Annotated in this window: 51 protein-coding genes, 1 tRNA gene and 1 pseudogene (1 of these 53 only partly in view); 30 read left to right on the top strand and 23 right to left on the bottom strand. The window is 71.2% G+C overall.

Annotated features, from left to right (window positions below; all coding sequences use genetic code 11):
* The 6 genes from eno to AB0I32_RS12695 all read left to right on the top strand — a co-directional run.
* Nucleotides 1-1,023, top strand: partial view of a phosphopyruvate hydratase gene (eno, locus tag AB0I32_RS12720; protein WP_357506388.1) — the 3' portion only. It extends 258 nt beyond the left edge of the window; 1,023 of the gene's 1,281 nt are visible here — the last part of the coding sequence; the start codon falls outside the window, past its left edge; it ends in the stop codon at nt 1,021-1,023.
* A gap of 163 nt (nt 1,024-1,186) precedes the next feature.
* Entirely contained in the window at nt 1,187-2,011 is an 825-nt protein-coding gene (locus AB0I32_RS12715) for a septum formation initiator family protein (protein ID WP_357506386.1), read from the top strand.
* A 79-nt stretch (nt 2,012-2,090) separates the two neighbouring features.
* Nucleotides 2,091-2,591 carry a DUF501 domain-containing protein gene (locus AB0I32_RS12710; protein WP_357506384.1) on the top strand — a complete coding sequence of 167 codons (501 nt, stop codon included), beginning with the start codon at nt 2,091-2,093 and terminating at the stop codon, nt 2,589-2,591.
* A 135-nt stretch (nt 2,592-2,726) separates the two neighbouring features.
* The gene (locus AB0I32_RS12705) at nt 2,727-3,677 is read left to right on the top strand and encodes a Ppx/GppA phosphatase family protein (RefSeq protein ID WP_357506382.1); all 951 of its coding nucleotides are present in this window, start codon (nt 2,727-2,729) and stop codon (nt 3,675-3,677) included.
* A 158-nt stretch (nt 3,678-3,835) separates the two neighbouring features.
* Nucleotides 3,836-5,293: an NAD(P)/FAD-dependent oxidoreductase gene (locus tag AB0I32_RS12700; RefSeq protein ID WP_357506380.1), complete on the top strand. Its 1,458-nt coding sequence runs from the start codon at nt 3,836-3,838 to the stop codon at nt 5,291-5,293.
* Between the two features lie 173 nt (nt 5,294-5,466).
* Nucleotides 5,467-5,540 (top strand) — tRNA-Leu (locus AB0I32_RS12695).
* Between the two features lie 8 nt (nt 5,541-5,548).
* Here AB0I32_RS12695 and AB0I32_RS12690 read toward each other — a convergent pair.
* Nucleotides 5,549-7,789 (bottom strand): excinuclease ABC subunit UvrA, encoded by a 2,241-nt coding sequence (locus tag AB0I32_RS12690; RefSeq protein ID WP_357506378.1) that lies wholly within the window; start codon nt 7,787-7,789, stop codon nt 5,549-5,551.
* Nucleotides 7,790-7,973: 184 nt separating this feature from the next.
* On the opposite strand from AB0I32_RS12690, the gene AB0I32_RS12685 reads away from it, so the two are divergent.
* Complete coding sequence (locus AB0I32_RS12685; protein ID WP_357506376.1) at nt 7,974-8,471, top strand: helix-turn-helix transcriptional regulator; 498 nt, start codon at nt 7,974-7,976, stop codon at nt 8,469-8,471.
* 4 nt (nt 8,472-8,475) lie between these two features.
* Here the strand turns inward: AB0I32_RS12685 and AB0I32_RS12680 are convergent, their stop codons facing one another.
* The 3 genes from AB0I32_RS12680 to AB0I32_RS12670 form a co-directional block, all read right to left on the bottom strand.
* Nucleotides 8,476-9,078: an ATP-dependent Clp protease proteolytic subunit gene (locus AB0I32_RS12680; protein ID WP_357506374.1), complete on the bottom strand. Its 603-nt coding sequence runs from the start codon at nt 9,076-9,078 to the stop codon at nt 8,476-8,478.
* A gap of 106 nt (nt 9,079-9,184) precedes the next feature.
* A complete protein-coding gene (locus AB0I32_RS12675; protein WP_357506372.1) occupies nt 9,185-9,883 on the bottom strand; it encodes a helix-turn-helix domain-containing protein in 699 nt (232 codons plus the stop codon).
* A gap of 62 nt (nt 9,884-9,945) precedes the next feature.
* Complete coding sequence (locus tag AB0I32_RS12670; RefSeq protein ID WP_357506370.1) at nt 9,946-10,161, bottom strand: hypothetical protein; 216 nt, start codon at nt 10,159-10,161, stop codon at nt 9,946-9,948.
* A 265-nt stretch (nt 10,162-10,426) separates the two neighbouring features.
* On the opposite strand from AB0I32_RS12670, the gene AB0I32_RS12665 reads away from it, so the two are divergent.
* Nucleotides 10,427-13,975, top strand: a complete 3,549-nt coding sequence (locus tag AB0I32_RS12665; RefSeq protein ID WP_357506368.1) for an efflux RND transporter permease subunit — start codon at nt 10,427-10,429, stop codon at nt 13,973-13,975.
* Nucleotides 13,976-14,079: 104 nt separating this feature from the next.
* Here the strand turns inward: AB0I32_RS12665 and AB0I32_RS12660 are convergent, their stop codons facing one another.
* Nucleotides 14,080-14,970 (bottom strand): ABC transporter permease subunit, encoded by an 891-nt coding sequence (locus tag AB0I32_RS12660; protein WP_357506366.1) that lies wholly within the window; start codon nt 14,968-14,970, stop codon nt 14,080-14,082.
* Nucleotides 14,967-15,920, bottom strand: coding sequence for an ABC transporter ATP-binding protein (locus AB0I32_RS12655; protein WP_357506364.1), 954 nt, complete (start codon nt 15,918-15,920; stop codon nt 14,967-14,969). Before AB0I32_RS12655 ends, AB0I32_RS12660 begins: the two co-directional genes overlap by 4 nt.
* A 221-nt stretch (nt 15,921-16,141) precedes the next feature.
* Between AB0I32_RS12655 and AB0I32_RS12650 the strand changes: the two genes are divergently transcribed.
* Nucleotides 16,142-17,041 (top strand): Bax inhibitor-1/YccA family protein, encoded by a 900-nt coding sequence (locus tag AB0I32_RS12650; protein ID WP_357506362.1) that lies wholly within the window; start codon nt 16,142-16,144, stop codon nt 17,039-17,041.
* A gap of 75 nt (nt 17,042-17,116) precedes the next feature.
* Here the strand turns inward: AB0I32_RS12650 and AB0I32_RS12645 are convergent, their stop codons facing one another.
* The 4 genes from AB0I32_RS12645 to AB0I32_RS12630 form a co-directional block, all read right to left on the bottom strand.
* Complete coding sequence (locus tag AB0I32_RS12645) at nt 17,117-17,791, bottom strand: hypothetical protein (protein WP_357506360.1); 675 nt, start codon at nt 17,789-17,791, stop codon at nt 17,117-17,119.
* On the bottom strand, nt 17,788-18,414 hold the full coding sequence (locus tag AB0I32_RS12640; protein WP_357506358.1) for a TetR-like C-terminal domain-containing protein: 627 nt from the start codon (nt 18,412-18,414) through the stop codon (nt 17,788-17,790). The genes AB0I32_RS12645 and AB0I32_RS12640 overlap by 4 nt, the downstream gene beginning before the upstream one ends.
* Nucleotides 18,407-19,300: an alpha/beta hydrolase gene (locus AB0I32_RS12635; RefSeq protein ID WP_357506356.1), complete on the bottom strand. Its 894-nt coding sequence runs from the start codon at nt 19,298-19,300 to the stop codon at nt 18,407-18,409. Before AB0I32_RS12635 ends, AB0I32_RS12640 begins: the two co-directional genes overlap by 8 nt.
* 130 nt (nt 19,301-19,430) lie before the next feature.
* Nucleotides 19,431-21,362 carry a glycoside hydrolase family 15 protein gene (locus AB0I32_RS12630; RefSeq protein ID WP_357506354.1) on the bottom strand — a complete coding sequence of 644 codons (1,932 nt, stop codon included), beginning with the start codon at nt 21,360-21,362 and terminating at the stop codon, nt 19,431-19,433.
* A gap of 297 nt (nt 21,363-21,659) precedes the next feature.
* Here AB0I32_RS12630 and AB0I32_RS12625 point away from each other — a divergent pair, with 297 nt between their 5' ends.
* Entirely contained in the window at nt 21,660-22,082 is a 423-nt protein-coding gene (locus AB0I32_RS12625; protein WP_357506352.1) for a YciI family protein, read from the top strand.
* Nucleotides 22,055-23,389 carry an RNA polymerase sigma factor gene (locus AB0I32_RS12620; RefSeq protein WP_357506350.1) on the top strand — a complete coding sequence of 445 codons (1,335 nt, stop codon included), beginning with the start codon at nt 22,055-22,057 and terminating at the stop codon, nt 23,387-23,389. Before AB0I32_RS12625 ends, AB0I32_RS12620 begins: the two co-directional genes overlap by 28 nt.
* Nucleotides 23,390-23,410: 21 nt before the next feature.
* Here AB0I32_RS12620 and AB0I32_RS12615 read toward each other — a convergent pair whose 3' ends face one another.
* Nucleotides 23,411-24,370, bottom strand: coding sequence for a DMT family transporter (locus AB0I32_RS12615; protein ID WP_357506348.1), 960 nt, complete (start codon nt 24,368-24,370; stop codon nt 23,411-23,413).
* Nucleotides 24,371-24,451: 81 nt separating this feature from the next.
* Between AB0I32_RS12615 and AB0I32_RS12610 the strand changes: the two genes are divergently transcribed.
* Both AB0I32_RS12610 and AB0I32_RS12605 read left to right on the top strand, forming a co-directional pair.
* Complete coding sequence (locus AB0I32_RS12610) at nt 24,452-25,363, top strand: LysR family transcriptional regulator (protein WP_357506346.1); 912 nt, start codon at nt 24,452-24,454, stop codon at nt 25,361-25,363.
* Nucleotides 25,364-25,423: 60 nt separating this feature from the next.
* On the top strand, nt 25,424-25,825 hold the full coding sequence (locus tag AB0I32_RS12605) for an FKBP-type peptidyl-prolyl cis-trans isomerase (protein WP_357506344.1): 402 nt from the start codon (nt 25,424-25,426) through the stop codon (nt 25,823-25,825).
* A gap of 219 nt (nt 25,826-26,044) precedes the next feature.
* Here the strand turns inward: AB0I32_RS12605 and AB0I32_RS12600 are convergent, their stop codons facing one another.
* The 3 genes from AB0I32_RS12600 to AB0I32_RS12590 form a co-directional block, all read right to left on the bottom strand.
* Nucleotides 26,045-28,060, bottom strand: coding sequence for an adenylyl cyclase (locus AB0I32_RS12600; protein WP_357506342.1), 2,016 nt, complete (start codon nt 28,058-28,060; stop codon nt 26,045-26,047).
* Between the two features lie 104 nt (nt 28,061-28,164).
* Nucleotides 28,165-29,493, bottom strand: coding sequence for a methyltransferase (locus AB0I32_RS12595; protein WP_357506340.1), 1,329 nt, complete (start codon nt 29,491-29,493; stop codon nt 28,165-28,167).
* Entirely contained in the window at nt 29,490-29,891 is a 402-nt protein-coding gene (locus tag AB0I32_RS12590; RefSeq protein WP_357506338.1) for a DUF5997 family protein, read from the bottom strand. The genes AB0I32_RS12595 and AB0I32_RS12590 overlap by 4 nt, the downstream gene beginning before the upstream one ends.
* A 122-nt stretch (nt 29,892-30,013) precedes the next feature.
* Between AB0I32_RS12590 and AB0I32_RS12585 the strand changes: the two genes are divergently transcribed.
* The 3 genes from AB0I32_RS12585 to AB0I32_RS12575 all read left to right on the top strand — a co-directional run bounded on the left by AB0I32_RS12585 (nt 30,014) and on the right by AB0I32_RS12575 (nt 33,089).
* Nucleotides 30,014-31,012, top strand: a complete 999-nt coding sequence (locus tag AB0I32_RS12585; RefSeq protein ID WP_357506336.1) for a LysR substrate-binding domain-containing protein — start codon at nt 30,014-30,016, stop codon at nt 31,010-31,012.
* Nucleotides 31,013-31,154: 142 nt separating this feature from the next.
* Nucleotides 31,155-31,835: an LPXTG cell wall anchor domain-containing protein gene (locus tag AB0I32_RS12580; RefSeq protein WP_357506591.1), complete on the top strand. Its 681-nt coding sequence runs from the start codon at nt 31,155-31,157 to the stop codon at nt 31,833-31,835.
* 597 nt (nt 31,836-32,432) lie between these two features.
* Nucleotides 32,433-33,089, top strand: a complete 657-nt coding sequence (locus AB0I32_RS12575; protein WP_357506334.1) for a hypothetical protein — start codon at nt 32,433-32,435, stop codon at nt 33,087-33,089.
* 110 nt (nt 33,090-33,199) lie between these two features.
* Here the strand turns inward: AB0I32_RS12575 and AB0I32_RS12570 are convergent, their stop codons facing one another.
* From AB0I32_RS12570 to msrA, 4 genes are all read right to left on the bottom strand, one after another.
* The gene (locus AB0I32_RS12570; protein ID WP_357506332.1) at nt 33,200-35,377 is read right to left on the bottom strand and encodes an alpha-galactosidase; all 2,178 of its coding nucleotides are present in this window, start codon (nt 35,375-35,377) and stop codon (nt 33,200-33,202) included.
* 65 nt (nt 35,378-35,442) lie between these two features.
* Nucleotides 35,443-37,998, bottom strand: coding sequence for a glycoside hydrolase family 2 TIM barrel-domain containing protein (locus AB0I32_RS12565; protein WP_357506330.1), 2,556 nt, complete (start codon nt 37,996-37,998; stop codon nt 35,443-35,445).
* 113 nt (nt 37,999-38,111) lie between these two features.
* Nucleotides 38,112-38,714: a pentapeptide repeat-containing protein gene (locus AB0I32_RS12560; protein ID WP_357506328.1), complete on the bottom strand. Its 603-nt coding sequence runs from the start codon at nt 38,712-38,714 to the stop codon at nt 38,112-38,114.
* A gap of 108 nt (nt 38,715-38,822) precedes the next feature.
* The gene (gene msrA, locus AB0I32_RS12555) at nt 38,823-39,509 is read right to left on the bottom strand and encodes a peptide-methionine (S)-S-oxide reductase MsrA (RefSeq protein WP_357506327.1); all 687 of its coding nucleotides are present in this window, start codon (nt 39,507-39,509) and stop codon (nt 38,823-38,825) included.
* A gap of 144 nt (nt 39,510-39,653) precedes the next feature.
* Here msrA and AB0I32_RS12550 point away from each other — a divergent pair, with 144 nt between their 5' ends.
* The 7 genes from AB0I32_RS12550 (at nt 39,654) to AB0I32_RS12520 (ending at nt 46,046) form a co-directional block, all read left to right on the top strand.
* A complete protein-coding gene (locus AB0I32_RS12550) occupies nt 39,654-40,418 on the top strand; it encodes a metallophosphoesterase family protein (protein WP_357506325.1) in 765 nt (254 codons plus the stop codon).
* A gap of 158 nt (nt 40,419-40,576) precedes the next feature.
* A complete protein-coding gene (locus tag AB0I32_RS12545; RefSeq protein ID WP_357506323.1) occupies nt 40,577-41,176 on the top strand; it encodes a YdeI/OmpD-associated family protein in 600 nt (199 codons plus the stop codon).
* A 146-nt stretch (nt 41,177-41,322) separates the two neighbouring features.
* Nucleotides 41,323-42,582 (top strand): AI-2E family transporter, encoded by a 1,260-nt coding sequence (locus AB0I32_RS12540; RefSeq protein WP_357506321.1) that lies wholly within the window; start codon nt 41,323-41,325, stop codon nt 42,580-42,582.
* Nucleotides 42,583-42,611: 29 nt separating this feature from the next.
* Nucleotides 42,612-43,871, top strand: coding sequence for a threonine ammonia-lyase (gene ilvA / locus AB0I32_RS12535; protein WP_357506319.1), 1,260 nt, complete (start codon nt 42,612-42,614; stop codon nt 43,869-43,871).
* 107 nt (nt 43,872-43,978) lie between these two features.
* Nucleotides 43,979-44,356 (top strand): YciI family protein, encoded by a 378-nt coding sequence (locus tag AB0I32_RS12530; RefSeq protein WP_357506317.1) that lies wholly within the window; start codon nt 43,979-43,981, stop codon nt 44,354-44,356.
* Nucleotides 44,356-44,685 carry a YciI family protein gene (locus AB0I32_RS12525; RefSeq protein ID WP_357506315.1) on the top strand — a complete coding sequence of 110 codons (330 nt, stop codon included), beginning with the start codon at nt 44,356-44,358 and terminating at the stop codon, nt 44,683-44,685. Before AB0I32_RS12530 ends, AB0I32_RS12525 begins: the two co-directional genes overlap by 1 nt.
* Nucleotides 44,682-46,046: a sigma-70 family RNA polymerase sigma factor gene (locus AB0I32_RS12520; RefSeq protein ID WP_357506313.1), complete on the top strand. Its 1,365-nt coding sequence runs from the start codon at nt 44,682-44,684 to the stop codon at nt 46,044-46,046. Before AB0I32_RS12525 ends, AB0I32_RS12520 begins: the two co-directional genes overlap by 4 nt.
* A gap of 24 nt (nt 46,047-46,070) precedes the next feature.
* Here the strand turns inward: AB0I32_RS12520 and greA are convergent, their stop codons facing one another.
* Nucleotides 46,071-46,553, bottom strand: coding sequence for a transcription elongation factor GreA (gene greA, locus AB0I32_RS12515; RefSeq protein WP_357454871.1), 483 nt, complete (start codon nt 46,551-46,553; stop codon nt 46,071-46,073).
* A gap of 204 nt (nt 46,554-46,757) precedes the next feature.
* The gene (locus tag AB0I32_RS12510; protein ID WP_357506311.1) at nt 46,758-47,267 is read right to left on the bottom strand and encodes a DUF4307 domain-containing protein; all 510 of its coding nucleotides are present in this window, start codon (nt 47,265-47,267) and stop codon (nt 46,758-46,760) included.
* Nucleotides 47,268-47,437: 170 nt separating this feature from the next.
* On the opposite strand from AB0I32_RS12510, the gene mca reads away from it, so the two are divergent.
* From mca to AB0I32_RS12495, 3 genes are read left to right on the top strand one after another with little or no spacing between them, the layout of a single operon-like run.
* Nucleotides 47,438-48,325: a mycothiol conjugate amidase Mca gene (mca, locus tag AB0I32_RS12505; protein WP_357506589.1), complete on the top strand. Its 888-nt coding sequence runs from the start codon at nt 47,438-47,440 to the stop codon at nt 48,323-48,325.
* Nucleotides 48,322-48,738 carry a hypothetical protein gene (locus AB0I32_RS12500; protein WP_357506309.1) on the top strand — a complete coding sequence of 139 codons (417 nt, stop codon included), beginning with the start codon at nt 48,322-48,324 and terminating at the stop codon, nt 48,736-48,738. Before mca ends, AB0I32_RS12500 begins: the two co-directional genes overlap by 4 nt.
* A complete protein-coding gene (locus AB0I32_RS12495) occupies nt 48,731-49,603 on the top strand; it encodes a carbon-nitrogen hydrolase family protein (RefSeq protein WP_357506307.1) in 873 nt (290 codons plus the stop codon). The genes AB0I32_RS12500 and AB0I32_RS12495 overlap by 8 nt, the downstream gene beginning before the upstream one ends.
* Here the strand turns inward: AB0I32_RS12495 and AB0I32_RS12490 are convergent.
* Entirely contained in the window at nt 49,579-50,262 is a 684-nt protein-coding gene (locus AB0I32_RS12490; RefSeq protein WP_357506587.1) for a hemolysin III family protein, read from the bottom strand. The genes AB0I32_RS12495 and AB0I32_RS12490 overlap by 25 nt on opposite strands.
* A 403-nt stretch (nt 50,263-50,665) precedes the next feature.
* On the opposite strand from AB0I32_RS12490, the gene AB0I32_RS12485 reads away from it, so the two are divergent.
* On the top strand, nt 50,666-51,427 hold the full coding sequence (locus tag AB0I32_RS12485) for an isoprenyl transferase (protein ID WP_116676796.1): 762 nt from the start codon (nt 50,666-50,668) through the stop codon (nt 51,425-51,427).
* Nucleotides 51,428-51,574: 147 nt separating this feature from the next.
* The gene (locus AB0I32_RS12480) at nt 51,575-52,042 is read left to right on the top strand and encodes a MarR family transcriptional regulator (RefSeq protein WP_357506305.1); all 468 of its coding nucleotides are present in this window, start codon (nt 51,575-51,577) and stop codon (nt 52,040-52,042) included.
* 33 nt (nt 52,043-52,075) lie between these two features.
* Here AB0I32_RS12480 and AB0I32_RS12475 read toward each other — a convergent pair whose 3' ends face one another.
* Nucleotides 52,076-52,975, bottom strand: coding sequence for a LysR family transcriptional regulator (locus AB0I32_RS12475; RefSeq protein ID WP_357506303.1), 900 nt, complete (start codon nt 52,973-52,975; stop codon nt 52,076-52,078).
* A gap of 86 nt (nt 52,976-53,061) precedes the next feature.
* On the opposite strand from AB0I32_RS12475, the gene ald reads away from it, so the two are divergent.
* Entirely contained in the window at nt 53,062-54,180 is a 1,119-nt protein-coding gene (gene ald / locus AB0I32_RS12470; protein WP_357506301.1) for an alanine dehydrogenase, read from the top strand.
* Between the two features lie 26 nt (nt 54,181-54,206).
* Nucleotides 54,207-55,358, top strand: coding sequence for a glycerate kinase (locus AB0I32_RS12465; RefSeq protein ID WP_357506300.1), 1,152 nt, complete (start codon nt 54,207-54,209; stop codon nt 55,356-55,358).
* A 9-nt stretch (nt 55,359-55,367) separates the two neighbouring features.
* Here AB0I32_RS12465 and AB0I32_RS12460 read toward each other — a convergent pair.
* A pseudogene (locus AB0I32_RS12460) lies at nt 55,368-55,892 on the bottom strand (MFS transporter); the annotation flags it as partial.
* Nucleotides 55,893-56,058: the final 166 nt, after the last annotated feature.

Below are 56,058 nucleotides of genomic sequence, written 5' to 3'. Positions count from 1 at the left end.
CAGCGCATCATCGACCAGGCTCTCCTCGACCTGGACGGCACGCCGAACAAGGGCAAGCTCGGCGCGAACGCCATCCTCGGTGTGTCGCTCGCCGTCGCCAAGGCCGCGGCCAAGAGCTCGGGCCTGGACCTGTTCCGCTACGTGGGCGGCCCGAACGCGCACGTCCTGCCCGTGCCGATGATGAACATCCTCAACGGCGGGTCGCACGCGGACTCGAACGTGGACGTCCAGGAGTTCATGGTCGCCCCGATCGGCGCTCCGACGTTCCGCGAGGCGCTGCGCACCGGCACCGAGGTGTACCACTCCCTCAAGTCCGTGCTGAAGGAGAAGGGCCTGGCCACCGGTCTGGGCGACGAGGGCGGCTTCGCGCCGAACCTCGGCAGCAACCGTGAGGCGCTCGACCTGATCCTCGTCGCCATCGAGCGTGCGGGCTTCACGCCGGGCAAGGACGTGGCGCTCGCGCTCGACGTCGCCGCAACGGAGTTCTTCTCCGACGGTGTGTACGCGTTCGAGGGCGGCAAGAAGACGTCGGACGAGATGATCGCGTACTACGAGCAGCTCGTGGCCGACTACCCGCTGGTCTCGATCGAGGACCCGCTGTCCGAGGACGAGTGGGACGCCTGGGCCGGGCTCATGGGCAAGGTCGGCGACAAGGTGCAGATCGTCGGCGACGACCTGTTCGTCACCAACCCCGAGCGCCTCGCCCGCGGCATCGCCGAGAAGTCGGCCAACTCGCTGCTGGTCAAGCTCAACCAGATCGGCTCGCTCACCGAGACGCTCGACGCCGTGACGCTGGCCCAGCGCAACGGCTTCACCACGATGACCTCGCACCGCTCCGGCGAGACCGAGGACACCACCATCGCCGACCTGTCCGTGGCGACCAACGCCGGCCAGATCAAGACCGGTGCCCCGGCACGCGGCGAGCGCATCGCCAAGTACAACCAGCTGCTGCGCATCGAAGAGGCGCTCGACGAGGCAGGCACCTACGCCGGCCGGTCGGCGTTCCCGCGCTTCCAGGGCTGACCCACCAGAAGTCGCCGAAATAGAGCGCCTGTCCCCTTCTCGCACCGGTTGGCCTGTGTGGGAGCGGGACAGGCGCTCTACTTCGGCGACTTCGCAGGGTCGACACACGGCGCGCCGGAGGTAATGCCGGTACAAAGGCCTCGCGAATCGGCACAATCGACCCATGCCTTCCTCACGTCGTCCGGCGCGACCCTCGGGCTCGGCCCGCGGTTCGGGCGCGCGCCCGTCGTCGACCCCGCGTGCCGGAGCGGGTGCATCGGGTGTGAAGAAGGCGAAGGACTCGAAGCCGACGCCGACGGGGAAGGCCGCCCCGAAGAAGCCGTCCGCTCCGACGGCGAGCGGTTCCACCGCGAGAGGTTCGGCCGCTCGCAAGCCCGTCGCGCCGCCGTCGGCGAGCCGCCGTACTCCCGCACCGCGCAGTGCGCCCGCTCGATCCGCCGCGCGCCCGGGCACTGCCGCTCCGCGGGCTGCGCGGCCCGCGTCGGGCGGCGGGGTGAAGCGACCCACGCAGCCGCGTCGCCGCAGCGCTGTCAACGGCAGCGTCCCGCCGCCGCGCGCCGACCGTAAGCGCGGCAGCTTCGGGCTCGTGCTGCCCGAGGTGCTGACGGTCCGCGCGATGGTGCTGTCCGTCGTGGTGCTCCTCGCGGTGGTGCTCCTGCTGCCGACCGTGCGCGCCGTCGTGACCCAGCAGGCCGAGCTGCGCGAGCTGCGGTCGGAGCTGAACCAGCAGCTGGTCCAGAAGGAGGAGCTCGACACCGAGCTCGCCCGCTGGGACGACCCGTCGTACGTGATCGAGCAGGCACGGTCGCGGCTGCACTTCGTCATGCCGGGGGACAAGGTGTGGCGCCCCCTGGACACCGACTCCGTACAGCAGGAGGAACCGCCGCCCGGCGTCGTCGAGCCGTCGCCCGGCGCGTCGGAGGGTGCGGACACCCCCTGGTTCACGAGCGTGTGGGACTCCGTGCGGATCGCGGGCGGCGAGGAGTAGGCGCGTTCGTCCGATCGCGTGCCGCAGCCCTCGTGCCGCAGCGCTCCTGAGGGACAGTCTCTTGAGGGACAATGGAGCGGTGAACTCCGTGATCGAGACAGTGTCCGACGACGATCTGCGCGTCCTGGCCGAGCAGCTCGGCCGCGAGCCGCGCGGCGTCGTGGGGATCGCGGCGCGCTGCGTGTGCGGCCGTCCGACCGTGGTGCGCACCGCGCCGCGCCTGCCCGACGGCACCCCCTTCCCGACCGTCTTCTACCTGACCCACCCCGGTGCGACGGCGGCCGCGTCGACGCTCGAGGCGAACGGCGTCATGAAGGAGCTGACGGCGCGGCTCGAGTCCGACGAGGAGCTCGCCGCCGCCTACCGGAAGGCGCACGAGCACTACCTCGCCCAGCGTGAGGCGATCGGGCACGTCGAGGAGATCGCCGGCATCTCGGCCGGCGGCATGCCGACGCGCGTCAAGTGCCTGCACGTCCTCTTCGCGCACGCGCTCGCCGCGGGCCCTGGCGTGAACCCGCTGGGTGACGAGGCGCTGGAGCTGGCAAGGGACAGCTGGCGCCCGGACCGCTGCACCTGCTGAGCCTTTGTCGCGAGCGCGACCGTCACGGCTTCGCGACCGCTTGAGGCGCAACGGTCGCGCTCACCACCACGTGAGGTTTCTCGCGGATCCGGCTTCTTCGACGCCTCGCGGCGGAGGGCCTGGAAGAATCTTCGCGTGACTTCCTCTCGTGTGGCCGCGATCGACTGCGGCACCAACTCGATCCGCCTGCTCCTCGCGGACGTCGACGCCGCCGGAAACCTCACCGAGCTCGACCGCCGCATGGAGGTGGTGCGGCTCGGCCAGGGTGTGGACCGTACCGGTGAGCTCGCGCCCGAGGCGCTGGATCGCACCCTCGCGGCGACGCGCCGGTACGCGGCGGCGATCGAGGCCGCCGGAGCGCAGAAGGTGCGTTTCGTGGCGACGTCGGCCACGCGCGACGCGCGAAACCGGGACGCGTTCTTCGACGGCGTGCGCTCGGCGCTCGGCGTGGAGGTCGAGGTGATCAGCGGCGACGAGGAGGCACAGCTGTCGTTCCGCGGGGCGACCGGTGCGGTCGCGGAGGCGCACGCGGGCCCGTTCCTCGTCGTCGACCTCGGTGGCGGGTCCACGGAGCTGGTTCTCGGCACCGGCTCGGTCGACGCGAGCGTCTCGATGGACGTCGGTTCGGTGCGGATGACGGAGCGGCACCTGCACAGCGATCCCCCGTCGTCGGCGGAGATCGCGGCGGCCCGCGCGGACGTGCAGGCCCACCTGGACGACGCCGCCCGCGCCGTCCCGCTCGCGAAGACGGCCACCCTGGTCGGGCTGGCCGGTTCGATCACCACGGTGACCGCACACGCACTGGGACTGACGGAGTACCGGCGCGAGCGGGTGAACCAGGCCGAGCTGCCCGTGCAGGTGGTGCTGGACTCGTGCGCGGCACTGGTCGAGGCCCCGCGCGCCGAGCGTGCGGCGATGGGCTTCCTGCACCCGGGCCGGGTCGACGTCATCGCGGCCGGGGCGCTCGTCTGGTCCGAGGTGATCACCCGCGTGGCCGCCGACGTCGCGGCCGCCGGTGGCGCGCTGACGAGCGTGGTCACGAGCGAGCACGACATCCTCGACGGGATCGCGCTGTCCATGGCGTGACTTCCGTCCGCCGGGAACTTCCAGCGACGGTGGCCCGTTGTGGCTGCCAGAGGATCGAGGACGTTCCTGCAGCGGCGACGACGGCGTGGGGTGCATCACGCACACGCCGCCCTTTGGCGTGTCAATGCGGATGCGCGGCGAGCGGTATCCTGGGAATCATGCCTCAGAACGACCTGACCTCGGTCAGCCATGCTTCCGATGCGGCGAGCACGCCGCGCCCGCGGAAGGTGCCGCGCATCGTGGTGCTCGGCGGCGGGTCCGTCGGCCTCTACGTGGCGCGCCGCCTGCGAAAGAAGCTGAAGAAGCGGGAGGCGGCGATCGTCGTCGTCGACCCGCGGCCGTACATGACGTACGCCCCCTTCCTGCCCGAGGCGGCCGCCGGGTCGATCGACGCCCGCGACGTCGTGGCACCGCACCGCAAGGCCCTCAAGGGCATCGACGTGCTGCAGGGCAAGGTCACCGCGATCGAGCACGGCCGCAAGCACGTGAAGATCCAGCCCGAGTCGGGCGACGAGTACGAGGTGTCGTACGACCAGCTGGTCGTCGGCCTCGGCTCGGTGTCGCGCACGCTGCCGATCCCCGGCCTCGCGGAGTCGGCCATCGGCTTCAAGAACGTCGAAGAGGCCATCGCGGTCCGCAACCACGTGATCAACCGGATGGACGTCGCGTCCTCCACGTGGGACGCCGACCTGCGCAAGCGCATGCTCACGTTCACCTTCGTCGGTGGCGGGTTCGCCGGCATCGAGGCCCTCGCCGAGATCGAGGACATGGCGCGTTACGCGACGCGGCAGTACCAGACGATCGAGGCGTCCGACCTGCGGTTCGTCATGATCGAGGGCGCCGGGCGCATCCTGCCCGAGGTCACGGAGCCGATGGGCGAGTACGCGCTCGCCGAGCTGAAGAAGCGCGGCATCGAGTTCCACCTCAACACCTTCCTGTCGTCCTGCGTCGACGGGCACGTGGTCACGTCGACCGGCGTCGAGTTCGACACCGAGACCATCGTGTGGACCGCGGGCGTCAAGGCGAACCCGGTCATCAAGGAGGCGTCCGACCTCCCGTTCGACAAGATGGGCCGCGTCACCGTGCTGCCCACGCTGCAGGTCGCGACCGAGGACGGCGAGATCGTCGAGGGCGCCTGGGCCGCTGGCGACTGCGCCGCCGTGCCGGACGTGAACAACCCGGGCAAGTTCTGCCCGCCGAACGCGCAGCACGCGATCCGCGAAGCCGTGCGCCTGGCCGACAACATCGTGGCGCTCTACAAGGAGAAGCCCGCCGTCGACTACGACCACAAGAACCTGGGTGTCGTCGCATCGCTGGGCCTGTACAAGGGTGTCGCCGAGCTGTTCGGCTTCATCAAGCTGCGCGGCTTCCCGGCCTGGGTGGCGCACCGTGGCTACCACGTGATGGCAATGCCGACCGGCAACCGTAAGGTCCGGATCCTGATCGGCTGGATCGGGCAGTTCCTCATGGGCCGCGAGCTGGTCTCGCTGGGCTCGCTGCACGACCCGCGTCAGGAGTTCCGCAACGCGTCGGTGCCGCCGAAGCCGGCGGGCGAGAAGGTCGAGCAGAAGGCGGAGTCGTCCGCCGAGCGCGCCGAGTCGGGCGCCAAGTCCTGACCCGCTGACACCGATCCGGCTCAGGCCGTACCGGTGTCAGGCCGTACTGCTGGTCGAGTTTGTCGAGACCCTGGTGGTCTCGACAAACTCGACCAGCGAGCGGACAAGCTCGACCGGCGATCGCTGCGTACGTACTACGACGACCGCCGCTGCCTCGGTAGTCTCTGGGGTGCGCCCCCATAGCCCAACTGGCAGAGGCAGCCGGCTTAAACCCGGCACAGTCCCGGTTCGAACCCGGGTGGGGGCACTCGGTGCTCAGGCGATCAGCTCGGCGAGGTGACGGCCGGTCAGTGACGCCTCCTCGCGGGCCAGGTCGGCGGGTGTGCCCTCGAAGACGACCTGCCCGCCGTCGTGCCCGCCGCCAGGGCCCATGTCGATCACCCAGTCGGCACGCGCGACGACCGACAGGTTGTGCTCAACGACGATGACCGACCGGCCGGAGTCCACCAGGCGGTCGAGCAGGCCGGCCAGGTTGTCGACGTCCTGCATGTGCAGGCCGGCGGTGGGCTCGTCGAGCACGAACGCCGGGGTGTCACCACCCATCTCGATAGCGAGCTTGAGCCGCTGCCGTTCGCCGCCGGACAGGGTGTTGAGGTGCTGCCCGAGCGAGATGTAGTGCAGCCCGACGTCGGACAGCCGGGAGAGCATCGGCACGATCGCCTTCTCCGTGAAGAAGCCCAGCGCCTCCTCGACGGACATGGCGAGCACGTCGGCGATGTTCTTGCCGCGCAGGGTGTAGCCGAGGACCTCGTCGGTGAACCGCTTGCCGCCGCACGCCTCGCACGGGCTCGCGACACCTGCCATGAACGCGAGGTCGGTGTAGATCAGGCCGACCCCCTTGCACGCCGGGCAGGCACCGGCCGAGTTCGCGCTGAACAGTGCGGGCTTGACGCCGTTCGCGCGGGCGTACTGCTTGCGGATGGGCTCGAGGATCCCGGTATAGGTGGCCGGGTTCGACCGCCGGGACCCGCGAATCACCGACTGGTCGACGAACGTCACGCCGTCGCGCGGCAGGCAGCCGTGGATGAGGGAGCTCTTGCCCGACCCGGCCACGCCCGTCACCGCGACGAGCACGCCGAGCGGGACGTCGACCGTGACGTCCTGCAGGTTGTGCAGGGTCGCGTGCTCGATCCGGAGGAAGCCGGTGGGAGTGCGCGGCGTCTGCTTGACCGTGACGGCCTGGTCCAGGTGCTTGCCCGTCGCGGTCCCGGAGTTGCGCAGCCCCGCGATGTCACCCTCGTAGACGACGGTGCCGCCGTGCGTCCCGGCGCCGGGGCCCATGTCGACGAGGTGGTCGGCCGCAGCCATCACCTCTGGCTTGTGCTCGACGACGAGCACCGTGTTGCCCTTGTCCCGCAGCCGCTGGAGCAGCGCGTTCATCTGCCGCACGTCGTGCGGGTGGAGGCCGATCGTCGGCTCGTCGAACACGTAGGTCATGTCCGTCAGGGCCGAACCCATGTGCCGCACCATCTTGGTGCGCTGCGCCTCCCCGCCGGACAGCGACGACGACTCCCGGTCCAGCGACAGGTACCCCAGCCCGATCTGCTCGAACGTGGCGAGCAGGTCACCGAGGCCGTCGAGGATGGGCTGGACCTGCGGGTCGGTGAGGTCGCGCACGAGCTCGGCGAGGTCGGTGAGCTGCATGGCAGCCGCTTCGCCGATGTGCTTGCCCTTGACCAGCGACGACCGAGCCCGGTCGTTGAGCCGGGTGCCGCCGCACGCCGGGCAGGCCGTGAACGTGGCGAGCCGGTCGACGGCGGCCCGCATCGCACCCTTCATCGACTCGACGTCCTTGACGAGGTAGAGGCGCGTGATCTTGGGGACCAGCGACTCGTACGTGACGTTGATGCCGCCCGCGACGATCTTCCGCTCGGCGCCATACATCAGGTCGTGCCACTCGGTCTCGCTGTAGTCCGCCAGCGGCTTGTCCACGTCGAACAGGCCGGAGTCGGCGTAGACCTTCCAGTACCAGCTGCCGACCCCGAAGTTCGGGAACGTGATGGCGCCCTCGTTCAGGGACTTGCTGCGGTCCACCAGGGCCTCGGTGTCGATGGCCGAGACGCGGCCCAGGCCCTCGCAGTTGGCGCACATGCCCTGCGGGTCGTTGAAGGAGAAGAGGTTGGACCCGCCGACGTACGGCCGGCCCAGCCGCGACCAGATGACGCGCAGCATCGTGTAGGCGTCGGTGGCCGTGCCGACCGTCGAGCGCGCGTTGGCGCCCATGGGCTCCTGGTCCACGACGATCGCGGCGGAGAGATTCGACAGGGTGTCGACGTCGGGCCGTGGCCGGGACGGCATGAAGCCCTGGAGGAACGCCGAGTACGTCTCGTCGATCAGCCGCCGCGACTCGGCGGCGACAGTGCCGAACACGAGCGAGCTCTTACCCGAGCCGGACACTCCCGTGAAGACGGTGAGCTTCCGCTTGGGGATGTCGATCGAGACTCCCCGCAGGTTGTTCTCGCGAGCTCCGCGCACCTCGATAGATCCGAACACCACTGTCCTTTCCTGGTCGGTGGTCCCATCGTGCCAGGAGGCACTGACACCCACCCTGGCTCCGCTGTCCGGCGTCGCGCCACCAGCCGTCGCGCCACCGGCGTTACGCCAGGAGCAGACGCCGGAACGACCTACGGTGTCAGTGGGGTTGGGTACCGTGACGGGTACCAACGGCGGGAGTGGGCAGATGGCAATGATCTCAATGGGTACCGCACGTACTGCTGGGCTCGGCACCACGAACGAGGGCGGGCCCGGAACCAGACCCGGCACGCTCGAGCACACCCGCGAACCGCTGTTGCGCGACCTGGTCGGCGGCATCCTGCGGCGCACCCGTCGGGAGCAACGGCGCACGCTGGCCGACGTCGCGACCGATGCCCGGGTCTCGACCGCCTACCTGTCCGAGGTCGAGCGCGGGCGCAAGGAAGCCTCCTCCGAGGTGCTCGCCGCCGTGTGCGAGGCGCTCGGCATGCGGCTCGTCGACCTGGTGGAGCGTGCGTGGGCCGAGCTCGCCCTCGCGCTGGCGGCGCAGGAGGAGAGCCGCAGGGTTCGTGTCCTGTCGTCCGCTGCTCGTCGTGCGGCGGGCTTCTCGTCGTCCCGCCATCCGCTGCAGGCGGAGCAGACGGCGGCACCGGCCGGCACCTCCGGCGCCGGCCGGCGAGGCGAGGCGGCGCTGCTCGCGGCGTGAGGCCTCAGAGCCCCGCGCGTCGCCTTCCGCCAGGGCGGACGTCGTCCACCTGGTCCACGATCTTGTCGATCATGCCGTAGGCCAGGGCCTGCTCCGCGGTGAACCAGCGGTCGCGCTCCGCGTCCGCTGCGACCGTCTCGACCGGCTGGCCGGTGTGCTCGGACTGCAACCGGGTCATGACGTCCTTGAGGTGCCGGATGTTCTCGGCCTGGATGACGACGTCGCTCGTCGTACCGCTGACCTCACCCGCCGGCTGGTGCATCATGATCCGCGCATGCGGCAGCGCGTAGCGCTTGCCCTTGGTGCCGGCGCCGAGCAGGAACTGCGCGACGCTGCCCACGAACCCGACGGCGACCGTCGAGACGGCGTTCGGCAGGAGCCTCATCGTGTCGTAGACGGCGAGGCCGGCGCTGATGGAGCCGCCGGGAGAGTTGAGGTAGAGGCTGATCTCGGCCGCGGAGTCCTCGGCGGAGAGCAGCAGGAGCTGCGAGGTGACGCGGTTGGCTACGGCGTCGTCGATCTCGGTGCCGATGAGCACCATGCGCTGGTGCAGCAGGCGCGAGCCGAGGTGGTCGTCGAAGGGCTGGGTGTGCGCTGTCTCGGTCATGTCCCCACGATCAACCCGCGCGGACCGGACGGGTAGCGGTCTCTGCCCGCCGCAGATCTGCTGACGGCAGACCGCGCGTCAGACCGCGTCCACCAGAGCTGGCGCGTCAGAGCGGGTTGCCCTCGGGGTCGACCGTCGGGAACACGTCGAAGTGGATCTCGAACGGCACGGCTCCAGGTTTGCCCTCTTGCCTGCTGAGCGGGTCGAGGTGTTCCGCGGAGAACCGCTCCCATGCCTCGACGACAGCTTTCGCCTGCTCCCGCGTGGCCCACTTGTTGACCGTGACGAACGTGGCGGAGCCCAGCCACGACTCCAGGGTCTCCTCGTCAGCCTCCTGGCCCGCACGAATGAAGGCCATCACCCGTTCGTTGCGGAGGCGGAGGAACTCGATGTTGACGGCCTCGGCGGTCTGCCGGCCCGCGGGGGACTCCTTGCCCGCGCTGGAGATGCTGAACCCACCTGGGGTGCGTTCCCACCAGCGCTCCCGCGCGGTGCCCTTGCCCTCGACCTCGCGGACCAGTCCGTGCTTGGCGAGCTGGCGGAGGTGATAGCTCGTGGAGCCGCTGGACTCGCCGACGATCTCGCCCAGCTTGCTGGCCGTGAGGGGCCCGCGGCTCGGCAGCAGGTCGAGGATGCGGATGCGCAGCGGATGGGCGAGCGCACGCAGTGCTGCGGGACCGAGCTCGGCCGGCGGGCCCGCGACGGTGGACGCGGCGCTGTCCGGCACCGCACGAGGTGATGGCGCCGAGGAGCGAGAGTCTCGTTCCGCCTGCCCGTCCGGGAGGTTCTTACGTGCTGTCGCCATAGGCAGGACGTTACCCACTCGACGTGACCGGGACCGGGCGGTGGGCACAGGGCGCGCGGCGATCAGCGCAGGGAGAGCGGGTGGCGAGCCGCCATGTTGTCGCGTACCCCCTCGGCCTGGGCACGCTGCCGCTCGGCGCGCTCGACCTCGCGACGCTGCGCCTCGGGGTCCGTCTGCCTCGGCTCAGCGGGCCGCCGGACCCTGGCGGGGGCAGCGGCAAGCGGGACTCTGAGGGGCTGCGGAACGGCGGTGCGGATGGTCGGTGCGTAGACGCTCATCGCAGTCTCCTGGCTTCGGGGCTCGTGAGGGGAGTAGCAGGTGTGCACGACTCTACGCAGGCAAACATCTCTTTGCAAGAGATTCTTTGCAACCGGTTCTTTGGAGTGGCGCTCCGGTACGGGGCTGTCCAGCCGGGCTTGCAGGCGGCGCAGGACACTGCCCTACTCTGTGACTTCCGTCGGTTTTCACCCCCTTGGTCCGAACCCGGCCACGACGGCGGCGTCGCGCCGTATGCCCGAACCTCGTCCGCACCGTGGAGTCCTCGTGTTCCATCTCGCCCGGCTGTCTCTCGCGAACCGAGCCGTCGTGGCGCTGGTGACCATCGCGATCGCGGTGTTCGGCGTGCTGAGCATGACCTCCCTGAAACAGGAGCTGATCCCGTCCCTGCAGCTCCCGACCGGCATCGTGAGCGCGCAGTACCAGGGCTCGTCACCCGAGGTCGTGGAGGAGCAGGTCACCGACGTGATCGAAGAGGCCATCACCTCGATCGACGGGATCGCGGCGGTCCGGTCCACCGCGTCCACCGGTGTCTCGCTCACTACCGTCGAGTTCACCTACGGCACCGACATGGAGGCCGCCTCCCAGCGTCTCCAGACCGCGGTGGCAGGTATCCAGCCCGTCCTGCCCGAAGGCGTCAGCCCCCAGGTCGCCACCGGCTCCGTCGACGACGTTCCGGTGGTCCAGCTGGCCGTTGCGGGCGACAAGAGCCCCGATGCCCTCGCCGACACGGTCGAGAACGTGGTCGTTCCCGCACTGGAGGACGTCGACGGCGTCCGTGCGGTCGCGGTCAGCGGCGAGCGCGAGACGGAGGTCCGCATCCTGCCCGACCAGGAGAAGCTCTCCGCTGCGGGCCTCGCTCCCGAGGACCTGGCCACGGTGCTGCAGGACAACGGCGTCGTCCTGCCGGCGGGCGAGATCACCGAGGGCGGGCGCGCCTGGTCCGTCCAGCTCGGCAAGCCCGTCGACATGGTCGACCAGATCGCCCAGCTGCCCGTCGTCCCGGGCGGTGCCGGCGGCCCGGGTGCGGCAGCAGGCGACACAGCAGCAGGCGACACAGCAGCAGGCGACACGGGCACGGACGCCGACGCGATGGCCGGCCTCCTGCCCGCCGACCCGGATGCGCCTGCCGTGCCGGACAGCCCGCCGCTGCTGGGGCAGGTCGCATCCGTGCAGCTCGAGCCGGTGGAGGCGACGTCGTACTCCCGCCTCGACGGCGAGCCCTCCCTCGGCCTGGCCATCACGAAGACGCCGGAGGCGAACACCGTCGAGGTGTCGCACGCGGTCGAGCGGGCGCTCGCCGAGCCCGAGGTGGCGGACACACTGACCGAGCGCGGCGTCGACACCGCCGTCGTGTTCGACCAGGCGCCCTTCGTCGAGGACTCGATCCACGGGCTGGCCACGGAGGGCGGGCTCGGCCTGCTGTTCGCCGTCCTCGTCATCCTGGTCTTCCTGATGTCGATGCGCTCCACGCTCGTGTCCGCGATCTCGATCCCGTTGTCGCTGGCGGTGACGTTCATCGCCATGAGCGCGGGCGGCTACACCCTCAACGTCCTGACGCTGGGTGCGCTCACGATCTCGATCGGCCGTGTGGTCGACGACGCGATCGTCGTGATCGAGAACATCAAGCGGCACATGTCGTACGGCGAGGAGAAGACCACCGCCATCCTCGCGGCCGTGCGTGAGGTCGGCGGGGCCATCGCCGCCTCCACGATCTGCACCGTCGCCGTCTTCCTGCCCATCGCGTTCGTCGGCGGCATGGTCGGCGAGCTGTTCCGGCCCTTCGCCCTGACCGTGTCGATAGCGATGCTCGCCTCGCTCGTCGTGGCGCTGACGATCGTGCCGGTGCTGGCGTACTGGTTCATCAGCCCGCCGAAGAAGGCAGGCCGCGGCGCGGCGCTCGCCCGGGCCGCGGCGGAGGTGAAGGAGAGCCGCGGCGTCTGGCAGCGGATCTACGTGCCGACGCTGAACGGCGCGCTCGGCCGGCCGGGCGTGACGATCGCGGTCGCCGTCGCGATTCTCGGCGGCACGGCCGCCCTCGTCCCGAACATGGAGACGAGCTTTCTCGGGGACAGCGGCCAGGACACGGTGACCGTCACGCAGCACTACGCGCCCGGCACGTCGCTCGCAGGGCAGGACGAGGCGGCGCAGCAGGTGGAGGCCGCTCTGGCCGACGTCGACGCGGTCGAGAGCGTGCAGGCCACCGTCGGCAGCGGCGGCGACATGTCGATGGCGGCCTTCGGCGGGGCCAGTGCGGGTCTCAAGGCGACCTTCGCGGTCACCCTCGCCGAGGACGCCGACGGCACGGACGCCGCGGCCGACATCCGTGCCGCCGTCGGAGGGCTGACCGAGGAACCGGCGACCGAGGTCTCCGTGTCCGCCGGCGACTCCGTGGGCACGTCGTCGATCGACCTCGTGGTTCGTGCGCGCGACGACGCGACCCTGACCGAGGCGACCGGTCAGCTGCAGGAAGCGACGAGCGGTCTGGACGGGGTGGCCGAGGTGGGCAACGACCTGGCGGCGGCACAGGAGATCGTCGAGGTGACCGTCGACCGCAAGGCCGCGGCCGGGTACGGGCTCACCGAGACCCAGGTGACCGCCGTCGCGTCCGCCGCGATGGCCGGTGCACGGGACATCGGCGAGCTGCACACCGCCGAGGGGCCGGTCGGGGTCACGCTCTCCGCGGGTGCGGTGCCTGGCACCATGGCCGAGATCGAGCAGATCCCGGTGCCGACGGCGGTGGGCGCCATACCGCTGAGCGATGTCGCGAACGTCGAGGTGGCCAGGACGCCGACGTCGATCAGCCGGATCGACGGCGACCGGTCGGCGACCGTGTCGGTGGCGCCCGCCGGTGACGACCTCGGCGCGGTCACCGAGACGGTGAAGGCCGAGATCGAGTCGATAGACCTGCCGGCAGGTGCGACGGTGTCGGTGGGTGGTGCGGCGGCAGACCAGGCAGAGGCCTTCAAGAACCTGGGGATGGCGCTCCTCGCCGCCATCGCCCTCGTGTTCATCGTCATGGTGGCGGCGTTCCGCAGCCTGGCGCAGCCGTTCATCCTGCTGGTGTCCATCCCGTTCGCGGCGGTCGGGGCTCTGGTCGCGCTGGTCGCCACGAACACGCCGCTGGGCGTGCCCGCGCTGATCGGCACCCTCCTGCTGGTGGGCATCGTCGTGTCGAACGCGATTGTGCTGATCGACCTGATCAACCAGTACCGGCAGGACGGCATGGGTCTCGACGAGGCCGTCCGCGAGGGCGCCCGGAAGCGGCTGCGGCCCATCGTCATGACCGCCCTCGCCACGGTCTTCGCGCTGCTGCCGATGGCGTTCGGGCTGACCGGCGGCGGGGCGTTCATCTCGCAGCCGCTGGCGCTGGTGGTGATCGGCGGGCTCGTGTCATCGACCCTGCTGACGCTGTACGTGGTGCCGGTGATCTACACGATCTTCGAACGCCGGGCCGAGCGGCGACGAGCGGCGGACCAGGCGGCCGGGCGCACCACGCGCAGGCCGCTGACCGGCGCCTTCCCCAGCGTGGCGACCGGTGCCTTCCAGGCCGTCGCACGGGAGGCCGCGGCGCAGCGTCCGGCGCGGCACAGCAGGCCGACGCCGGCTCAGGCCCCGGCCTGGCCACCCCAGGTGGCGCCGGCCCGCCAGCAGGCCCCGCAGTTCCAGCCGCCCCAGTTCCAACCGCAGAACCAGGCGCCCCAGCGGCGACCTCCGTCACCGTGGTCACCGCAGCCCGGCCCGGTCGCCGAGCCGGCCCGCCAACGGCCCACGGCCCCTCCGGCCTGGCCCCACCCGCTGGATCCGCCCGACTGACGGCCGGCTCCGACGTCCGCCTGGAGAACACGATCAGGCATGGTTCTGGGGCCAGAACCATGCCTGATCGTGTGACGGAGGCGGACTTCCGCCAGGGTCGGCTGCTACGCGTCGTCGAGCTTGAGGCGCAGGGCACCGGCGACGACGACGATCACCGTGTACGCGGCGAGCACACTGATGCCCACCCACGGGTCGAGGACCTCAGGCACCTGTGCGCCGGTCGGCGTGATCGCCGATCCCGCAACGCTCGGCAGGAACTTGTTCACGTCCAGCACCCACTCCACGCTCGACGCGAGCGCCACGGCGATGCCGAACACCATCGGGATCACCAGGAACACCGCAACGGTCGTGAAGATCGCGCCCGCCGTGTGGCGCAGGAGCGTGCCGATGCCCAGCGCGAACAGCGCCACCAGCACGGTGTAGATGACAACGCCGTAGAGCTGCCGGAGCTGGTCGCCGTCGGACCAGTCCAGCGTCATGTCGTTGGCGTTCAGGATGGGGTAGGTCACGAGCCAGCCCACCAGGAGGGACACGGCGGTCAGCACCGCCGTGACGAGGGCGAGCACGACCGCCTTCGCGGCGAACGCCCCGAGCCTGCCGGGCGCCGCGGCGAACGTGGACCGGATCATGCCCGTCGAGTACTCGCCCGTGATCAGCATGGCGCCGAGCACGGCGACCACGAGGGCGGCGAACTCGTACCCGCCCGCGATGACCGTTGGCGCGCCGAACACCGCATCCATCGAGGCCTGGTCCTCGGCAGCCATCTCGACGTCGCTCATCTGGTCGCTCAGGAACTGCGCCACGAAGGCCATCATCAGCGCGACGCCGACCATGATGACGACGGTGGCGCCGAGCGTCCACCACGTCGAGCGCAGCGACCAGAGCTTGATCCACTCCGAGCGCAGCAGCCGCCAGAAGGTGACGTTGTGGACCGGCGTGCGCTCCGCCGTCGTGCCCGGTGCAGATCCGCCCGGAGCGGTGACCGTCGCGCTCATGCCTTGCTCCCCTCGAGGTCGGACTGCGTGCCCGCGTGGCCCGCGATGGCCTCGGACTGGTACTCGACCGAATCGGCGGTCAGCGACATGTAGGCCTCCTCGAGCGTGGACGCGACGGGCGTGAGCTCGTGCAGCACGACCCGCGCGGAGGCGGCCAGCTCGCCGACGGCGGCGGCGTCCGTGCCCCGGATCTCCAGGAGACCGGGCTCGACGGCGTCCACCTCGGCCTCCGTGCCCTTCAGGAGCTCTGCGAGCACCGTGGCCTGCGGCGACCGGACCCGCACGACCTTGCGTGCGGCGCCGTCGACGATCTCGGAGACCGGTGCGTCGGCGAGGATGCGGCCCTTGCCGATGACGAGCACGTGGTCGGCGGTGAGAGCGACCTCGCTCATCAGGTGGCTGGACAGGAAGACCGTGCGGCCCTCCGACGCCAGGTACTTCGCGATGTTGCGGACCCAGAGCACACCCTCGGGGTCGAGACCGTTGACGGGCTCGTCGAGGATGAGCGTGCGCGGGTCGCCGAGCAGGGCGGCCGCGATGCCGAGTCGCTGGCCCATGCCGAGCGAGAAGCCGCCCACGCGCTTGCTCGCGACGGGCCGCAGGCCTGTGAGTTCGATCACCTCGTCGACCCGCTTCGTCGGGATGCCATGAGTGGCTGCCATGGCGAGCAGGTGGTTGCGGGCGGTCCGCCCGGTGTGCACGGCCTTCGCGTCGAGCAGCGCGCCCACCTCGGCGAGTGGGCTGCGGTGCGCGGCGTAGGGCTTGCCGTTCACGGTGACCGTGCCTGCGGTGGGCTTGTCCAAGCCCACGATCATGCGCATGGTGGTCGACTTTCCGGCGCCGTTGGGGCCAAGGAAGCCCGTCACCTGGCCCGGTTGCACGGTGAACGTGACTCCGTCGACGGCCGTCTTCGTGCCGTACCTCTTCGTCAGGCCTGTGGCCTCGATCATCACTTGCCCTTCCATCTGGCACGCCGGGTGGCCTCTGCGGCCACTGGTCGGTCACGACAAGATTGGTTACGACGAGACTAGGGAGCCGACGGGGTCCGCCGCACCCTATTCAGGCCTGGATCATCCCTCGGGCGGACCGAGTTCATCCGAAGGTATGACCCGGGAACTACTGAGACCCTCCCAGCGTTCCCTAGGATGGTCCGACAGACCAGGAGGAGCAGATGAGCAACCCCGTCTTTTCGAGAAGCGACGTCTTCGGTGAGCCCCGTCGCACCGGTGCAGCCGACGCCCGCCGTGGTGGCACCGCCACCTACCCCAACCAGACTCCCGCATATGGCACCCCGCCGCAGGCCGGCCAGTACGGCCAGTACGGTGCGGGTCAGCAGCCCGTGGACGCGTCAGATCTTGACGCGATGTACCAGTCGCCGTCCGCGACCACTGCGGACACCAGGCGCCTGACCTATGACGACGTGATCATCAAGACCGGTGGGCTGCTCGCCCTCCTGGTCGTGGTGGCTGCGGCGACATGGACGCTGGTTCCGCCGGCCATGCTGGGCATCGTCATGATCGTCGGCCTGATCGGTGGCCTGGTCCTCGGCCTGGTCAATGCCTTCAAGCGCAACCCGAGCCCTGCGCTGATCGTGGCGTACACGGTGTTCGAGGGCGCGTTCCTCGGCGCGATCTCGCTGATGTACAACCAGATCGCCGACGGTGCCGTGTGGCAGGCCGTCCTTGGTACCGCGTCGGTCTTCGCCGTGAGCCTGTTCCTGTTCAGGAGCGGCAAGGTCCGAGTGACGCCCAAGTTCACGCGCTGGCTGATGTTCGCCCTGCTGGGTTACGCCCTCTTCAGCCTGATCAACTTCGTGCTGATGATGACGGGCGTGCTGGACGGCTTCGGCATGCGTAACGGCCCGATCGGCGTGATCGTCGGTCTGGTTGCCGTCGGCCTCGCAGCGGCTTCCCTGATCGTCGACTTCGACTCCATCAAGCGTGGTGTCGAGGCCGGCGTGCCCGCCAAGATGGCCTGGTCGGCGGCCTTCGGCCTGCTGGTCACGCTGATCTGGCTGTACCTCGAGCTGCTTCGTCTCGTGACGATCATCAGCAGCTTCGGCAGCGACTGATCCACCTGCTGTACCAGCGACGGCCCGGTCACCTTCCAGCGGAAGGTGACCGGGCCGTCGTCGTGCGCGGTGGGACTACGCCCGAGCCGTCCGGGAAGGCGTGACGACGGCGACCAGCACGCATCCCGCGGCGAACAGGAACCCGTGCGTGATCCGCAGCTCCGGCCCACCGAAGAACTGGGGGAGTACGAGCACCAGGCCGATGGCCAGCAGGATGCCGGCCCACCTCAGGCGGGTACCCGCGCGCCACAGGGCGACCGTCACCAGCACCCCGGACACGGCGAGCAGGAGCAGGCCCGTGGCGAACAGGGTGACTGCCCACGGCTGCATGCGCAGCACCTCGATGTCGGCGAGCAGCCCGAGGTCGCCGTCCCGCAGTGCGGCTTCCGCGATGGTGCGGATGCCGAAGATCTCAGCGCCGAAGTAGAGCGCAGCCAGGCCGGCGCCGGTCCACGCGGTGACGAGCGCCCAGGTCGCGGCGCCGACGCCGGCTCCGGGCCGAGCATCGGCGCGATCGGCGGCGGGACCGGCCTGGGCGAGGACCGACCGCAGCCCAAGGAGCGCGGGCGCGAGGAGGGCGAGGCCGAGGATCCCGCACAGGTGCGCCACCACCCAGCGATCGGACGCGAAGGCCGTGGCGAGCTCGGCGGTGGCCACCGTCTCGTCCGGCCAGGGCCGCAGCAGGGGGAAGAGGAGGAAGGTGAGGCCCGCGGCGACGAAGGCGACGCGGGTCCGGCGGACGGTGGTCATGTGTGGCTCCCAGTGGTGGTGACGCTCTGCGGGGTGTCGGACGGCGCGAGCGCGGCGACTCCCGCCACGATCATGTCGAGCAGCACCGTGAAGCTCTGGTCGACGTCCTCCCGCATCCGGAAGCCGCCGCCGAGCTCGAGGGTGACGAAGCCGTGCACGCCCGCGCGGACCGCGCGGACGGCGTCGATCAGGCGGGCGTCCGGGAGGCCGAAGCCGCGCAGGACGGCGACCACCACCTGGACGCTCTCGGCCGCCGCGTCGCGGAGCGCGGCGTCGGCGGGCGCGTCGGGGTCGGGGCCGATCTGGGTGGCCGCGTACCGCCCGGGGTGGTCCAGGGCGTAGCCGCGCCAGGCCGTTGCCAGCGCGCGAAGGGCGTCCGCCCCGGCTCTGCCCACGGTCGCCGAGGTACCGGCTGCCGTGAGCTCCCCGACGGCGATCAGCGTGACCTCGCGGCGCAGGTCGCCCAGCGAGCCGACGTGCTTGTAGAGGCTGGGGGCAGCGACACCTGCCTTCGCGGCGACCTTCGCCAGCGTCAGGTCGGCGAACCCGCTCGTCCCGCCGGCGTCGACGACCTCGACCGCCAGGCGCACGACGGCGTCGGGGGACAGGCCCGCCCTAGGCACGTGCGCCGCCGTCCTTGGCCTGTGCGGCGGTGTCCGCCGTGGCGCGTGCGGGCAGGGGCGGGAGGCCGGCGAGGAGCTCGAGCACGGCGGGTACGACGACGTCGGCCGCCTGGTGCTGCGGGTAGTGGCCTGCGTCGGGGACCAGGATGCCGCGGGTGTCGATCGCCCCGGTGATCCAGTCGAGCTCGGCCGCGGGGTCGGAGAAGTCGGGGTCGAGCGCGCCGACCAGGGTGACGGAAGGGGCCTGGACGGCGGCCAGGCGGGCCTCGACGACCGAGTGGTCGAGTGCCACCGCGAGGTCGCGGAGGGAGCGCAGCCGGGCGGGCTGGCTCATGTTCCGCCGGATCGCGGCGACGTGCTCGGCGTGCCGCGCGGAGCGCTGGCCCTTGGTGATCGAGGAGTAGAAGGACCCCCAGAACGCGGCGCCCCACGGCCGGGCGAAGAGTACGCGGTAGGCCACGCCCATGACCTTCTGCATGCCCGGGGAGCCGGGCTGGCGCAGGTACGGGCTGAGCAGGACCAGACCGCGTACGAGGTCCGGGCGCTCCGCGGCGGCCCAGGCGGCGGCCGAGGCGCCCATCGAGTTGCCGATCAGGACCCCCGGGCCGGCGTCGAGGTGCTCGACGAGCGCGATCAGGTCGGTGCCCGTCGCGTCGTCGCCGTGCGTGCGGAACGTGGTGTCCGAGTCGCCGTGGCCGCGCAGGTCGGCGACGACCACGCGGTAGCCGGCGTCGACCAGGGCGGGGGCGACGTCGTCGTAGGTGGACCGGAGGTCACCCATGCCGGGGACGGCGACGACGAGCGGCCCGGCGCCCGTGTCGCTATACGCGATGTTGCCCTCGGGGCGGGCGAGGAAGGAGAGCGGGGCACTCTGGCTGGTCGTCATAGCCAGAAAGCTACGCCTATTAGCCAACGGGCGCAACCCCCTTTCGGCGAAGTAGAGCGCCTGTCCGTCCCGGCGAGGCGAACCTCGTGCGAGACGGACAGGCGCTCTACTTCGCGGAAAGGGTTGCGGGTCAGGACGGCCGGGGCACCACTCCGAAGTAGCCCTTCTCCGCCTCGCCGTTCTCTGCCTTGATCACGTGCATCACGGCGTTGATCAGCGCCAGGTGCGTGAACGCCTGCGGGAAGTTCCCGAGGTGGCGTCCGGTGCCCGGCTCGATCTCCTCGGCGTAGAGGTTGAGCGACGACGCGTAACCGAGCAGCCGCTCGCACAGCGACTTGGCGCGCTCCACCTCGCCGATCTCGACGAGCGCCGACACGAGCCAGAACGAGCAGATCGTGAAGGTGCCCTCCTCGCCCTGCAGGCCGTCGTCGGTCTCGTCGGTGCGGTAGCGCAGCACCAGGCCGTCCTCGGTGAGCTCGTCCGCGATCGCCAGCACGGTCGCCTTGACCCGGTCGTCGTCCGGCGGCAGGAAGCGCAGCAGCGGGACCAGCAGCAGCGACGCGTCGAGCGCCGGGTCGCCGTAGCGCTGCGTGAAGACGCCGCGCTCGTCGACACCCTTGGTGCAGATGTCGTCGAAGATCTCGTCGGCGATCTTCTGCCACGACTGCGCGTAGTCGAGCTCGTCGTACAGCCGGGCGAGCTTGGCGCCCCGGTCCATCGCGACCCAGCACATGAGCTTGGAGCTGGTGAAGTGCTGCGGCTCGCCGCGCACCTCCCAGATGCCCCGGTCGGGCTCGTGCCAGTGCTTCGCGGCCTCCTCGACCTGCCGCTTGAGGATGGGCCACAGCGACTCGGGCAGCTGGTCGCGCGACTTGGCGTGCAGCCACACGGAGTCGAGCACCGCGCCCCACACGTCGTGCTGCCGCTGGTCGTACGCGGCGTTGCCGATGCGGACCGGCTGTGCACCCTCGTAGCCCGACAGGTGCGGCAGCTCGAACTCCTCGAGGGTCTCCTCGCCACCCACGCCGTACATGATCTGGAGCTGCCGGTTGTCGCGGCAGACGTCCTGGATGAACGCGAAGAAGTCGTTCGCCTCGCGCTCCAGCCCGAGGGTGTACAGCCCCCACAGCGCGAACGTGGAGTCGCGGATCCACGCGTACCGGTAGTCCCAGTTGCGCTCGCCGCCCGGGGTCTCGGGCAGGGACGTGGTGGCTGCGGCGATCAGCGCACCCGTGGGGGAGTAGGTGAGCCCCTTCAGGGTGAGCGCCGACCGCTGGAGGTACGCGCGCCACGGGTGGTCCGGGAACTCGCCCTGCGTGATCCAGTCGCGCCAGAACCGCTCGGTGCGCCACATCGCGTCGAGGGCGCCTGCGTACGTCGTCGGCGCGCTCTGCGAGCCCCACGACATGGCGACGAAGTGCGTGGCGCCCTCCGTCATCCGCGTGCGCGCGGTGGCGCGCTTGCCCTCCAGCCCGAACCGCAGGCTGGACTGCAGGTGCAGGTCGGGGTTGGAGTCGCCGACGTGGGCCACCACCGACGAGTACCCGCTGTTCTCGTACTCCCAGTCGACCTCGGACCGGGCGTAGTCCGGGCGCGGCTCGCACACGACCTCGAGGTCCACCGTGCCCGAGACGCACTTGATGGTGCGCATCAGGATGTGCTCGGCGTCGTCGTCCGTGGGGGTGCGGCGGTGCGTGCCCGAGCGCGACTCGAGGTCGTGCCACGGGCCCATCAGCATCGCGTCGCGGACCACGAGCCAGCCGGTCGGCGTCTGCCAGGTGGTCTCGAGGATGAGCGTGCCGGGCAGGTAGCGGCGCGCGACGGGCACCCGCACGCCGTGCGGCCCGACGCGGAAGTAGCCGGCTCCCCGGTCGAGGATCTTGGCGAAGATGCTCGGGGAGTCGGGTCGGGGGACGCACATCCACTCGACGCTGCCCGACGGCGCGATCAGCGCGTTGGTCTCACAGTCGGAGAGGAACCCGTACTCGCCGATGTGCGGGAACTTGCTGCGTCCGTCCCAGGCGCGCGGGGAGGCGCCGTCGCTCGTCGTATGTCCCTTCACCGGACCCGAGCTAGTTGGCTTCGGGGTCTGGCGGCGCCGTGGGGATCTGCCGGATGCCGTGGGAACTTCGGCGTCGGCCCCCACGGGCTCAATCGATTCGAGCGTCATGAGACTCAAGGGTTCCGCACGTTCCGCGCACGTGGCAAGCCGGGCGTGTGTGACGCGTGGAACCTCCGCTCCATGCACCGTCATGAATTCCTGAAGGGAATATCCGGGTTGTGTCGATCGAGCGGTTTCCCGTTCGACCTGTGGGTGAGAAGGTCCCATCAGGGGCCCGGACACACAGGAGAAGAAACCATGCCGAAGTACATGCTGATCATGCGCTCGACCGACGAGACGATGGCCGTCTACGAGAACATGGACTTCGAGAAGATCATGAACGACATGGGCAAGTTCAACGAGGACATGGTCCAGGCGGGCGTGCTCGTCGCCGGCGAGGGCCTCACGGATGCGGCCGACTCCGTCGTCGTCGACTACTCGTCCGAGACACCCGTCGTGACCGATGGTCCGTACGGCGAGACCAAGGAGCTGTTCAACGGCTTCTGGATCGTCGACGTCGCCTCGCGGGAGGAAGCCGTCGAGTGGGCCAGGCGGGCACCGCTCGCCGGGCCGGGGAGCAAGCTGGAGATCCGTCGCGTCCAGCAGCTGGACGACTTCCCGCAGGACAACGAGCACGTCCAGAAGGAGCGCTCGTGGCGCGAGTCGACCGGTCAGCTCTGACCGGCGAGGACGCCGCCCGGCGGGCCGTCGAGGCGGTCTGGCGGATCGAGTCCGCGCGCATAGTGGGCGCGCTCACCCGCTACACCCGCGACTTCGAGCTCGCCGAGGACGTGGCCCAGGAGGCGCTCGCCGAGGCGCTCGTCTCCTGGCCGCGCGACGGCGCGCCGCGCGATCCCGCGGCGTGGCTCATCGCGACGGCGCGGCGCCGGGCGATCGACGCGTACCGGCGCCGCGCCGGGCGGGACGAGCGGTACGCCGCGCTCGCGCACGGCCTCGCCGAGGGGGAGGCGACGTCGGGCGTCGGCACGGGGCCCGCTGCGGCTCGGACGAGCATCGTCGCAGGTCAGTCGGGTTCTGATCCGGCTGAGATCGATCCGGACCGGATCGACGACGACGTGCTCGCGCTCATGTTCGTGTCCTGCCATCCCGTGCTCTCGCGGGAGGCGCAGGTCGCGCTCACCCTGCGCGTGGTGGGCGGCCTGACGAGCGACGAGATCGCCAGGGCGTTCCTGGTGCCGGTCGCGACGGTGCAGGCGCGCATCACGCGTGCCAAGAAGACCATCGCGGCGGCGCAGGTCCCGTTCGAGGTGCCGGACGGCGCGGACCGGACCGCCCGGCTCGCCTCGGTGCGCGGCGTGCTGTACGTGATCTTCACGGAGGGTTCGTCGGCGACGTCGGGCGACGACTGGATCCGGCACGACCTGGCGCGCGAGGCGGTGCGCCTGGCCCGGGTGCTCAGCCGGCTCGCGCCCGAGCCGGAGACGTTCGGCCTGCTCGCTCTGATGGAGCTCACCGCGGCCCGGTTCCCGGCCCGCGTAGGGCCGTCGGGTGAGCCGATCCTGCTGGAGGACCAGGACCGGCGGCGCTGGGACCGGGCGGCGATCATCCGGGGCAGGGCGGCGCTGCGCCGCGCCGTCGGCCCGGCGGGTATGGGGGCGTACGCCCTGCAGGCGGCGATCGCGGAGTGTCACGCGGTGGCGCGTTCGGTGGCGGGGACGGACTGGGAGCGGATAGTCGTGCTCTACGAGGCCCTCGGCCGCGTGGCGCCGTCGCCGGTCGTCGACCTGAACCGGGCGGTGGCCGTCGCGATGGCGCACGGCCCCGGCGTCGGGCTGCAGGTGGTGGACGGCCTGGTGGAACGGGGTGTGCTCGCGGGATCGCACCTGCTGCCGGGGGTGCGGGGCGAGCTGCTCGCGCGGCTGGGCCGTACGGCCGAGGCCCGTGGCGAGTACCTGCGCGCGGCCGAGATGTGCGGCAACACCGCGGAGCGCGGCGTCCTGGAGGCCAAGGCGTCGGCTCTCCCATGACCCGCCCAGCACTCAGACGGTCTAGCGGAGGCGGAGGGTGGCCACCAGGACGCCCGTCAGACACAGGGCGCCGCCGACCAGGGCGATCAGCGTGGGGACCTCGCCCAGCACTGCCCACGACATGAGCACCGCGAGCGGCGCGGCGGCGTAGGTCGCGGCACCGAGCCGGCCCGCCGTCGTGCGAGTGAGTGCGTAGCCCCAGGTGATGAACGCGACGGCGGTGGGGAAGACGCCGAGGTAGACGACGCTCAGGGTGGCCGACGTCGGGGCGGCGGCGAGCTCCTGCAGGAGCACCGGCGCGAACGGCAGGCACGCGACCGCTCCGACCAGGCAGCCCAGCCAGGTCATGGTCAGGGAGTCCACCTTCGGCAGCAGGCGCTTCTGCAGGATCGTGCTCCCGGCGTAGAGGACGGCGGCGGCCAGGCCGAGGGCGACGCTCACCGTGTCGGACGCCCCGCTCGACATGGCCAGCGCGATCCCGGCGACGCCGGCGAAGGCGATGCCGATACCGGCGAGGAGCCGCGCCGGGAACCCCTCACCGAGCGATATCCCGGCGAACACCGCGATCAGGATGGGGGCGAGCCCGACCAGGAGAGATGCGGTCCCGGCGTCGAGAGTGCGTTCCGCGGTGTTGAGGGCCAGGTTGTACAGCCCGAACCAGAGGACACCCCAGACGACGACGCCGGCCAGCGTCCGGCCGCGCGGCAGCCGGATCCTGCCGGCCAGGCCTGCGATGACCGTGAGCGCGAGGGCGCCGACGAACATCCTGCCCAGGGCGAGCGAGCCGGGGGAGTAGTCGTGACCAGCGGCCCGGATCCCGATGAACGCGGACGCCCAGAGCACCACGGTCACCACAGCGGCCGCGGGGACGAGGAAGCGGTTCGTGGCCGGCGGAGCAGCCACGGCGGTCAGGGTCATGTCCGGAACCCTGCCCGGTGTCGGAGCCAGGGTCTGGCGGCTTTCGGCCGTGGTGTTGGTCATGGTGCGATCGTCGCCCGAAGCACTGTGAAGCACCAGCGATTCTTTCTTCATCCGAATTCAGTCTCGCTGTACAGTGGCTCCATGCTCGACGTCCACCGCCTCCGCGTCTTCCGTTCCGTCGTCGCCTCCGGGTCCATCGGTGCGGCAGCGGCGAACCTCGGCTACACGCCGTCCGCCGTCAGCCAGCACGTCTCGGCGCTCCAGCGCGAGACGGGCCTCAAGCTGCTGGCCCGGCACGGCCGCGGCATCCGGCCCACCGCGGCCGGGCATGCACTGGCCGCCCAGGCCGACGGCGTGCTCGAACGGCTCGGTGAGGCCGAGGCCATGGTCGCCGACCTGCGCGCGGGCCGCACCGGGTCGCTCTCGGTGGCGTACTTCGCCTCGGTCGGCTCGGCCTGGCTGCCCGATGTCGTACGCACCGTGACCACGCAGTTCCCCGGCGTCCGCCTCGACCTCGAGCTGGCCGAGCACATCCCGGACAAGACCGAGGACCGGGCGGACCTGCAGATCGTCGTCGCGAACGCCGAGTTCGCGGCGGGGAGCGGCTTCACGGCCCACCATCTCCTCGACGACCCGTACGTCGCCGTCCTGCCGCGGAACCACCGGTTCGCCGACCGGGACGAGATCGAGCTCGCCGAGCTCGAGGACGAGTCCTGGATCGACAACGACTTCGCGCGCGGCTGGTGCCGGCGCAACCTCCTTCAGGCGTGCACGGCGGCAGGCTTCAGCCCGACGTTCCGCGTCGAGGCGCACGACTACCCGACGGCGGTCGCGTTCGTGGAGGCGGGGATCGGCATGACGGTGCTGCCGGAGCTCGGCGCCGTCAACCTGCCGCAGGCGACGGTCTCGGTGCCCGTGGTGCGGCCCGCGCCCGTGCGCTCGATCTACGCGGTGCTGCAGGACGCCGTCGCGCACACCCCGCCGGCGATCGCCGCCCTGGACGCGCTGCGGCAGGCTGCCGCCGCTTCGCGGGCAGCCGTGGTGGCCGCATAGGGTGGGTGGGGTAACGGCGCTGGGACCGCTCGGCGCCCTCCCGATCGAGAGGTACTCCTCGTGACCACGCTTCCTACCGCCTCCGGCACCTTCGGTGACAAGCCGGAGCTGACGTTCCCCGAGGGTGACGCACCCACCGGTCTGCAGGTGCAGGTCCTCTCCGAGGGCAACGGCCCGGTCGTCGAGTCCGGGCGCACCATCGTGGTGAACTACCTGGGCCAGACCTGGGGCGGCCACGTCTTCGACAACTCGTACGACCGCGGCACGACCATCGACTTCCCGATCGGCGTCGGCGCCGTCATCGGCGGTTGGGACAAGGGCATGGTGGGCCAGAACGTGGGCTCGCGTCTGCTGCTGTCGATCCCGCCGGAGCACGGTTACGGTGCGCGGGGGGTGCCGCAGGCTGGGATCGGCGGCGGGGACACGCTCGTCTTCGTGGTGGACGTCGTCGACGTGAAGTGACGCTCTTTGCGTAGGGCTCCTTGGTAGAGCCCGCGGGCGGAGAACAAGAACGCCTGCGCGGACCGGGCCGACGAGGCGCCTCCTGAGGCGACTCACCTGTTTCGTCCCTTGACGTCCGCGCAGGCGTTCTTGTTCTCCGCCCGCTCTTGTGTGGCGTCACTTTCCGGCCGGTGGGTCAGCTGGTTGAGCGGGGTCGGCCGGTTGGTCGGTTGGTGGTGGTTAGCTGGTTGGGGGGTAGGCGATCAGCTGGGGGGAGGCGAAGCTGCCTACTGCCGGGGCGCCCGTGTCGTTGATGATGTGGTTGATGCCGCCCGAGCCGTTGAGGAAGACGCTGGTCATGGAGCGGAACTTCACGTTCGGGGTGGTGGGGGCCTGGATGCCCGACTCCACGCGGATGTCCTGGCCCTGGTTGAAGAACGAGTAGACGCCGAGGCCCGTCGCCTCGTGGTGCGTCACGTCGTCCGCCACGCGGTAGGAGGCGTAGCCGAGGCGGTCGCCGTCCATGAACGCTGCCTGCGACGGCGGGTCGTACGGGATCTCGCTCTGGTAGAAGATCGTGCGGCCGTTCTCGCCGTTCCAGATCGTCTGCTCCTCCTGGTAGTGCTCGACGAACAGGCCGGTCGCCGTCACGTCGTCACCGTTGACGACCACGCCGTGCGCGCCCGTGTTGCCGCCCCAGGAGACGCCCTGGCCGTGGTCGGCACGCCACGCCCAGATGTGGTCGAGCAGGGTGTGGTCGCTGTTCACCTCGATCGAGGTGACGGCCTTGCCCTCCCAGGGGCCGCCCACGCGGACGAAGACGTCGGTGAGCGTGGTCGGGTTGGCCGGGTCCGAGACGCTCGCGCCCTCTGGGCCCACCTTGATCAGCGTCGCCGACTCCGGCACGTTCGCGTCGGCGGTGATGCCCGCGACCTTCACGCCCGCGACGTCGCCGATCTCCAGCACGCTGTTGCCCGCCGTCGGGGTGAGCGAGGCGTAGCCGAGGCCGAGCACCACCGTGTCGGCACGGTCGACCCGCAGCGCGGCGTCGAGCTCGTAGACGCCCGGCGTGAGGATGAGGTTCTTCCCGGCGGCCAGCGCGGCATTGATCGACGTCGCGGAGTCGACGTCCTCCCGCGCCACGTAGAAGTCGTCCATACCGATGGACGTGCCCGACTCTGCGGACGTCGACCAGTCGGTGCCGCGGCTGTCGGTGCGCGCGTTCGGCACGAAGACCGCGAGCTCACCGTTTCCGCTCCGGTACAGGAAGGGGGCCTCGCGGCTGATCGGGGTGCTGTCGAACGTGGTCTTGACGCCCTTCGCCCCGTTGCCGAGGTCCTGTCCGAAGTCGGTGGCAGGGGCGCCGTCGACGCCCGAGAACACCATGTTCCAGACGCCGCCGTCCCAGGTGCCCACCTCGCTGTTGCGCGTGAACCACTGCTGCTGCGAGCCGGTGGCGATGGTGCCGGCCACGCGGGAGTTCGCGAGGTAGCCGCCGGAGGCGAACTCGCCGTACCGGCCGAAGACCGTGAGGCTGCCCTGGATGTCCATGCGGCGCATCGGCGCGGCCTGCGACACCGCCCAGCGCATCTGGTGCGGCTCGGTCACGCCCGCCGGGAACGGGCGAGCGGCGTCCTCACCGACCGGGCGCTGGATCGGGTTGATCGCCATGTTCGACATCGACCGCCAGAAGTGGTTCAGCGAGCCGGGGGCGGCGCACTCCCACGGCCGGTCCGGGCAGCCGACCACGGGCTCCACGTGCAGCGCGCCGTTGATCTGCACGGCGTTCGGCTGCGCGCCCAGGCCCGAGATCGACTCGTAGTACCCGACGGTCTGGTTCACGATGTCGGTGGCCGTGGCCGGGTCGTCCTGGCCGGCGGCGCTGCCGTAGGTGCCGGGCTCGAAGAACACCTGGTGCCGGCCAAGGCTCATCTCGGCCTCGTCGTTCACCGAGTCGAGGAACGTGTTGATCCGGTCGGTCGTCCAGGTCGGGTCGATGAACGTGACGTTGGGCCCGAAGTCCGGGTCGGCCGCCGCCTTCTTCGGCTTCTTCACCTTTGGTTTCTTCCCCTTGTGCTCCTTGGCCTCCGACGTCGCGCCCCCCTTGGCCAGGGCGGTCTTCGCCATGGCCCGGCCTTCTTCGGTGGCGGACGGCGCGGCGGTGGCCGGCAGCGCTGCGACCGCGGCTCCGGCGGCGAGCGATGCTGCGACCGCCGCGACGGCGGCGCCGCGCAGTGTGGTGCGGAGTGTCCTCATCGACAGATCCTTCGAGCTCGGGGCAGGCCGGCGATGACCGGGCACGCTGCCGGTGCGGGTGCGCCCGGGGCGAGCGCCCCGCAAGGCTAGCGGCATGACACTGACTAGTCTGTAAGTGCTTCCCGCAGGCTCCGGGTCACCGTGAACTTCGGGTCCTGGGCCACGTGCTCCGTCGGCCCGACGGCACGCTGCAGTGCGCCGCGGTAGTGCAGCCCCGTGTTGAAGACGGTCCACAGCTCGCCGCCGTCGCGCAGGACCTTGCCCGCCGCGGCGAACATGCGGTGCGCGGCGTCGGTGCTCAGTGCGGCACGGTCGTGGAACGGCGGGTTGAGCAGCACGAGGTCCGCCGAGCCGTCGGGGACGGGGAGCAGGTCCCCGGCGTCGCCCCGTACGACGGCGGCCCTGACGCCGTTCGCGGCGAGCGTCGCCTTCGCCGAGGCGCAGGCGGCAGCGCTCCGGTCCGTCGCGATCACATGGGCGCGGGGATAGCGCAGCGCCAGGACGGCCGCGAGGATGCCGGTGCCGCAGCCGAGATCGACCGCGATGGGGCGCCCGTCCAGGTAGTCCGGTCCGAACGGGGAGGCCGCCGGGGTGTCCTGAGTGCCCGGTGCGTCCGCCAGCTCGGGCCAGCGGTCGGCCTGCGCCAGGAGGAAGCGCGTGCCCAGGTCGAGCGTGGCCCCGGCAAAGGCGGCTCCGTGCGCGACGACGGTCAGTCCGGCGTCCGATCTCCCAGCTTCTCCCGGGGCGCCGGTGGCCGCCAGGATCTCGCGGTCGGTCAGCCGGGCGGTGACGGGGTAGGTGAGCGGCCCGACGTCGGACCGTGGCTCCCGCGCGATCAGCAGCCGCGACTTCTGCCGGGCGAGCGACGCGCTGACCTGCCCGAACGACGCGCCGAGCACGTCGTTCATCGCGTGCGTCATGTGCTTGACCCGGCCGCCCGCCAGGAGCGTGACCGCCGGGTCGGCGTACCGCGCCACGTGCTCGGCGATCTCGGTCAGCTCCGCCAGCGACGTGGGTAGCTGGAGCAGCACGAGCCGTGCGCCTGCGAGCAGGTGGGGCTCGATCCTGTCGTGCCCGGCCAGCCCCAGCGGGGCCGGTTCGTGCGGTACCGGCGCGTTGGTGGCGGCCCGTGCGTGCCCGGTCCACAGCACGTCAGACACGCGCGAGGAGTTGGCGCTGAGCGCTGCCTCCGCCGTGATCGCGTCCTGGTGCACCCGGACGTTGTGGGCGCCGAGCGCCAGAGCGCCCAGGCTCAGCGCCCCGAAGCGGTCGCCGATCACCACCACGCCGTCGGGGTCCTGCGCGATCAGCGGTGCGGCCTCGTCGAGCAGGAGCCGGTCGGTCGCATCGACGGCGACCGGGCCGTCGGCACGTGAACCGTCCTCGGGCCAGGGGAGGAGCTCGGCCAGGACGGCGTCCGCCTCTGGACTCACCGGGCGGAGCGGGCCTTCTTCTCCGCAGCCTTGCGGGCCTCCTCGAGCCGCTCCTCCTCGGCGCGCACCTGAGCAGCGATCTCGCGCTCCTGGGCCAGCCAGGCGGGCGGGTTGTCGCGCATCTCGTTGATCTGCTCGGTGGTCAGCGGTTCGGTGATGCCACCACGGGCCAGGCCGGCGATCGAGATCCCGAGGCGCCCCGCCACGACGGGCCGCGGGTGCGGTCCGTTGCGGCGCAGCTCGGCGAGCCACTCGGGCGGGTTGGTCTCCAGCTCCTCGAGCTCTGCGCGCGTTATCGGGTTGTCCTGGAACTCCTGCGGGGTGGCAGGCAGGTAGACGCCGAGTCGCTTGGCGGCATTGGACGGCTTGAACCGCTGCGAGGCGAAGGAGGAACTCATGTTCCCAGGGTATCGGCGCCTGCCCTTCCCGCTCTCCATGGCGGGCGTGATCCTCACCGCTCATCCAGGTTCGCGGGGATCCAGGCGGAACGGGGACGGGGCGCGGGCCGTAGCCTTGGCACGTGAGCCAGCCCCTGCCCGACGTCGGACCGCCTGTTCCGGGTGGCGACCCCACCGACCCCTCGACCACCGGGCCGGAGGTCGAGGACGGCGCGGAGCCCGTGGAGGACGCCGACGCCTACGTCGACCCGAGCCTGCCGCGTTTCCGCCTGGCGTACGTGCCCGGTGCGACTCCCGGGAAGTGGGCAGCCGTGTGGCGTGAACGGCTGCCTGACGTGCGGCTCGAACTGGTGCAGCTCGAGCCGGACGCCGTCCTCCCCGCCCTGGAGTCGGGGGAGGCCGATGCCGCGATCGGCAGGCTCCCCGTGGACAAGGAAGTGTTCGCCGCGATCCCGCTCTACGAGGAGACGTCGGTCGTGTGCTTCTCGCGGGACCACCTCCTCGCCGCCCTCGACGAGGAGGAGACGGTGTCAACCGCCGACATCGCCGGGGATCCCGTCTGGGTGCCGGCGGACGACGTCCTCTTCGCCGCACATCCGGTTCCCGGCGTCGTACCCGTGGATCCGGACGGGAACCCGCTGGGCCAGGTTCCGACCACGGCCGACGCCGTGGCGACGGTCGCCGCGAACGTAGGGGTGACGGTGCTGCCCATGTCGCTCGCACGCCTGCACCGCCGCAAGGACGTCGTCCATCGCCCCCTCGTGGACGGGCCGACGGCGCCGGTGGGACTGATCTGGCCTGACGACCGAACCACCGACCTGGTCGAGGAGCTTGTCGGGATCGTCCGCGGGCGCACGGTGAACAGCTCGCGCGGCCGAGGCCGCCCGACTGCTCAGCAGGCGGAGGATGCCGCAGCGGCCGCCGCCGGAAAAACCGCCAGGTCCGGGGTGAAGAAACCGGTGAAGGGTGGTCCGGGCGGGGCCGCTGGACGCTCCGGTGGGGGGCGCACCGGGGCGAAGACAGGTGGTCGCGGGGGTGTTCAGCGGGCTGGTGGCGGTGTCCAGCGGGGCAAGGGCGCGCGCCCGGCCTCCAAGGGGAAGAAAAAGGGCAAAGGAAAGTAGGGGCACGTTCAAGCCTTTGTAAGATATTTCAATGGAATAACGGATATTGGCGATCTGCGCCATTGTCGCTACGCTCCGGGGTCGTGCCTGAAAGTTCGGCACGCGACAGATCCCCGTCTCGAAGGAGCGCTCAGTGCGCAAGATGACCGTCTTGGGAGCTTCCGCGCTCCTCGTCGCCGGCCTCATGGGCTCGCCTGCCGCCGCGTTCGCCGCACCGATCGCCGGTGCTCCCATCGCGGCTACCCCCAGCGGTGGGGAGTCGACCTGCCCGAAGGACGGCAAGGTCGACGTCACTGGCGAGCACACCACCCTCGAGGTGACCGCAGAGCCCGGCTACCTGATCACCGGCTACTGCGTGAAGGCTGGATCGGACAAGCAGGGCAACGGTCCCGTTGACGTGGTCGTCGACCCGCCGGCCGCCACCGTGACGATCTCGCACCCGTCCGGCAAGGCGATCAGCCACTACACGCTCGTGACGGTCAAGGTCGGTTCGACGCCGACGCCGACGCCGACGCCGTCGCCGTCGGTGCCTGGCGCGACGCCGTCGCCCTCCGTGCCGGGTGCGACGCCGACGCCGACCGAGCCGGGTGCGACGCCGACGCCGACGCCGACCGGGCCTGGCGTTGAGCCCAGCGACGGTTCGGTTCCTCCGGTTGACGAGGCCGGCGACACGCCGTCTCCCTCGGCCGCCGCCGAGGAGCCCGGCGAGCTCGCCGCCACCGGCGCCAGCACCGCCATCGGCTTCACGCTGATCGCGCTGGCCCTCGTGGGCGGCGGCGTGACGCTGATCGTGCTTCGCCGCAAGGGCGTGCTGGGTAGCTGATCCAGCCGTACCGAACGACCGCTGAGCAGAGCGGGCGTCCGGCAGGTGCTTCGTCCGCGAGCTTCGGCTCTGGATGGAGGACCGGCCGGACGCCCGTTCTTTGTTGTGGGCGGGTGAAATCCTTTGAGGACCGGGTGAATTCAACGAACGCGATTCTGGGCGATTCGCACTACAAGCTCGGTGTGCATCTAGTTGCGATCGAATCCTTGTCGTGGAGGCAACTTGCGGATCCCAGTGCGGCATTGTTCTGGAGTGTTCGGCGTTGAATCCATGCAACGTCGCGCCCCGACGTCCGGTTGAACGTGAATGCGTGTGCATAGGCCCTGGTCCCAGGCGTTTCGGATGAAACTACTGGTCACCAGGGTTCTGCGCGGGGTCGGATGGCTGGACGCCGCGGAAGTTCACCCTTTCCTTTCACCCCTGTCGGAAAGGGGTGCTCGCGCGCCGGGAATTGCTGTGCTGGGCCACGTCACGAACCGACAGCAATGTCCGTTTTGATGCTCTTGCATGGGATCCGCTGCGGATCTAGCGTCGAAATCAACAGATGCGCCGCGAACCTTCTCTGCGGCGTCCCGCGCCGAGAAAAGGAACATCGAAATGAAGACCATCACCGCGCTGGGGGCCGCTGCGCTTCTGGCGCTGGGGCTCTATGGCTCGGCTTCGGCCGCGGCGAACGGTGCCCCGGTAGTAGCCGCAGGTGAGGAGCAGGTCTGCCCCGGCGACAAGATCGACGTCGTCGGGAACCACGCCTCCGTCACAGTCACCGCACCCGAAGGCATGGTCATCACCGGGTACTGCGTGAAGGCTGGATCCGCACAACAGGGTGACGGCCCGGAGTTCGTGGTCGTCGACCCACCGGCCACCGAGGTGACGATCGAGCACTCGACCGGCAAGGACGTCAGCCACTACTCCGTGACCTACGCGCCGGCACCGACGCCGACCCCGACCCCGACCCCGACCCCGACTCCGACTCCGACCCCGACGGAGCCGACTCCCACACCGACCCCGACCCCGACGGAGCCGACGCCGACTCCCACGCCGACGGAGCCGACACCTCAGCCGACTCCCACGGAGCCGACCGACAAGCCCACGCCGACGGAGAAGCCGACGCCCGTCAAGCCGCCGGCCCAGGCGCCCCCGTCCGAGCTCGCTTCGACAGGCCCGGCCGAGACGATCGGCTATTCGATGCTGGCCCTCGCCATGATCGGCGGAGGCGTCGCATTCATCGTGCTCGCTCGGCGACGGCTCACCTGAGCGATCCGCGCAGATCTGACCCCGCCGAAACAGGACCGGGGCGACGTAGAACCGACGGTTCGGCTCTATGTCGCCCCGGTTCCGTGGCGTCGGTCCTGCTGCCGGCGGTTCTACTCGGCCGGGGTCGTGGCCGTCACCTGGATGATCAGCGCCTGCATCGGCCACAGTGTCGGCAGCTGCAGGCCGACACCGGTCAGCACCGAACCGGGTATGTCGATCGCTTCCTTGCCGAGCCAGCCCGGCGTGACCCCGCCGAGCCACTTCGCCGTCCCGACCTCGTCGCGCACCTGCACGCTGTATCGCAGGGCGGGGTCGAGCCCGTCGAGCCGCACGCGTTCGGTGAGCGCGTCCTGGGGCGACGCCACTGTCGCGACCGTCCACATACCCGCCGTGCGGTCGGGTGACACGAAGCCGGTGACGCGCAGCGCCGGATCCACCGTGTCGGCGTGCACCACCGTGCCGGTGTGCACGAGGGACCGCAGCTCCTTGTAGATCGCCGCGTACGCCGCGACCGCGACCAGCTCGTCCTCGGTGCAGGTCAGCAGGTCCCACTCGAATCCCGCGTGTCCCTGCAGTGCGGCGGCCACCCGGTACGAGAGGTCGGTGGTCCGCCCCGACGAGTGTGTCGGCGACGGCCCTACGTGCGCCCCGATCAGCTCGGGCGGCAGCACCAGCGAGGTCCACCGCTGGATGTCCTGGCGCTCCAGGGGGTCGTTGGAGTCCGACGCCCACACCCGGTCGGTGACCTCAAGGATTCCGAGGTCGGTCCGGCCCCCGCCCGAGGAGCACGACTCGATCTCCAGCCCCGGGTGGTCCGCCTTGAGCCGAGCGATCAGCGCGTACGCGGCAAGGGTCTGCACGTGCGTGCCCGGCCGGGAGACGCCGTCGGAGCCGATGTTGACGGGCTCGGCGAGGTCTCGGTTGTGGTCCCACTTGATGAAGTCGATCCCCAGCTGCGTCACGAGGGCCGAGATCTGCGCACGCACGTGCTCCCACGCATCGGGGTTCGCGAGGTTGAGCACGTACTGCGTGCGGAACGAGAGGCCGTCCGGCGACGGGACCGCCGCCGTGTTCGAGAGGATCCAGTCCGGATGGGCACGCGCCAGGTCGGAGTCGAGGTTGACCATCTCGGGCTCGAACCACAGCCCGAACTGCATCCCCAGCTCGTGCACCAGGCCGGCGAGCGGGTCCAGGCCCTCCGGCCAGACGTCGTGGTCGACGACCCAGTCGCCCAGGCCGGTGGTGTCGTCGCGGCGGGAGTGGAACCACCCGTCGTCGAGCACGAAGCGTTCCACGCCGACCGCCGCCGCACGCCTGGCGAGCCGCTCCAGCTTGGCCGGCGAGTGGTCGAAGTACACGGCTTCCCAGGTGTTCAGCACCAGCGGCCGGGGGCTCGTCACGTGCTGCGGGCGCGCCCGCATCCACGTGTGGAACCGGTCCGAGACACCGTCCAGCCCAGCCGGGGACCACGCGAAGTACGCCACCGGCGTCCGGTAGGAGTCGCCGGGAGTCAGGTGGATCTCGCCCGGCCGCACCAGCTCGCCGGCGCCCAGCAGCGTGGTGTGCTCGGTGAGGTGGTCCACCCGGTGCGTGACGTCGGCGCTCCACCCCAGGTGGGTCGCCCACACCTCGCCGGTCCGGTTGCGCGGCGTGCCCGACGACGCCAGGGTCACCCAGGGTGCGTCATGTCCGGAACGTCCGCGCCGGGTCTGGCGGACGGTGCTGCCGGCCGGCAGGGCGGTCGTGACCGGCACCTTCTCGCGGGACCAGCGCCCGGTGAACTGCGTGAGGTGGTCCGCCGAGCGGGGTACGGGCAGCATGGCCTCGAGCCAGTGCACGTCGACCACGGCGGAACCGTCGTTGACGAGCTCGTGCCGCAGGAGCACCAGCCCACCCGGGCCGATCTCCAGGTACGACCGGAGTGTGAGCCCCAGTTCGCTGTCCCGGGCCGTGACCACCAGCTCGGCCGGCGCTTGCTCGGCCTCGGTGACGGTCCACCGGGGGTAGAGCGGGACGCCGTCCGACACGACGAGGAGGCCGGGCCGGCCCGCCCAGCCGTCGGATTCCTGCGGCAGCAGTGACGGACGCCAGGCCGCGTCGAGCGTGCCGGGTGCGGTCTGGCGGCTGGTCGCCAGGTCGAGCGCCTGCAGATCTGTGGACGAGAGCTCGCCCAGGTCCGGGCCCCAGTGGAGCACCAGTGGCAGCCCCACCCGCGGATGCGCCACGACCACTGCTACGCCGTCGCGCCGCAGCACCGACCAGCTGGTGACCTCGTCAAAATCCTTCATGGTGCTGTCCTCCGCCCCAGGACCACACAGTACGAGTGGTCACCGACATCAAGTCCGAAAAGGTTCTAGCTTGCTGTTCTCGTCACGAGGTCGTTCTCCGTGCGCAGCACCGGCCGGGTGACCAGCGCGTCCTGGTCCAGGCCACGGCTCGTCACGTGAAACACGGCAGTAGTACCTGCCGGAAGGTCGACCACCTGGTCATCCACCTGCGCGTCCGGGTCCAGGCGGTCGGCCAGCAGGGTCACACCGAGGGCGAGCGACGTCGCCGTCACGTCCACCCGGTAGCCACCGTCCTCCGCCGTCACGGTGGCCCGCACGGGCGCGGGGTCGAGGGCGAGGTCCTTGCTCTCCGCCCAGCGGTGCAGCCCACGGGCCTCGCCGAGCGTGACGACCAGCACCTCGTTCGCCGGATCGCCGACGGCGACCAGGTCACCGTCAAGCGGTACCAGGGTCACCGACCGCGGACCGACGGTCAGTGCCTCTGCGGCCACGCCTGACGTCGCCAGCACCTCACCACCGAGGGTGGTCCGGGCCGCTCTGACCTGCCCGGTCCACGGCTCGTCGGAGTCGTTCACGAGCGCCGCCACCAGATCCGCACCGCGCGGCTGCACCGTCACCAGCCGGTCGGCGAACGCGTGCTTCAGCGCGTACCAGAGCGGCTTGCGCCGGGCGTCGCCGTCGACCGCTGCCCAGGACGTCACGGGCCAGCAGTCGTTGAGCTGCCACACGATCGCCCCGGCCGTGCGCGGCCACCAGGACCGGTAGTGCTCGAGGGCGTACTGGATCGCGCGCGCCTGGTTGAGCTGCGTTGCCCAGTGCCAGTCGGTGAAGTCCCCCGGGACGTCCAGGTGTGCGGCCATGCCGCCGTCGAGCTTGAGGTTGCCGTACTCCGCCTTCTGGTGGAGCAGGAAGACCTCGGACTCCTTGAACCCGGGCGGGGCTTCGGCCGCGCCGTCGGGCAGGATGGCGCGGCGCATCGTCGCCCAGGTCGCCGGGCCCTGGAAGCCGAACTCCGACGGGAACCGCGGCACGTCGTCGCGGTAGTGCGTGTAGTCGACGCGGTTCCAGACGTCCCACTGGTGGTGCGTGCCGTGGTCAGGGTCGTTGGGGTGCATCTCCTCGGGCGTGAAGCCGGGGGAGTAGGGCGAACCGTCCGAGTAGGGACGGGTTGGATCGACCTCCGCCAGGACCTTCGGGAAGAGCTCGTAGTAGTAGCCGGCGCCCCACGTGAGGTCACCCAGCGGTTCCTTCCAGTCCCAGTCCTCGTGGCCCCAGATGTTCTCGTTGCCGCCGTTCCACAGCACGAGGGACGGGTGCGGCGCCAGGCGGGCGGCGTTCTCCCGCAGCTCCGCCTCGAACTCGGCCCGGTGCGGTGGCTCCTCCGGATAGGCGGCGCAGGCCAGCAGGATGTCCTGCCAGACCATGACGCCCTTCTCGTCGCAGACGTCGTAGAAGTCGTCGGACTCGTAGATGCCGCCGCCCCACACCCGCAGCAGGTTGAGGTTCGCGCCGAGCGCCTGGTCGACGCGCTGTTCCAGGCGTTCGCGCGTGATGCGGGTCAGCAGGTGGTCGTCGGGGATCCAGTTGGCGCCGCGCACGAACACGGGCTTGCCGTTGATGACGAACGTGAAACGTGTGCCGTGCTCGTCGGGTGTGCGGTCCACCTCGACGGTGCGGAAGGCGACCCTGCCGGACCAGGCGTCCAGCGGCTCGGAGCGGTCCTCCCCGTTGCCCTCGTAGAGGGTCACCTCGATGGGGTAGAGGGGCTGCTCGCCGTGTCCCGCCGGCCACCACAGGTCGACGCCGGGCACCTCGAGCCGGCCGGTCAGCTGCAGGGTGCGTGCGGAGCCGTCGCCGCCTTGCGACGCGATGGTCAGGCCTCGGCCCCCGACGGAGACATCGACGGTGAGCGGCCCGGCGTCGGACAGGCCGGACGTCTCGACCTCGACGCGGACGTCGACCAGCCCTGTGCCGTCGTCGGCCACCGTCACCAGCGGCGTCACCTGCGCGAGGCGCGCCACGCGCCAGCGCTGCACCCGGACGGGCTTCCACAGACCCGCCGTCTGCAGATCAGGCCCCCAGTCCCAGCCGAAGGAGCACGCCATCTTGCGGACCATGTTGAAGGGCTGGTCGTAGGCCATGGGGCGCGTGCCGAGCCGCTGCGCCTCGGCCTCGGCCGTCTCGAGCGCGGAGTCCAGGTCGACCACGAGGTTGGCGGGCGTGCCGACGAGCTCCCGTACGTCGTACCGGTAGGAGCGGTGCATGTTCGCCGTGCGGCCCAGGTTGATGCGGCCCTGGCCGACGCCGGTCCGCTCGACGTCCGTGTCGACGACGACGGTCGACACCGTGTCGATGCCCTCGAAGAGCAGGTCGACGCGCTCGTCGGGCGCCGCGGGCGGTTCGTCCAGGACCGTCGTGTACCGCCAGGTGGTGCGCTTCATCCAGGCGAGCGAGGTCTCGTTCGTGCCGAGGTACGGGTCGGGGATGAGCTCCTGCTCCAGCAGGGCGGTGTGACTCGTGCCCGGGACTGTCGCGGGGACGGGAACCCCGGCGAGGTCCGCCGGGACGGGACCTCCCGTGGCCGTCAGGGTCCAGTCGGTCAGGTCGCGGCTGATCTTCATCGATCCTCGTCCTCCCAGAGCAACGTGCTCAGTGCGTGTGCGAGCCGACCCGAGCATAGAGGGCGCGTGTCGCGCCGATCGAACCGATATCAGCTGGCGGTTCGGCCGGTGGTTCAGTCCGGCCGGACCACCAGGCCGAGCGTCTCGGCCAGCGCGATCGCCTGCGCCTCGCTGACGATCGCCCCGGTGAGACTGGCCGAGAGCGGGTCCAGCGACGACAGGTCGCTGCCCCGCAGGTCGGCGTTGCTCAGGTCGGCCTGTTCGAGGTCGGCACCCGACAGGTCGCAGCCGATCAGCACCGCCCCGGAGGCCTTGACGCCGGCCAGGTCGGCCTCGCGGAAGCGGACGCCGTCGAACTCGGCGCCGGCCAGGGCGGCGCGGTGCAGGTCCGTGAAGGACCAGTTACCGCCGGTGACCTTGAGGATGTCGAACCGGCAGTCGGCGAACTGGGAGCCGACGAGCTTGCAGCGCTCCAGCTGCGCGTCGAAGAACACGCACGCGTCGAACACGCACGACGTGAACGCGAACTCCGTGAAGTGGGCGCTGTTGAAACGCACGCCCCGGAAGACGCACGAGTCGAACGTCGCGCCCGTCCCCGTGGTCTCGGTCATGTCCACGTCGGCGAACAGCGTGGCCATGTGGTCCTCGCCGGTGAGGTCACGGCCGTACCAGTCCTCACGGGCGACGGTGAGCTCGGTGGCGGGCATTCGAATCATGGGAGCGACCCTACGGCGCGCCACCGACACGCCCAGGGTCGTGGACGTGACCGTCGTGCCTGCGACGGTCACGCCCACGACAGGTCACGCTCGCAACGACGGAGGGTGTCAGGCGGCGTCGGGGTAAGGGACGCCCGTCGTGGCGTGGCACCGGTAGCCGTTCGGGTTCTTCGCGTCGGACAGGTACTGCTGGTGGTAGTCCTCGGCGTAGTAGAACGGTCCGGCCTCGGCGGCCGGGGCGATCTCCGTCGTGATCGCGTCGTAGCCCTTGGCGCTGAGCACCTCGGCGTAACGCTTCGCCGTCTCCTGCGCCGCCTCTGCCTGCTCCGGGGACGTCCAGTAGATCGCCGAGCGGTACTGCGTCCCGACGTCGTTGCCCTGGCGGAAGCCCTGCGTCGGGTCGTGCCGCTCCCAGAAAATCTTGAGCAGCTCGGCCTCGGTGACCTTGGTCGGGTCGTACGCGACGAGCGCCGTCTCCGTGTGGCCGGTCCGAGCGGTGCAGACCTCGTCGTACGTCGGGTTGGGCGAGGTCCCGCCCATGTAGCCGACGGCCGTGCTCACCACGCCGGGGACCTGCCAGTAGATCTCCTCGGCGCCCCAGAAACAGCCCATCGCCAGGTACAGCACGCGCGTACCGGGCTCCCACGGGCCCGTGATCGACGAGCCGAGGACCGTGTGGGGGCGCGGGCTCTGCAGCACCGGCGCGGAACGGCCGGGCAGTGCGTTCTCGGGCGCGACCATCGTGGTCTTCGTGGAACCGGAGCCGGGGCCGAAGAGGGAGTTGAGGAACGTCATCCGACACACATCCTTAGGGTCTGATTCGTGCGACAGCACGTTTGACTATCCCAACACGGACGGGCGTGGCGCTGTTCCGGGCCGCCCTTCTGCCGTCGGCAGAGCCCGCTGGCGGTCCGCGGCCGTTCGCGCCAGGGTCGGGTCATGAGCAGCGAGGTCGGTGCCGTAGCGGTCCTGTCGGACGTCCACGGGGTGCTTCCCGTGCTGGAGGCGGTGCTCGCGGAACCCGATGTGGCGGCCGCCGACCGCGTGGTCGCCACGGGCGACCACGCCGCCGGGCCGCAGCCCGTCGCGGTGCTGGACCGCCTGCGATCCCTGGGGGAGCGGGCGCTCCTGGTCCGTGGGAACGCGGACCGCGAGCTGGTCACGCTCGCGCGCGGCGGCGGCACGGCCATCCCCGACCCGGTGGCCCCGTGGGCGGCGGCCCAGCTGCGGCCCGACGACGTCGCCCTGCTCGCCGGCCTGCCGCACCCCGCGGAGCTGACGGTGCGCGGGTTCGGCCGCGTCGTCTTCTGCCATGGCACGCCGCGGGACGACGACGAGGTCGTGCTCGTCGACTCGTCCCTGGAACGCTGGGCCGAGGTGCTCGGCGGGCTCGACGCCTCCGTTGGCACCGTCGTCATGGGCCACACGCACATGCCGTTCGTCCGCCTCGTCGACCGGCGGCTGTGCGTCAACCCTGGCAGCGTCGGTATGCCCTACGGCAGGGCGGGCGGATCCTGGGCGCTCCTGCGGGACGGGCAGGTCGAGCTGCGGCACACGCCCGTCGACGTCGAGACGGTGGTGGCCGCGATCGCGACGGCCAGCACGTACCCCGCCGCCGAGGAGTGGGCACGGGAGTACGTGACCTCGGCCAACAGCGACGCGGACGCGCTGCGGGCGTTCGCGCCCCGGGACGGCCGGGTATGAGGACCTGTCGGCACGGCCGTCCCGCGTAGGCCAGGAACGCCCCGACCGGGAGGGGAGCGTAGAGACAGGACGTGGCGTAGAACTGGGCCGCGATCTTCCGGCGGGTGCCGAGCTGGATCGAGCCGTCGATGTCGGTGTCCCGGCGTAGCGTGCGACCCATGGCCGACACCGATCCCGAGCTACTCATCACCGACGTCGCGGCGTGGCGCGCCTGGCTCGACGAGCACGAGGGGACGTCGGACGGCGTCTGGCTGGTCCTCGCGAGGAAGGGCAAGGACTCCGCGACGAGCCTGACCCGTGACCAGGCGCTCGAGGAGGCGCTGTGCAGCGGCTGGATCGACGCCCAGGCGCTCAGCCGGGACGACACGACGACCCTGCAGCGGTACTGTCCCCGCCGGTCCCGCAGCCGCTGGTCGGCGCGGAACGTGCGCATCGCGGACCGCCTGGTCGCCGAGGGGCGGATGCGTCCGCGCGGCCAGGAGGAGATCGACAAGGCAAGGGCCGACGGGCGTTGGGAAGCCGCCTACGAGGTCAACAGCAACTTCGAGGTGCCGCCCGACCTTGCCGAGGCGCTCGCGGCGAGCCCCCGTGCCGCGGCGATGTTCGAGATCCTCACCGCGCAGAACCGGTTCGCGATCCTGTTCCGGATCACGGGGGTCAAGAAGGCGGAGACCCGCGCCCGCAACATCACCAAGTTCGTCGAGATGCTGGAGCGCGGCGAGACGCCGCATCCGCAGAAGCGGAAGCTGGAGGCCTGACGGCGGGAGCGGCATCCGGACGACTTTCGAGACATGTCGGACCCGTGTACGGGCGGTGCACCTTTCGTGCGGCGCGTGAGCACGTCAGCGGTGTGTCGGTGTGCTCCCCTAGGGTCGTATCCGTGTCGCAGACCGAGGAGACAAGCGTGACGTCCAACCAGACCACCGCGCCGCCCATCGACGATTCGGGCGCTGTCCCACCAGCCATCCGGGCGGCCGCCTCATGGTCGTGGCGCATGCTCCTCATCGGTGCGTTCGTGGCCGCCGCGCTCTGGCTCATCACGCTCCTGAAGACGATAGTGATCCCGGTGGCGGTGGCCCTGCTGCTCACGATCATGCTGACGCCGTTCCGTCGTCTGCTGAACGAGCGGCTGCGTGTGCCGCGCGGGCTGTCGGCGGGCCTGTCGCTGATCGGCCTGGTCGTCGTGGTCGCCGGCCTGATCACGCTGGCCGGACAGTCGATCGCCAACGGGTTCGCCGACCTGCGGACCCAGGCCATCAGCGGCTTCAACGAACTATGGACACAGGTCTCGGTGACGTTCGGGCTCGAGCAGGAGCTACGGAGCTACAGCCAGGACATCCTCGACCAGCTCGAGGCGCAGCAGAGCGCGATCGTGAGCGGTGTCTTCGGCGCCGCCGCCACTGCGGGCAGCGTGCTGGTCGGGGCGCTGATCGCGCTGTTCTGCACCTTCTTCTTCCTGCACGACCCGCGGGGCATCTGGGGCTGGCTCGTCGGTCTGCTGCCGCGGTCCTCCCGGGAGCGCGTCAACCAGGCAGGCCGGCGCGGGGCCGTCACGCTCGCCGCCTACACCCGTACGCAGATCCTCGTCGCCGCGGTGGACGCCGTCGGTATCGGGATCGGCGCGGTGTTCTTCGTCCCGTCGCTCGCCCTGCCGATCAGCATCCTGGTGTTCGTCGGTTCGTTCGTGCCGGTGGTCGGTGCCATCGTGACGGGTGCCATCGCCGTGGTCGTGGTCCTCGTGTCGAACGGCTGGGTCGCCGCACTCATCATGCTCGGCGTGGTGCTGCTGGTGCAGCAGATCGAGTCGCACGCGCTGCAGCCGTTCCTCATGGGCCAGGCCGTCTCGCTGCACCCCGTCGCCGTGATCCTCGCCGTGGCCGCCGGGTCGTACGCCGCAGGCATCGTCGGTGCACTGTTCGCGGTGCCGCTCGCAGCCGTGCTGAACACCGTGATCCTCTACCTCAACGGGCACGACAAGTTCCCCGAGCTCGGTGACGAGGATGCCTTGCCCATCCGGTGGCGAGCGGCCGACGCACCGCCGATCCCGCTCCGGCTGCGGCGCAGCCCCGGCGTCGTGGCCGAGGCGGCCGTCGAGGACGTCGGCGTCGACGAGAGCCTGGACCCGTCGGGCCGAGGCGCTTCAGAGGGTGATCAGAAGCGCTGAACGTGCATCCGGCGGCGTAGTCGGGCAACATGCCCGCTGTGCCCCTGGATCCGTTCGACCTGGAGTCGTACGGCGGCCACCTCACGGTGTCCGCCGACGACGCCCGTGCCGCCGCAGCGATGCTCGACGGCGTCATCACCCGTACCCCCATCACCGAGAGTCGCGCGCTCTCCACCCTCGCCGGCACGAAGGTGCTGCTCAAGTGCGAGAACCTGCAGCGCGCCGGCTCGTTCAAGGTGCGTGGCGCGTACGTGCGCCTCGCCCGACTGTCGGCCGCCGAGCGGGAGCGCGGGGTCGTCGCCGCCTCCGCCGGGAACCACGCGCAGGGCGTGGCGGTAGCCGCAGGGATGCTCGGCATCGACACGGTCGTCTACATGCCGGTCGACGCAGCCCTGCCCAAGGTCGCCGCGACCCGGGGCTACGGGGCGGAGGTGCGGATGGTGGGCTCGTCGGTGGACGAGGCGCTCGCCGCCGCCCGCGTCGAGGCAGCCCGTTCCGGGCGGGTGCTCATCCACCCGTTCGACCACGTGGACGTCGTCGCCGGCCAGGGCACGGTCGCCCTGGAGATCCTGGAGCAGGTGCCGGACGTCGCCACCGTCGTCGTGCCGCTGGGCGGTGGCGGTCTCGTGGCCGGCATCGCCGCGGTGCTGGCCGAGATCGCACCGCACGTGAAGGTGGTGGGCGTGCAGGCGGCGTCGGCCGCCGCGTACCCGGGCTCGCTGAAGGCCGGCAAGCCGCTGGCGGGAAAGCTCGGCTCCACCATGGCCGACGGCATCGCCGTGGGGCTGCCCGGTGACGTGCCGTTCGGGATCGTGCAGAAGGAGGGCGTCGAGGTCCGGACCGTCACCGAGGACCAGCTCTCGCGCGGTCTCCTCGCGGTGCTCGAGCGCTCGAAGCTGATGGTCGAGCCGGCCGGAGCGGCGGCGGTCGCCGGCATCATGGCCGCGGGCCCCGGGGTGTTCAAGGGACCGATCGTCGCGGTGCTGTCGGGCGGGAACATCGACCCCCTCGTGCTGCTGCGTGTGGTGCAGCACGGCCTCGTGGCGGCCGGGCGGTACCTGAAGCTGCAGGTGCGGCTGATGGACAAGCCAGGTGCTCTCGCCCGGCTCGTGGAGACGATCGCCGCGGCAGGCGCCAACATCGTCGCCGTCGACCACACACGGACCGACGTCTCGCTGGCGGTGTCCGAGGTGCGGGTCAACCTGCAGCTCGAGACCAAGGGCGCCGACCACCGGACCGCCGTCGTCGAACGCCTGGAGTCCGAGGGTTACGAGGTCATCGCGAACTGATCGTCGTGCGGGTGTCGTGCGGGCGCGTTCCCGTTCGTCGTCAGGGTGAAGCGGCCGCCCGGCCGCGAGAACATCACTCGGGGGACCTCCCCGGGAGGGAGCACACCATGCGCTATCTCATGCTCGTCCTGTCGACCCCCGACGCCCCGGCCGACCCGGGGAACGTGCCCGAGATCGAGGACTGGGTGCGGGACACCTACGGCACCGGCCGCGCGATCCTCGGCGACCGGCTGCGCCCGCCCGCCGACGCCGTCGGCGTGCAGGTCCGTACCGGCGAGGTGGTCGTCACCGACGGCCCGTTCTCGGAGACCAAAGAGGTGATCGCGGGCTTCGACATCCTGGAGGCGCCCGACCTCGACGAGGCGATCAGGATCGCCGCCGCCCATCCGATGGCGCACACCGGCGCGGTCGAGCTGCGCCCCTTCTGGCCGCTGGAGCTCGACAGCGACGCCACGGCGACGGAGCCCGAGGCAGGGGCGTACTGATGCGCTACCTCATGCTCGTGATCGAGCCGGACGAACCCGACCGGGCGCCGACGGCGGAGTCCGAGACCTGGGTCGCGGAGCAGGACGCCTCGGGCGCACGTGTCCTGGGCTCGCGCCTGCGCCCGGGTGCCGACGTTCGCAGGGTGACCGTGCGAGAGGGTGAGACCGTCGTGACGGACGGGCCCTTCTCGGAGTCCAAGGAGGTCATCGGCGGCTTCGACATCATCGAGGCGGCGAACCTCCAGGAGGCGCTCGCGATAGCTGCCGCGTCGCCGGGGGCGCGGGACGCGCTGGTCGAGGTGCACCCGTTCTGGCCGACGGAGCCGTGACCGACGTCGGGCAGGCAGTCACCGCTGCCTTCCGCGACGAGTGGGGCCGCGTGCTCGCGGCAGTGGCGCGCAGCACCGGTGACCTCGACCTCGCGGAGGACTGCTCGCAGGAGGCGTTCGCGGTGGCGCTGCGCACCTGGGAGCGTGACGGCGTGCCCGCACGCCCCGGGGCCTGGCTGACCACCACCGCGCGCAACCGCGCGCTGGACCGGCTGCGACGGCGCAAGGTCGAGACGGAGAAGGTGGCGGCCGCGGCGCGGCTGACGGAACGGCTCGGCTCGGTGGCCGCCGACCCGGTCACCGAGGCGGCGGACACCCTGGACGACGGCGACGGCTGGGCCGGTGTCGAACCGGACGACCCCGACGGCGATCTGCTACGCCTTGTCTTCACGTGCTGTCACCCGGCGCTGCCGCTGGAGGGCCGCGTGGCGCTCACGCTCCGATCACTCACCGGCATGACGACGGCGCAGGTCGCGCGGGCCTTCCTGGTGCCGGAGACGACGATGGCCCAGCGCCTGACCCGGGCCAAGCGCAAGATCCGGAGCACCGGTATCGCGTTCCGCGTGCCACCGCCCGAGCTGCTGCACGAGCGGGTCACGGCGGTCCTCGCCGTGCTGTACGTGCTGTTCACGGAGGGCTACGACGCGTGGGCGGAGCCGGCCGAGGACGACGCGGTCGCCGCGGCCCGCCGTGCCCTGGCCGACGACGCGGTCCGTGTCGCCCGGCTCGTCGCGCGCCTGCTGCCCGACGAGCCGGAGGCACGCGGGCTGCTCGCCCTGCTGCTGCTCCAGCATGCGCGGCGATGGGCACGGGTGAGCGCGGACGCGGAAGCGCTGCCGCGCACGCTCGAGGAGCAGGACCGGTCGCTCTGGCGGCGCGACGAGATCGCCGAGGGGCTGGCCGTGCTCGACGACGCGCTCAGGGCACGTCGAGCCGGTCCGTACCAGGTGCAGGCGGCGATCGCCGCGCTGCACGCACGGGCGACCGCTGCTGACACGACGGACTGGGCGGAGATCGAGGCCCTCTACGGCGTCCTGGTGGACATGACGCGCTCGCCGGTCGTCGAGCTCAACCGGGCGGTCGCCGTGGGGATGTCGCGGGGGCCAGAGGCCGGTCTGGCCGCGCTCGACGACGTCGCGTCAGCCCCTGAGCTGAGCGCGTATCACCTGCTCCCCGCGATGCGGGCGGACCTGTTGCGGCGCGCGGGCCGGTCCGTAGAGGCAGCGGCGGAGTACCGGCGGGCACTCGACCAGGTCGACCGGGAGGGTGACCGGAAGCTCCTCGAGCGCCGGCTCGCGGACCTCACACACGCCGACGGGCCTGCCGGACGTCCAGATCACCAGGGTGATCCGGCCGTCTGACAGGCCCGGTCTCGCTCAGCCTTGTCAGCCTTGGAAAGGCTTGGCGCCCGTGATCTCCACGGGGATGTCGCGTCCGTTCGGCGCGTGGTAGCTCGTCTTCGCGCCGATCGACTTTCCGTCGATCGCTGCGCCCAGCGGCGACGTCGGCGAGTAGACGTCGAGGTCCGTGGACCCCGCCATCTCGCGCGAGCCGAAGAGGAAGTTCATCTCGTCGCCCGCGACGATCGCGGTCACGACCATGCCCGGCTCGACCTTGCCGTCGTCCGCGGGAGTGCCGACCTGGACGTTACGGAGCTTTTCGGTGAGCTCGAGAATGCGCAGCTCGTTCTTTCCCTGCTCCTCGCGCGCGGCGTGGTACCCGCCGTTCTCCTTGAGGTCGCCCTCGTCGCGGGCAGCGGCGATGCGCTCGGTGATCTCCGCCCGGTAAGGGCCGGAGAGGTGCTCCAGCTCAGCCTTGAGCTTGTCGTGCGCCTCCTGGGTGAGCCAGGTGACAGAAGCGTCGGCCACGGGGGCTCTCCTTTCGTCGTTGCTCGATCGAGCCACAGTTGCGGCAGCGCGCCGGGCCCGGCCGACGGAGCGGATCGGGCACGCGCGTCAGCCGGTCTACACAGCGTGTGAAACGACGAGAATACCAATTTCCGGGAAAGACTTGCCAAGACAATCCCTGTTTCCGCTCTGAGCGGACGGGTTATCTATTCCGGACCACGGGTTTCAGCGCAGGTCACAGTGGTCGACGATGCCGGTGGTCGCAAGCTCGGTCGTGGCTACGGTCACCGTGTGTCGCGTCGTGCGCGCCTCGTCCGGGCCCACCTCGACGTCCACCGCGCCGACCTCCGCGTAGTTCCTGCTCAGCGCGGTCACCGTGCACACGGCCTCGGTGCCCGGGGGCATGCTGACCTCGAACGCGACGTCCACCGCTTCGGCGCTCGTCACCGAGAACCCGACGTCGGCGAAGGTCACGGGGTCGCGCTGGGTGTCGACGATCGTGAACCACGCGGCGATCGCGACACCGGCGGCCAGGGCAAGGGCCACCGCGATCCGGGCGCCCACCGAGAGCTTCGGGCGGGGCCGGATGTCGTCGTCCTCGTCCCACGGGTCGTCCTCGCCGCGCTGCTCGGTCGTCCGCCGTGCTGCGGGCCTCGCACGGCCGTAGCGCTCGGCGAGGCTCGGTGCCTGCGGGTGCGCGGTACCGGTCGGGGCGGCGGGGTCAGGGTCGGTCATCACGGCTCGCTCGGTTCGAGGTGTCAGTGGTTCGTAGCAAGATTGTCCCTGGACCATCATGGTTCATGTGCATGGTCCATGTGAGTGATTGTCCCAGTAGTCATCCCACACAGCCTCATCCCACACAGGAGGACCCAGTGTCCGTACCCGAGCGCGAGCCGCTCCGTCTGATGGCGGTGCACGCGCACCCGGACGACGAGTCGAGCAAGGGCGCCGCTACGACGGCCCGCTACGCCGCAGAGGGGGTCGAGGTCCTCGTGGTGACGTGCACCGGGGGCGAACGGGGCGACATCCTGAACCCGTCCTTCGAGGTTCCCGAGGGCCACGAGTTCGAGTCGATAGAGGGCCGCCGCGCGGTCCGCCGGCTGGAGATGGCCCGGGCGGCCGAGGCCATGGGTGTGCGTCAGCAGTGGCTCGGCTTCGTGGACTCGGGCCTGCCAGAGGGCGACCCGCTGCCCCCGCTGCCCGAGGGCTGCTTCGCGCTCGTTCCCCTGGAGGAGGCCGCCGCACCGCTGGTGCAGGCAGTCCGGGAGTTCCGCCCGCACGTCATCACGACCTACGACCCCTCGGGCGGCTACCCGCACCCCGACCACATCAAGTGCCACGAGGTGTCGTTCGAGGCGTTCCACGCGGCGGGGGACCCGGAGCGGTACCCGGGCACGGGTGAGCCGTGGGAGCCGCTCAAGCTCTACTACAACCACGGCTTCTCGATGAAGCGCATCCGCGCGGTGCACGAGGCGATGGAAGGTGCCGGGCTCGAGTCGCCCTTCGGCGACTGGGTCGAGTCCCGCGATGCCCGGGAGATCCCGGAGCGTCAGGTCACCACGCTGGTCCCCGTCGCGGACTTCTTCCCGCACCGGGACGCCGCTCTGACCGCGCACGCCTCGCAGATCGACCCCAAGGGCTTCTTCTTCGCGGTGCCGCGCGACCTCGAGGTCGACGTGTGGCCCTGGGACGAGTACGAGCTCGCGGAGTCCCGCGTGCCGCTGCCCGAGCACGCCGATGGTGAGTACGAGCAGGACCTGTTCGAGGGTGTCCGGTCGGAGGTCCCCGCATGAGCCCGCTGGTCACCGGCGCGATAGCCCTCGCGACCGAACCGTCGCCGAACCCCACCGAGGGCAGGCTCCGCCCGGGCCTGGAGGAGTGGCAGGTCTCGCCGGGGCTCATCGGCTTCGTCGTCACCTTCGCGCTCGCGGTCGCGTGCGTGCTGCTGTTCCTGAACATGAGCAAGCACCTGCGCCGCGCGGGCCACAACGCGCGCGAGCAGGGCCTGCCGGTCCCGGCCCCGCAGGTCGTCAGCTTCCGCCGGTCGGAGGACGACACCCGTGACACCAAGGCGGAGCAGGGCGCCGAAGGTTCCGAGGCACCCAGCACACCCGACGGGTCCGGCTCGTCGCCCGGTTCCTCGGGATCGTCGTCCGACGGCGGATCCTCCAGCGGCAGCAGCAGCGGTGGCGGGTCAGGTGACTGAAACGGCTGACACGGCCGACACCGCCGAGCCGGGCGCCCCGGCCGGCGTGGTCCGCGTGACGGTCGCGCAGGTGGCCGTCTCCGACGACCACGGCGCCAACCGCCAGACCGTGCTCGACGCGTTCAAGGTGGCGGCGCGCGCCAGGTCCAACCTCCTGGTGCTGCCGGAGTACGCGTCCGCCTACGACCCGCGCGGCGTCGGGCCGGACCATGCCGAGCAGCTCGACGGACCGTTCGTCACGCTCCTGCGTGCCAGGGCGCGCAAGCACGGGGTAGCCGTGATCGCTGGCGTCACCCTGCCGGGATCCGACGGCGTCCGCGCGGTGAACGCGCTGGTCGTGGTCGACGACGCCGGCGAGATCGCCGGTGTCTACCGCAAGGTGCACCTGTACGACGCGTTCGGGTACCAGGAGTCGGACCTGCTCGAGCCCGGCCCTGCCGACGCCGAGCCGGTCACCCTGCGCCTTGGCGGCCTCACCTTCGGTGTGCTGACCTGCTACGACCTGCGGTTCCCCGAGTCGGCCCGCCGCCTCGTCGACGCGGGGGCGGACGTGCTCGTGTACCCGGCCGCCTGGGTCGCGGGGCCGCTCAAGGCGGACCACTGGCGCACGCTGCTGCAGGCGCGGGCGATCGAGAACACCGCCGTGACGATCGGCGTCGGCATGACCGGCAAGGGCGTCACGGGGCGCACGCTCCTGGTGGGGCCGGACGGCGTCGTGGGGCTGGAGATGGGCGAGGAGCAGGCGTACCGCACGGTCGATCTCGACCCCGCTCCGCTCGCCGCGATCCGCAGGACCAACCCGTCCCTGGTGAACCGTCGCTACACGGTGGTGCCCACCGGTCAGACCGCGAGGTTCGCCAGGTAGATCGCGACCAGGTGGCAGGCGAAGCCGACGACGGTGAGCACGTGGAAGATCTCGTGGAAGCCGAACCAGGCGGGGCTGGGATCGGGCTTCTTGGTGCCGTAGACGATCGCGCCGACCGTGTAGGCGAGCCCGCCCGCCAGGATGAGCCAGACGACGGCGGGGCCACCGATGGCCCAGAACTGGCCCATGTACGCGACTGCGACCCAGCCGAGCGCGAGGTAGACCGGTACGTAGACCCAGCGCGGCGCGTTGAGCCAGAAGACCCGGGCCAGCAGTCCGAGCAGCGCGCCGCTCCACACCAGCCAGAGCAGCACGGTGCCCTGGTCGCGGGGCAGGAGCAGGACCGCGAGCGGTGTATAGGTGCCCGCGATGATGAGGAAGATGTTGGTGTGGTCGAGGCGGCGGAGCACGGCGTCGGTCCGGGGGGACCAGTTGCCGCGGTGGTACACCGCGGATACCCCGAACAGCAGGCAGGCGCTCAGGCCGAATATCGACGCGGAGATCTTGCCAGGCACCGTCGGGGCGAGCGCGATCAGCACGATGCTTGCCGCGAGGGCGAGCGGGAACGTGCCCGCGTGGATCCAGCCGCGCAGCCGCGGCTTGATCTTCCGCTCGACCGTCTCGACGGCGGTCGAGACCGAGTCGGAGATGTCGTGCATGACGTCGGAGGCCTTGTCGCGCACGTCGTCCAACGTGTCGTTGAACGGGCCCGCCACATCGTCAGAGCGGCCCACCGAGTGGTCCGGCTCGCCGGTAGGTGCTCCCACGCTGTTCTCCTCTGCGCTCGGCAACCGGCGTCCTCGGGGTGCTGGGACGCTACCTACGGTTGCGTAACTTACTCTAGCGTAGGTTAGGTGATCGCCCGCTGGACAAGGGCCTTGTGAAGATACTGCGCCGGGTTGGCGGGAGTCGCCCGCCAGGCGTCCCAGAAGGGTCTCGGCGCGCAGGAACGCGCGCGTTCGAGAGGTACCTTTGTCCACGTCCTGCCGGGTTCTACCCAGCGCCAGAGCTTCCGCGCCGCCGCGTCCCGCGGCTCCCGCGGCCCGATCCACCGAGGTATTCGTGCGCCTGCCCAGCCCGTTGTACCGCCTCTACGAGCGACGCCTGGCGTTCGCCCTGCACGGCGCGACGCTGCCCCGGCACATCGGCGTGATGCTCGACGGCAACCGCCGTTGGGCGCGCTCCTTCGGCGAGACGGCTGCGACGGGGCACCGCCGTGGCGCCGACAAGATCACCGAGTTCCTTGGCTGGGCCGAGTCGCTGGGTATCGAGGTCGTCACGCTGTGGATGCTGTCGACGGACAACCTGAGCCGGTCGGCCGACGAGCTGAGCAACCTGCTCGACATCATCGAGGACGCCGTCTCGGACCTCGCCGAGTCGGGCCGCTGGCGCCTGCGCGTCATCGGCCGGCTCGACCTGCTGCCCGCGCGCCTGGCCTCCGCACTCCGCGCGGCCGCCGACCGGACCGCCGGCGTGAAGGGCCTTCAGGTCAACGTGGCGATCGGCTACGGCGGCCGCACGGAGATCGCGGACGCCGTCCGCAGCTACCTCACCGAGCGCGCGAAGGACGGGGCGACGCTCGCGGACCTCGCCGAGTCGATAGACGTCGAGCACATCGCGGAGCACCTGTACACCAAGGGGCAGCCGGACCCGGAGCTGGTGATCCGGACCTCGGGCGAGCAGCGCATCGGCGGGTTCCTGATGTGGCAGAGCCAGCACACCGAGTTCTACTTCTGCGAGGCGTACTGGCCCGCGTTCCGGCGGGTGGACTTCCTGCGCGCGCTGCGCGACTTCTCGCTGCGGGAACGTCGTCTCGGACGCTGACCGAGGCCGGTCCGGACGCCTGTCGGGAAGGGCCTTGCAGGTCCTCTGGACAGTTATTCGTATGGTGAAATTCGCCACCACAAGCGCGGGTAGGTAACTGAAAGTTCAGTCGGGTAGCGTGCCCTGGATGACGAGGAGGGTGCGCTGATGACCGAGCGACGTGTGCCGTCGGCTCGCGAGGCCGCCGAGGCGTGGGAGTCGCTGTTCCGCGCACAGGTGACAGTGATGCGCCGGCTCCTGGCGGACGACATCTGGGGCGATCTCAGCATGCGCGAGTACGACGTGCTGTTCACGCTCGCCCTCGCCCCCGGGGAGACGCTGCGGCTGCGCGAGCTCAACGAGAACATCCTCATGGCCCAGTCGTCGCTGTCGCGCATGGTGGAGCGGCTCGAGAAGCGCGGCCTGGTCCGCAGGCACCCGTCGCCGGACGACGGGCGAGGCGTTCTGGTGAGCCTGACCCCGGAAGGTGCCGCCACCCAGAAAGAGCTCGGGCGGCGCCACGTCCGGTCGATAGCGCACTACGTGACCCCCGCGATGGACGCCGAGGACCTGACGCGGCTGCGTGAGCTGACGGAGATGCTGCGGTCGGCCCAGACGGACATCGACGACTTCTGACCAGGGGCATCTGACCAGGTCGCAGGCCAGCTCTTAGGCCGATCGCGCCTGGTGCCGGAGCGCCTCCACCACCACCCGCACCGCCGCCCGGTCCATGGTGGTGTGCCGGACCACCAGGTGGATGTCCCGGCGGGGCGGGTCCGTGAGGTCCAGCGTCCGCACCGCATACCGGTCGTGCACGGCGAGCAGCGGCAGCAGCGTGACCGAGAGGCCCGCCTCGACATGGCTGAGCAGCGTGCCGTGGCTCTCGAACCGGGCAACGGTCCGCGGTGTGAATCCCGCCCGACGGCAGAGACGTTCGGCCAGGTCGGCGAGGTGGGCCCCGGGATGCTCGAACGCCCAGGGCTCGTCCGCGAGGGTGGCCAGGTCGACCCGCCCCGAGCGTGCGCCGGTAGCGGTGTCCCGCGCCGTCACGAGTACGACGCGGTCGCCCGTCAGGGGCATGCGCGTGAGGTCGGTGTCGGGCGGCACGGGGGCGTCCGGGAAGTCCGCGCAGACGGCGACGTCAACCTCGCCGCGCTGCAGGGCGGGCCGGCTGACCAGGGGTTCCGCCTCGGTGAGCTCCACGGTGATGCGGGGGTGCTCCTCGGCGAGCGCGGCGACGGCAGGCACCACTATGCCGTGGAAGGCGCTCGTGAAGGCCGCCAGTCGCACCACGCCGGTGGGCTCGGACCGCAGGCCCGCGATATCCGCCTCCGCGGCGGCGATCCGGTCGAGGATGTCCGACGCGTGGCCCGAGAGCGTGACGCCCGCAGGCGTGAGCCGGATGCGTCGGCCGACGCGCTCGAAGAGCTGAGCCTTCGCCTCGGTCTCCAGCGTCGCGAGCTGCTGGGAGACGCTCGACGGGCTCATCCGGGCCGCCTCGGCGACGGCACGCACCGTGCCGAGCAGGTGCAGCTGATGCAGGAGGCGTAGTCGCCAGGGGTTGAGCATCCGCCCATTGTTGTGCACAAACGCCGAACAATCTATTCGGGAACGTGTCCTGGACCCGCACACCCCACAGTGATTACCGTCACCTTATGAACGTCGGCGTCCCCACGGAGATCAAGAACAACGAGAGCCGGGTCGCGCTCACGCCCGCCGGCACCCACGAGCTGGTCCGCCGCGGCCACGTCGTGCTCGTGCAGGCCGGCGCCGGGCTGGGCTCCGGCTTCGACGACGACGCGTACCGGCTCGCCGGCGCACGGATCGCCGAGACCGCCGAGGAGGTGTGGGGCAGCGTCGACCTCCTGGTCAAGGTCAAGGAGCCGATCGAGCCCGAGTACGCGCTCATGCGGCCCGACCTGACCCTCTTCACCTACCTCCACCTCGCGGCGTCGGCGCCGTGCACCGACGCACTGCTGGCAGCGGGCACCACCGCCGTCGCGTACGAGACCGTCCAGCTTCCCGACCGCTCCCTCCCGCTGCTGAGCCCCATGAGCGAGGTCGCCGGACGGCTCTCCGCACAGGTCGGGGCCTACCACCTGATGCGGCCCCAGGGTGGCACCGGGGTGCTGATGGGCGGGGTGCCCGGCACGCCGAAGGCCAAGGTCGTCGTCATCGGCGGCGGCGTGGCGGGCGAGCACGCGGCGGCCAACGCGTTGGGCATGGGCGCCGACGTCACGGTGCTGGACGTCTCCATCCCGCGGCTGCGCCGGCTCGACGTGCAGTTCGGCGGCGCGCTGGCCACCCGCGCATCGACGGCGTACGAGGTGGCCGAGCAGGTGGAGACCGCCGACCTGGTCATCGGCTCGGTCCTGATCCCAGGCGCCGCCGCGCCGAAGCTCGTCACGGACGCGATGGTCAAGGCCATGAAGCCCGGTGCCGTGCTCGTCGACATCGCCATCGACCAGGGCGGCTGCTTCGAGCACTCGCACCCCACCACGCACGACGCCCCGACCTTCGCCGTGCACGACACCCTCTACTACTGCGTCGCCAACATGCCCGGCGCCGTGCCCGTGACGGCGACGCGGGCCCTGACCAACGCGACGCTGCCGTATGTCGCGGCGCTCGCGGACAAGGGCTGGCGGGACGCGATGCGCGCCGACGCGGCGCTCGCCCACGGGCTCAGCACGCACGCCGGGCAGATCACGGCCGCTGCCGTGGCGGAGGCGTTCGGCGCCCGTGCGGTACCAGTGGCCGAAATCCTGTCCGACTGAGCGTCCGGACCGCCTACGATCGGCGCGTGGAGCCGCTGCACGTCGTTGTCTGTCCCGACTCGTTCAAGGGCAGCCTGTCCGCTGCCGAGGTCGCGTCCGCCGTCGCCGACGGGGTGCTGGACGCCGCCCCGGACGCCGTCGTGACACGCCTGCCCATGGCCGACGGCGGTGAGGGCACGCTCGACGCGCTGCTCGCGGCCTGGGGCGGTGAACCGCTGACCGTCGCGACGGTGGACGCGATAGGCCGTCCGTCGACCGCCCGGTGGGCGGTGTCGCCGGACGGCCGAACCGCCGTCGTCGAGCTCGCCGAAGCCAGCGGTCTGCCTGGTGTCTCCGACGCGCCGCTCCAGCCGCTGCACGCGAGCACCCGCGGCACCGGGGACGTCGCGCGAGCCGCGCTCGACGCAGACGTCGCGGAGATCCTCCTCTGCCTGGGTGGCTCGGCCTCGACGGACGGCGGCTCCGGCATCCTGACCGGGCTGGGTGCCCGCCTCCTCGACGCGGACGGCAGGCAGGTGCCCGACGGCGGGGAGGGGCTGGCCTCTGTCGCGTCCCTCGACCTGTCGGGGCTGCACCCCCGGGCGCGCGCCGTGCGCTGGCGCCTCGCCGTCGACGTCACCAACCCGCTGGTGGGCGAGCAGGGCGCTGCGCGAGTGTTCGGACCGCAGAAGGGCGCGCGCGACGGGGTGGCGGAGTACCTCGACGATGCGCTGCGGCACTGGTCGGAGGTCCTGGAGCGCGAGACGGGCGTCGCCGTCGCCGAGCTACCCGGCACGGGCGCAGCGGGCGGGGTGCCCGCAGGGCTGATCGCCGTGCTCGGCGCCGAGAACACCCCTGGCGCCGTGCTCGTCGCGGAGGCGGTGGGCCTGCCCGCCGCGCTCGCCTCCGCCGACCTCGTGATCACGGGGGAGGGCTCGTTCGACTCCCAGTCCGTGAACGGCAAGGTGGCGGACGGCGTCGCGCAGCTCGCGGCGGCGTCGCCCACCCGGCCGCCGGTCGTCGTCGTGGCGGGCCAGGTGCTGCTCCCTGAGGCGCTGGCCCGAGCCTCAGGTATCACCGCCGCGTTCTCGATCGCCCCCGGACCGGTCGACCTGGACGACCTCATCGCCCGCACCGCGCCGCGTCTGCGCGAGCTCGCCGCGGCCGTCACGAACCTGGTCGGCGCCGCCCGCCGCTAGCACCCGTCGCGTGCGGAGCCACAGCGCCGCCACGACGGCGGCGACCACCTGCACCAGCCCGGTGACCACCAGGACCGGACCCGCGCCGAACGCGCCGATCAGCGCGCCGCCGACGAGCAGCCCCGCCGAGGCGCCGCCGCTGTGCAGCACCGTCTCAGCGGTGAACGCCGTCCGGCGTTCCGCGCCGGTCGTCCGTTCGACGATCAGCGCGTTGAGCGCGGCTATCCCGAACGGCATGGTCACGCCCCCGACGGCGGACACCAGGGCGACCGCGAGGAGGTTCGGCGCGGCCAGCGGCAGCGCGAGGTACGCCAGCCCGAACACGACCCACGAGACCACTATCGCCGGGATGCGCGGCACCCGGTGCACCACCAGCGGCACGACGAACGACAGCCCGACCGTCGCGGCGCCGTAGCCCGCCATGCCCGCCGCGACCAGCTCGCCGGGCCGGTCGAGCTCCGCCCCGAGCAGGGTGAGGCCAAGGGTGAACGCGAACCAGGTGACACCGCCGATGCCGGCCAGCCAGACGCCCACGGCCAGGTCCGGATGCCGGCGCAGCACCGCACGGATGGACGGCACGGGCTCACCTCGTCGGGGGGGGGGGGGGGGGGGGCGGGGGGGGGGGGGGCCGCCCCCCCCCGGCGCGCGCGCCGGCCCCCCCGCCCGCCACCCAGCCACCGAGCCACGAGCCCGGGGCGCC

The sequence above is a fragment of the Promicromonospora sp. NPDC050249 genome, assembly GCF_040656015.1.
Classification (GTDB): Bacteria; Actinomycetota; Actinomycetes; order Actinomycetales; family Cellulomonadaceae; genus Promicromonospora.
This window is presented reverse-complemented; position numbering and strand designations above follow the sequence as displayed.

What these genes read in the sequence shown, in the direction of transcription:
- AB0I32_RS12715 (WP_357506386.1), top strand. Translation starts at nt 1,187, where the DNA reads ATGCCTTCCTCACGTCGTCCGGCGCGACCCTCGGGCTCGGCCCGCGGT.
- AB0I32_RS12700 (WP_357506380.1), top strand. Translation starts at nt 3,836, where the DNA reads ATGCCTCAGAACGACCTGACCTCGGTCAGCCATGCTTCCGATGCGGCG.
- AB0I32_RS12685 (WP_357506376.1), top strand. Translation starts at nt 7,974, where the DNA reads ATGGCAATGATCTCAATGGGTACCGCACGTACTGCTGGGCTCGGCACC.
- AB0I32_RS12680 (WP_357506374.1), bottom strand. Translation starts at nt 9,078, where the DNA reads ATGACCGAGACAGCGCACACCCAGCCCTTCGACGACCACCTCGGCTCG.
- AB0I32_RS12675 (WP_357506372.1), bottom strand. Translation starts at nt 9,883, where the DNA reads ATGGCGACAGCACGTAAGAACCTCCCGGACGGGCAGGCGGAACGAGAC.
- AB0I32_RS12670 (WP_357506370.1), bottom strand. Translation starts at nt 10,161, where the DNA reads ATGAGCGTCTACGCACCGACCATCCGCACCGCCGTTCCGCAGCCCCTC.
- AB0I32_RS12660 (WP_357506366.1), bottom strand. Translation starts at nt 14,970, where the DNA reads ATGAGCGCGACGGTCACCGCTCCGGGCGGATCTGCACCGGGCACGACG.
- AB0I32_RS12655 (WP_357506364.1), bottom strand. Translation starts at nt 15,920, where the DNA reads ATGATCGAGGCCACAGGCCTGACGAAGAGGTACGGCACGAAGACGGCC.
- AB0I32_RS12650 (WP_357506362.1), top strand. Translation starts at nt 16,142, where the DNA reads ATGAGCAACCCCGTCTTTTCGAGAAGCGACGTCTTCGGTGAGCCCCGT.
- AB0I32_RS12645 (WP_357506360.1), bottom strand. Translation starts at nt 17,791, where the DNA reads ATGACCACCGTCCGCCGGACCCGCGTCGCCTTCGTCGCCGCGGGCCTC.
- AB0I32_RS12635 (WP_357506356.1), bottom strand. Translation starts at nt 19,300, where the DNA reads ATGACGACCAGCCAGAGTGCCCCGCTCTCCTTCCTCGCCCGCCCCGAG.
- AB0I32_RS12625 (WP_357506352.1), top strand. Translation starts at nt 21,660, where the DNA reads ATGCCGAAGTACATGCTGATCATGCGCTCGACCGACGAGACGATGGCC.
- AB0I32_RS12615 (WP_357506348.1), bottom strand. Translation starts at nt 24,370, where the DNA reads ATGACCAACACCACGGCCGAAAGCCGCCAGACCCTGGCTCCGACACCG.
- AB0I32_RS12610 (WP_357506346.1), top strand. Translation starts at nt 24,452, where the DNA reads ATGCTCGACGTCCACCGCCTCCGCGTCTTCCGTTCCGTCGTCGCCTCC.
- AB0I32_RS12600 (WP_357506342.1), bottom strand. Translation starts at nt 28,060, where the DNA reads ATGAGGACACTCCGCACCACACTGCGCGGCGCCGCCGTCGCGGCGGTC.
- AB0I32_RS12590 (WP_357506338.1), bottom strand. Translation starts at nt 29,891, where the DNA reads ATGAGTTCCTCCTTCGCCTCGCAGCGGTTCAAGCCGTCCAATGCCGCC.
- AB0I32_RS12580 (WP_357506591.1), top strand. Translation starts at nt 31,155, where the DNA reads ATGACCGTCTTGGGAGCTTCCGCGCTCCTCGTCGCCGGCCTCATGGGC.
- AB0I32_RS12575 (WP_357506334.1), top strand. Translation starts at nt 32,433, where the DNA reads ATGAAGACCATCACCGCGCTGGGGGCCGCTGCGCTTCTGGCGCTGGGG.
- AB0I32_RS12570 (WP_357506332.1), bottom strand. Translation starts at nt 35,377, where the DNA reads ATGAAGGATTTTGACGAGGTCACCAGCTGGTCGGTGCTGCGGCGCGAC.
- AB0I32_RS12565 (WP_357506330.1), bottom strand. Translation starts at nt 37,998, where the DNA reads ATGAAGATCAGCCGCGACCTGACCGACTGGACCCTGACGGCCACGGGA.
- AB0I32_RS12560 (WP_357506328.1), bottom strand. Translation starts at nt 38,714, where the DNA reads ATGATTCGAATGCCCGCCACCGAGCTCACCGTCGCCCGTGAGGACTGG.
- msrA (WP_357506327.1), bottom strand. Translation starts at nt 39,509, where the DNA reads ATGACGTTCCTCAACTCCCTCTTCGGCCCCGGCTCCGGTTCCACGAAG.
- AB0I32_RS12550 (WP_357506325.1), top strand. Translation starts at nt 39,654, where the DNA reads ATGAGCAGCGAGGTCGGTGCCGTAGCGGTCCTGTCGGACGTCCACGGG.
- AB0I32_RS12545 (WP_357506323.1), top strand. Translation starts at nt 40,577, where the DNA reads ATGGCCGACACCGATCCCGAGCTACTCATCACCGACGTCGCGGCGTGG.
- ilvA (WP_357506319.1), top strand. Translation starts at nt 42,612, where the DNA reads ATGCCCGCTGTGCCCCTGGATCCGTTCGACCTGGAGTCGTACGGCGGC.
- AB0I32_RS12530 (WP_357506317.1), top strand. Translation starts at nt 43,979, where the DNA reads ATGCGCTATCTCATGCTCGTCCTGTCGACCCCCGACGCCCCGGCCGAC.
- AB0I32_RS12525 (WP_357506315.1), top strand. Translation starts at nt 44,356, where the DNA reads ATGCGCTACCTCATGCTCGTGATCGAGCCGGACGAACCCGACCGGGCG.
- AB0I32_RS12510 (WP_357506311.1), bottom strand. Translation starts at nt 47,267, where the DNA reads ATGACCGACCCTGACCCCGCCGCCCCGACCGGTACCGCGCACCCGCAG.
- mca (WP_357506589.1), top strand. Translation starts at nt 47,438, where the DNA reads ATGGCGGTGCACGCGCACCCGGACGACGAGTCGAGCAAGGGCGCCGCT.
- AB0I32_RS12500 (WP_357506309.1), top strand. Translation starts at nt 48,322, where the DNA reads ATGAGCCCGCTGGTCACCGGCGCGATAGCCCTCGCGACCGAACCGTCG.
- AB0I32_RS12490 (WP_357506587.1), bottom strand. Translation starts at nt 50,262, where the DNA reads ATGCACGACATCTCCGACTCGGTCTCGACCGCCGTCGAGACGGTCGAG.
- AB0I32_RS12480 (WP_357506305.1), top strand. Translation starts at nt 51,575, where the DNA reads ATGACCGAGCGACGTGTGCCGTCGGCTCGCGAGGCCGCCGAGGCGTGG.
- AB0I32_RS12475 (WP_357506303.1), bottom strand. Translation starts at nt 52,975, where the DNA reads ATGCTCAACCCCTGGCGACTACGCCTCCTGCATCAGCTGCACCTGCTC.
- ald (WP_357506301.1), top strand. Translation starts at nt 53,062, where the DNA reads ATGAACGTCGGCGTCCCCACGGAGATCAAGAACAACGAGAGCCGGGTC.